General features: G+C 72.7%; 49 protein-coding genes (2 of these 49 running past the window's edge). 26 read left to right on the top strand and 23 right to left on the bottom strand.

The window, feature by feature from the left end:
- Nucleotides 1-738 carry the 3' portion of an adenosine deaminase gene (locus ABZ576_RS02985; RefSeq protein ID WP_360735108.1) on the top strand. 267 nt of this gene lie to the left of the window's left edge, so 738 of the gene's 1,005 nt are visible here — the last part of the coding sequence; its start codon lies off the left edge, out of view; the stop codon is at nt 736-738.
- On the opposite strand, the gene ABZ576_RS02980 is transcribed toward ABZ576_RS02985, so the two are convergent.
- Nucleotides 690-2,024: an MFS transporter gene (locus ABZ576_RS02980; RefSeq protein WP_360735106.1), complete on the bottom strand. Its 1,335-nt coding sequence runs from the start codon at nt 2,022-2,024 to the stop codon at nt 690-692. The genes ABZ576_RS02985 and ABZ576_RS02980 overlap by 49 nt on opposite strands.
- Nucleotides 2,025-2,303: 279 nt before the next feature.
- Here ABZ576_RS02980 and ABZ576_RS02975 point away from each other — a divergent pair, with 279 nt between their 5' ends.
- From ABZ576_RS02975 to ABZ576_RS02945, 7 genes are all read left to right on the top strand, one after another.
- Nucleotides 2,304-3,236, top strand: coding sequence for a 5-dehydro-4-deoxyglucarate dehydratase (locus tag ABZ576_RS02975; RefSeq protein WP_360735509.1), 933 nt, complete (start codon nt 2,304-2,306; stop codon nt 3,234-3,236).
- Entirely contained in the window at nt 3,233-4,522 is a 1,290-nt protein-coding gene (locus ABZ576_RS02970; RefSeq protein WP_360735104.1) for a glucarate dehydratase family protein, read from the top strand. Before ABZ576_RS02975 ends, ABZ576_RS02970 begins: the two co-directional genes overlap by 4 nt.
- A 71-nt stretch (nt 4,523-4,593) precedes the next feature.
- Nucleotides 4,594-5,751: a PfkB family carbohydrate kinase gene (locus ABZ576_RS02965; protein ID WP_360735102.1), complete on the top strand. Its 1,158-nt coding sequence runs from the start codon at nt 4,594-4,596 to the stop codon at nt 5,749-5,751.
- Nucleotides 5,752-5,960: 209 nt separating this feature from the next.
- The gene (locus ABZ576_RS02960) at nt 5,961-7,040 is read left to right on the top strand and encodes a PhoH family protein (RefSeq protein ID WP_360735100.1); all 1,080 of its coding nucleotides are present in this window, start codon (nt 5,961-5,963) and stop codon (nt 7,038-7,040) included.
- Between the two features lie 12 nt (nt 7,041-7,052).
- Nucleotides 7,053-7,550, top strand: a complete 498-nt coding sequence (ybeY, locus tag ABZ576_RS02955) for an rRNA maturation RNase YbeY (RefSeq protein ID WP_358642257.1) — start codon at nt 7,053-7,055, stop codon at nt 7,548-7,550.
- Nucleotides 7,551-7,557: 7 nt separating this feature from the next.
- Entirely contained in the window at nt 7,558-8,859 is a 1,302-nt protein-coding gene (locus ABZ576_RS02950; protein ID WP_360735098.1) for a hemolysin family protein, read from the top strand.
- Complete coding sequence (locus tag ABZ576_RS02945; RefSeq protein WP_360735096.1) at nt 8,856-9,215, top strand: MmcQ/YjbR family DNA-binding protein; 360 nt, start codon at nt 8,856-8,858, stop codon at nt 9,213-9,215. The genes ABZ576_RS02950 and ABZ576_RS02945 overlap by 4 nt, the downstream gene beginning before the upstream one ends.
- On the opposite strand, the gene ABZ576_RS02940 is transcribed toward ABZ576_RS02945, so the two are convergent.
- Entirely contained in the window at nt 9,177-10,616 is a 1,440-nt protein-coding gene (locus tag ABZ576_RS02940) for an MFS transporter (protein ID WP_360735094.1), read from the bottom strand. The genes ABZ576_RS02945 and ABZ576_RS02940 overlap by 39 nt on opposite strands.
- 91 nt (nt 10,617-10,707) lie before the next feature.
- Here ABZ576_RS02940 and ABZ576_RS02935 point away from each other — a divergent pair, with 91 nt between their 5' ends.
- Complete coding sequence (locus ABZ576_RS02935) at nt 10,708-11,586, top strand: helix-turn-helix transcriptional regulator (RefSeq protein ID WP_360735092.1); 879 nt, start codon at nt 10,708-10,710, stop codon at nt 11,584-11,586.
- 28 nt (nt 11,587-11,614) lie between these two features.
- Nucleotides 11,615-11,968: a cytidine deaminase gene (locus ABZ576_RS02930; RefSeq protein WP_360735090.1), complete on the top strand. Its 354-nt coding sequence runs from the start codon at nt 11,615-11,617 to the stop codon at nt 11,966-11,968.
- Between the two features lie 142 nt (nt 11,969-12,110).
- On the opposite strand, the gene ABZ576_RS02925 is transcribed toward ABZ576_RS02930, so the two are convergent.
- Nucleotides 12,111-12,449, bottom strand: a complete 339-nt coding sequence (locus ABZ576_RS02925) for a P-II family nitrogen regulator (protein WP_360735088.1) — start codon at nt 12,447-12,449, stop codon at nt 12,111-12,113.
- Nucleotides 12,446-13,735, bottom strand: coding sequence for an ammonium transporter (locus ABZ576_RS02920; RefSeq protein WP_360735507.1), 1,290 nt, complete (start codon nt 13,733-13,735; stop codon nt 12,446-12,448). The genes ABZ576_RS02925 and ABZ576_RS02920 overlap by 4 nt, the downstream gene beginning before the upstream one ends.
- Before the next feature lie 235 nt (nt 13,736-13,970).
- Here ABZ576_RS02920 and era point away from each other — a divergent pair, with 235 nt between their 5' ends.
- Nucleotides 13,971-14,924 carry a GTPase Era gene (era, locus tag ABZ576_RS02915; protein ID WP_360735086.1) on the top strand — a complete coding sequence of 318 codons (954 nt, stop codon included), beginning with the start codon at nt 13,971-13,973 and terminating at the stop codon, nt 14,922-14,924.
- A 135-nt stretch (nt 14,925-15,059) separates the two neighbouring features.
- Here the strand turns inward: era and ABZ576_RS02910 are convergent, their stop codons facing one another.
- The 3 genes from ABZ576_RS02910 to ABZ576_RS02900 are packed head-to-tail and all read right to left on the bottom strand — an operon-like array spanning nt 15,060 to nt 17,793.
- Nucleotides 15,060-16,376 (bottom strand): GH1 family beta-glucosidase, encoded by a 1,317-nt coding sequence (locus ABZ576_RS02910; protein WP_360735084.1) that lies wholly within the window; start codon nt 16,374-16,376, stop codon nt 15,060-15,062.
- A gap of 58 nt (nt 16,377-16,434) precedes the next feature.
- Nucleotides 16,435-16,701 carry a protealysin inhibitor emfourin gene (locus ABZ576_RS02905; RefSeq protein ID WP_360735082.1) on the bottom strand — a complete coding sequence of 89 codons (267 nt, stop codon included), beginning with the start codon at nt 16,699-16,701 and terminating at the stop codon, nt 16,435-16,437.
- Nucleotides 16,702-16,722: 21 nt separating this feature from the next.
- Nucleotides 16,723-17,793, bottom strand: a complete 1,071-nt coding sequence (locus ABZ576_RS02900) for a M4 family metallopeptidase (protein ID WP_360735080.1) — start codon at nt 17,791-17,793, stop codon at nt 16,723-16,725.
- A 332-nt stretch (nt 17,794-18,125) separates the two neighbouring features.
- Between ABZ576_RS02900 and leuA the strand changes: the two genes are divergently transcribed.
- The 6 genes from leuA to ABZ576_RS02870 all read left to right on the top strand — a co-directional run bounded on the left by leuA (nt 18,126) and on the right by ABZ576_RS02870 (nt 26,048).
- Nucleotides 18,126-19,847 carry a 2-isopropylmalate synthase gene (leuA, locus tag ABZ576_RS02895; RefSeq protein WP_360735079.1) on the top strand — a complete coding sequence of 574 codons (1,722 nt, stop codon included), beginning with the start codon at nt 18,126-18,128 and terminating at the stop codon, nt 19,845-19,847.
- A gap of 185 nt (nt 19,848-20,032) precedes the next feature.
- On the top strand, nt 20,033-20,728 hold the full coding sequence (locus ABZ576_RS02890; protein WP_360735077.1) for a TerB family tellurite resistance protein: 696 nt from the start codon (nt 20,033-20,035) through the stop codon (nt 20,726-20,728).
- Nucleotides 20,729-20,893: 165 nt separating this feature from the next.
- Nucleotides 20,894-22,969 (top strand): MMPL family transporter, encoded by a 2,076-nt coding sequence (locus ABZ576_RS02885; protein WP_360735075.1) that lies wholly within the window; start codon nt 20,894-20,896, stop codon nt 22,967-22,969.
- A gap of 45 nt (nt 22,970-23,014) precedes the next feature.
- Entirely contained in the window at nt 23,015-24,208 is a 1,194-nt protein-coding gene (locus ABZ576_RS02880) for a histidine kinase (RefSeq protein WP_360735073.1), read from the top strand.
- Nucleotides 24,205-24,870, top strand: coding sequence for a response regulator transcription factor (locus ABZ576_RS02875; protein WP_360735071.1), 666 nt, complete (start codon nt 24,205-24,207; stop codon nt 24,868-24,870). The genes ABZ576_RS02880 and ABZ576_RS02875 overlap by 4 nt, the downstream gene beginning before the upstream one ends.
- A complete protein-coding gene (locus ABZ576_RS02870; protein WP_360735069.1) occupies nt 24,867-26,048 on the top strand; it encodes a sialidase family protein in 1,182 nt (393 codons plus the stop codon). The genes ABZ576_RS02875 and ABZ576_RS02870 overlap by 4 nt, the downstream gene beginning before the upstream one ends.
- Nucleotides 26,049-26,051: 3 nt before the next feature.
- Here ABZ576_RS02870 and ABZ576_RS02865 read toward each other — a convergent pair whose 3' ends face one another.
- Genes ABZ576_RS02865 through ABZ576_RS02845 form a run of 5 tightly spaced genes read right to left on the bottom strand, consistent with a single transcriptional unit; the run spans nt 26,052 to nt 32,555 of the window.
- Entirely contained in the window at nt 26,052-26,981 is a 930-nt protein-coding gene (locus ABZ576_RS02865) for a dihydrodipicolinate synthase family protein (RefSeq protein WP_360735067.1), read from the bottom strand.
- A gap of 1 nt (nt 26,982) precedes the next feature.
- A complete protein-coding gene (locus tag ABZ576_RS02860; protein WP_360735065.1) occupies nt 26,983-27,987 on the bottom strand; it encodes an ABC transporter ATP-binding protein in 1,005 nt (334 codons plus the stop codon).
- Nucleotides 27,984-29,960 carry a dipeptide/oligopeptide/nickel ABC transporter permease/ATP-binding protein gene (locus tag ABZ576_RS02855; RefSeq protein WP_360735063.1) on the bottom strand — a complete coding sequence of 659 codons (1,977 nt, stop codon included), beginning with the start codon at nt 29,958-29,960 and terminating at the stop codon, nt 27,984-27,986. The genes ABZ576_RS02860 and ABZ576_RS02855 overlap by 4 nt, the downstream gene beginning before the upstream one ends.
- A complete protein-coding gene (locus ABZ576_RS02850) occupies nt 29,960-30,916 on the bottom strand; it encodes an ABC transporter permease (RefSeq protein WP_360735061.1) in 957 nt (318 codons plus the stop codon). Before ABZ576_RS02850 ends, ABZ576_RS02855 begins: the two co-directional genes overlap by 1 nt.
- Nucleotides 30,917-30,920: 4 nt before the next feature.
- Nucleotides 30,921-32,555, bottom strand: coding sequence for an ABC transporter substrate-binding protein (locus ABZ576_RS02845; protein ID WP_360735059.1), 1,635 nt, complete (start codon nt 32,553-32,555; stop codon nt 30,921-30,923).
- Nucleotides 32,556-33,029: 474 nt separating this feature from the next.
- Between ABZ576_RS02845 and ABZ576_RS02840 the strand changes: the two genes are divergently transcribed.
- From ABZ576_RS02840 to ABZ576_RS02830, 3 genes are all read left to right on the top strand, one after another.
- The gene (locus ABZ576_RS02840) at nt 33,030-33,245 is read left to right on the top strand and encodes a hypothetical protein (RefSeq protein WP_360735057.1); all 216 of its coding nucleotides are present in this window, start codon (nt 33,030-33,032) and stop codon (nt 33,243-33,245) included.
- A gap of 217 nt (nt 33,246-33,462) precedes the next feature.
- Nucleotides 33,463-34,209: a DNA repair protein RecO gene (gene recO, locus ABZ576_RS02835; RefSeq protein ID WP_360735055.1), complete on the top strand. Its 747-nt coding sequence runs from the start codon at nt 33,463-33,465 to the stop codon at nt 34,207-34,209.
- A gap of 26 nt (nt 34,210-34,235) precedes the next feature.
- Entirely contained in the window at nt 34,236-35,072 is an 837-nt protein-coding gene (locus tag ABZ576_RS02830; RefSeq protein ID WP_360735053.1) for an isoprenyl transferase, read from the top strand.
- Nucleotides 35,073-35,155: 83 nt separating this feature from the next.
- Here ABZ576_RS02830 and ABZ576_RS02825 read toward each other — a convergent pair whose 3' ends face one another.
- The 4 genes from ABZ576_RS02825 to ABZ576_RS02810 form a co-directional block, all read right to left on the bottom strand.
- Nucleotides 35,156-35,566 (bottom strand): transcriptional repressor, encoded by a 411-nt coding sequence (locus tag ABZ576_RS02825; RefSeq protein WP_360735051.1) that lies wholly within the window; start codon nt 35,564-35,566, stop codon nt 35,156-35,158.
- 70 nt (nt 35,567-35,636) lie between these two features.
- Nucleotides 35,637-36,539, bottom strand: coding sequence for a metal ABC transporter permease (locus ABZ576_RS02820; RefSeq protein WP_360735050.1), 903 nt, complete (start codon nt 36,537-36,539; stop codon nt 35,637-35,639).
- Nucleotides 36,539-37,306, bottom strand: coding sequence for a metal ABC transporter ATP-binding protein (locus tag ABZ576_RS02815; protein WP_360735048.1), 768 nt, complete (start codon nt 37,304-37,306; stop codon nt 36,539-36,541). Before ABZ576_RS02815 ends, ABZ576_RS02820 begins: the two co-directional genes overlap by 1 nt.
- 20 nt (nt 37,307-37,326) lie before the next feature.
- Nucleotides 37,327-38,283: a metal ABC transporter substrate-binding protein gene (locus ABZ576_RS02810; protein ID WP_360735046.1), complete on the bottom strand. Its 957-nt coding sequence runs from the start codon at nt 38,281-38,283 to the stop codon at nt 37,327-37,329.
- A 161-nt stretch (nt 38,284-38,444) separates the two neighbouring features.
- On the opposite strand from ABZ576_RS02810, the gene ABZ576_RS02805 reads away from it, so the two are divergent.
- Nucleotides 38,445-39,827: a glycine--tRNA ligase gene (locus ABZ576_RS02805; protein WP_360735044.1), complete on the top strand. Its 1,383-nt coding sequence runs from the start codon at nt 38,445-38,447 to the stop codon at nt 39,825-39,827.
- 67 nt (nt 39,828-39,894) lie between these two features.
- Here ABZ576_RS02805 and ABZ576_RS02800 read toward each other — a convergent pair whose 3' ends face one another.
- Nucleotides 39,895-40,959 carry a chitinase gene (locus ABZ576_RS02800; protein WP_360735042.1) on the bottom strand — a complete coding sequence of 355 codons (1,065 nt, stop codon included), beginning with the start codon at nt 40,957-40,959 and terminating at the stop codon, nt 39,895-39,897.
- Nucleotides 40,960-41,133: 174 nt separating this feature from the next.
- Here ABZ576_RS02800 and ABZ576_RS02795 point away from each other — a divergent pair, with 174 nt between their 5' ends.
- Both ABZ576_RS02795 and ABZ576_RS02790 read left to right on the top strand, forming a co-directional pair.
- The gene (locus tag ABZ576_RS02795; RefSeq protein WP_360735041.1) at nt 41,134-42,144 is read left to right on the top strand and encodes an aldo/keto reductase; all 1,011 of its coding nucleotides are present in this window, start codon (nt 41,134-41,136) and stop codon (nt 42,142-42,144) included.
- Between the two features lie 26 nt (nt 42,145-42,170).
- Nucleotides 42,171-42,761: a TetR family transcriptional regulator gene (locus tag ABZ576_RS02790; protein ID WP_360735040.1), complete on the top strand. Its 591-nt coding sequence runs from the start codon at nt 42,171-42,173 to the stop codon at nt 42,759-42,761.
- Here the strand turns inward: ABZ576_RS02790 and ABZ576_RS02785 are convergent.
- Both ABZ576_RS02785 and ABZ576_RS02780 read right to left on the bottom strand, forming a co-directional pair.
- Entirely contained in the window at nt 42,718-43,215 is a 498-nt protein-coding gene (locus tag ABZ576_RS02785) for a hypothetical protein (RefSeq protein ID WP_360735038.1), read from the bottom strand. The two genes, ABZ576_RS02790 and ABZ576_RS02785, sit on opposite strands and share 44 nt — an antisense overlap.
- Before the next feature lie 378 nt (nt 43,216-43,593).
- Nucleotides 43,594-45,045, bottom strand: coding sequence for an MFS transporter (locus tag ABZ576_RS02780; protein WP_360735036.1), 1,452 nt, complete (start codon nt 45,043-45,045; stop codon nt 43,594-43,596).
- Between the two features lie 81 nt (nt 45,046-45,126).
- Here ABZ576_RS02780 and dusB point away from each other — a divergent pair, with 81 nt between their 5' ends.
- On the top strand, nt 45,127-46,269 hold the full coding sequence (dusB, locus tag ABZ576_RS02775) for a tRNA dihydrouridine synthase DusB (RefSeq protein ID WP_360735034.1): 1,143 nt from the start codon (nt 45,127-45,129) through the stop codon (nt 46,267-46,269).
- Between the two features lie 214 nt (nt 46,270-46,483).
- Here dusB and ABZ576_RS02770 read toward each other — a convergent pair whose 3' ends face one another.
- From ABZ576_RS02770 to ABZ576_RS02760, 3 genes are all read right to left on the bottom strand, one after another.
- Nucleotides 46,484-48,052, bottom strand: a complete 1,569-nt coding sequence (locus tag ABZ576_RS02770) for a CDP-alcohol phosphatidyltransferase (RefSeq protein WP_360735505.1) — start codon at nt 48,050-48,052, stop codon at nt 46,484-46,486.
- A 433-nt stretch (nt 48,053-48,485) separates the two neighbouring features.
- Complete coding sequence (locus ABZ576_RS02765; protein WP_360735032.1) at nt 48,486-50,423, bottom strand: glycogen debranching N-terminal domain-containing protein; 1,938 nt, start codon at nt 50,421-50,423, stop codon at nt 48,486-48,488.
- Nucleotides 50,420-51,934 (bottom strand): hypothetical protein, encoded by a 1,515-nt coding sequence (locus ABZ576_RS02760; protein WP_360735030.1) that lies wholly within the window; start codon nt 51,932-51,934, stop codon nt 50,420-50,422. The genes ABZ576_RS02765 and ABZ576_RS02760 overlap by 4 nt, the downstream gene beginning before the upstream one ends.
- 120 nt (nt 51,935-52,054) lie before the next feature.
- On the opposite strand from ABZ576_RS02760, the gene ABZ576_RS02755 reads away from it, so the two are divergent.
- The gene (locus ABZ576_RS02755) at nt 52,055-53,275 is read left to right on the top strand and encodes an ROK family protein (protein ID WP_360735028.1); all 1,221 of its coding nucleotides are present in this window, start codon (nt 52,055-52,057) and stop codon (nt 53,273-53,275) included.
- A gap of 478 nt (nt 53,276-53,753) precedes the next feature.
- Complete coding sequence (gene ppdK, locus ABZ576_RS02750; protein WP_360735025.1) at nt 53,754-56,474, top strand: pyruvate, phosphate dikinase; 2,721 nt, start codon at nt 53,754-53,756, stop codon at nt 56,472-56,474.
- Nucleotides 56,475-56,606: 132 nt separating this feature from the next.
- On the opposite strand, the gene ABZ576_RS02745 is transcribed toward ppdK, so the two are convergent.
- On the bottom strand, nt 56,607-57,123 hold the 3' portion of the coding sequence (locus tag ABZ576_RS02745; protein ID WP_360735023.1) for a DUF4232 domain-containing protein. Its footprint extends 89 nt past the window's final position; only the last 517 of its 606 coding nucleotides appear in the window; its start codon lies off the right edge, out of view; its stop codon occupies nt 56,607-56,609.

Genomic DNA, 57,123 nt, shown 5'->3' with positions numbered 1-57,123 from the left:
ATCTTCTTCGACCCGCAGGCCCACCTGGCCCGGGGCGTGGCCATGGGCACCGTCGTGGAGGGGCTGTGGCGGGCGCTGGGCGGCAGCGAGGCGAACCACGGCGTGTCCACCCGGCTGATCATGTGCTTCCTGCGGGACGAGTCCGCCGAGTCGGCCCTCGCGACCCTGGAGGCCGCGCGCCCGTACCTGGACCGGATCACCGGGGTCGGTCTGGACTCGGCCGAGGTCGGGCATCCGCCGGTGAAGTTCCGGGAGGTGTACGAGGCCGCCGCCGCGCTCGGTCTGCGCCGGGTCGCGCACGCCGGTGAGGAGGGGCCGCCGGAGTACATCACCGAGGCGCTGGACGTTCTGGGCGTGGAGCGCGTCGACCACGGGCTGCGCTGCATGGAGGACCCGGCGCTGGTCGAGCGGCTGGTCCGGGAGCGCATCCCGCTCACCCTGTGCCCGCTGTCCAACGTCCGGCTGCGCGCCGTGGACACCCTGGCCGGCCACCCGCTGCCGGCCATGCTCGAGGCCGGCCTGCTGTGCACGGTCAACTCCGACGACCCGGCGTACTTCGGGGGGTACGCGGGCGACAACTTCGCGGCCGTGCGCGAGACGCTGGAGCTGGGCGAGGACCGGCTCCGCGAACTGGCCCGCAACTCCTTCCTCGCGTCCTTCCTGGAGGACGACGAGGAGCGGCGGGCGCGTTACCTCGCCGAGGTCGACGCGTACGAGTTCGGCGACGCCGTGTCGTAGGCGCGCCGATCCGGCACGGCGGGCGCCCCCACCGGCAGTTCCACGACCGGCAATTCCACGACCGGCAATTCCACGACCGGCAATTCCCCGACCGGGACCCCCGCGACCGGCGGCCCGGCGACCGGCAGGGGGTGCCCGCCCGCCCGCAGGGCCACCGCCGTCATCGGTACGGCGATCAGCAGCAGCCCGGCGCACAGCACTTGTCCCATCGCAGGGAAGCCCGCCCCGGCCGCCAGCAGACTCCCCGCGAGCGGCCCGGCCGCGGTGCCCAGCGAGGACGCCGAGCCGACCAGGACGGTCCAGCGGCCCCGCGGGTCGAGCGACGCGGCCAGGGCGATGACGTACGACAGCACGACCGGGTAGAGCAGGTTCCAGGCGATCTCGCCCGCCGCGAACGCGGCCAGGTCCGTCGCGGCCGCGCTGAGCGCGACACAGCCCGCGATCAGCGCCGTGCCGGCGCCGATGGGCAGCGCCCGGCCCAGCCGCGGGCCGAGTGCGCCCGCGATCACCACGCCCAGGAGCCCGGCGCCGAGCGCCACCGCGAAGACCGCGCCGACGGTGACCTCGGTGAGGTGCGCCTGGCCGAGCCCGATCCGCCCGCTGACGCCCCACAGGGCGTTCTGGGCGAGGGACCAGCAGGGCATCGCGGCGGCCAGCACCAGGCCCGCGCGGGGGTGGGGGAGGCGGTCGGGTCCGACGGCCGTACGGGCCGCGGCGGTACGGGCGGACAGGCGGCCGGTGAGCGGCCAGACGGCGAGCGCGGTCAGGGCGATGGCGGCGAAGGGCAGGCCGTGTCCGGCCCCGAGGCGCGGGATCGTCAGGTACAGAGCGCCGGCGAGGGCGGAGACGCCGAGCAGGCCGAGCGTGGTCACCCGGTGCGGGTCCCCGCCCCACGCGCGAACGCCCTCGCGCGGGGTCCCCACGGCCGCGATACCGCTCGCGGCGACCGCCGTGATCGTGCCGGAGCCGAAGCCGCCGGCCACCGCTCCCGCGACGACGGCCGGTACGGCGCCGGTGAGGGCGGCGCCGCCGTAGCCGAGGACGGCGAGTGCGAGGCCGGCGCGGGCCAGGGTGCGGGGGCCGATCCGTTCGACCCGGGATGCCAGCAGGAAGCCCGCCGCCGCGGAACTCAGCAGCAGGGCACTGCCGATGGCGCCGGCCTCGGTGGCGGTGAGCGGAAGTCCGCTGTCGAGCCTGCCGACGGTGGTCGGCAGCAGATAGGGGGCGAGGTACCCGGCCGTGAACAGGGCGACGAGGGGCCAGGGCGGGGTGCGGCGGGCGGACACGGGCGTTCCCAGGGCAGGCGGGAGCAACGGCTCGGAAAGAGGGGGGAGTAGGGCGACGACCGTCGACGGACAGGAACGCGCGAGCAAGTTGTATCAAGCACGCGGTTCCGGAAGAAGTCCGGTGGCTGTGATCCACGACACGGTCGGGTTTGCAGGTGGTGCGCCGGGGTAGGAGGCTTTAGCCTGAGTTCTCATATATGGACGGCATTCATAAGAGGAGATGGTCAGGTGGGCGGCGACCCGGCTCCGCAGGACGTGGCGCGGCGACTGCGGGAGGGGATGGCGCGCGGGGTGCTGTCCTTCCCGCTCACCGCCTTCCACGACGACGGCACGCTCGACGCCGACGGCTTCCGGGCCCACGTGGCCGACCGGCTCGCCGCCGGTCCCGGGGCCGTCTTCCCGGCCTGCGGCACCGGCGAGTTCTTCTCGCTGGACGAGGAGGAGTACCGGACGGTCGTCACCGTCGCCGTGCAGGAGGCGGCCGGGGGAGTGTCCCCGCGCGAGGACGGCCGGGCCGGGGGGAGGGTGCCCGTGGTGGCCGGCACCGGATACGGCTGGGCGCAGGCCGCCCGGTTCGCGCGGATCGCGGAGGAGGCCGGCGCCGACGCCCTGCTGGTGCTGCCGCACTACCTGACGGAGGCGCCGCAGGACGGCCTCGCCGCCCACCTGGAGGAACTGGCCGCCCGCACCCGGCTGCCGCTGATCACCTACCAGCGCGGCCAGGTCGCCCACACCGTACGGACGTTGCGCCGCATCGCCCGGATCCCCCGCGTCATCGGCCTCAAGGACGGCCACGGCGACCTGGAGCGGCTCCAGCGCCTCACGCTCGCCGCCCCGGACGGCTTCCTGTTCTTCAACGGCGCCGCCACCGCCGAGATCCAGGCCCGGGCCTACGCCGCGGTCGGGGTCCCCGCCTACTCCTCGGCCGTGCACGCCTTCGCCCCCGAGATCGCCGGCGCCTTCTTCGGCGCGCTGCGCGACGGCGACCACGACACCGCCGACACGCTGCTGCGCGACTTCTACGTCCCGTTCGCCGAACTCCGCGACCGGGTACCCGGATACGCCGTTTCCCTGGTGAAGGCGGCGGCCCGGCTGCGCGGCCAGCGCGTCGGGCCCGTGCGCGCCCCGCTCACCGGCCCCTCGCCCGCCGACCTCGCCGATCTGAAGGCCCTCCTCGCCGCCGGACTCGATCTCGTAGGAGCCTCCCTGTGACCCGTGACCTGAGCATCACCGAGATACGGCTGACGCCGATCCTGGTCGCCGACCCGCCGCTGCTCAACACCCAAGGAGTGCACCAGCCGTACACCCCGCGGCTGATCGTGGAGGTGGTGACCGCCGAGGGGATCACCGGGCTCGGCGAGACCTACGGCGACACCAAGTACCTGGAACTGGCCCGTCCGCTGGCCGAGCGTTTCACCGGACGCTCGGTCATGGATGTGAACGCCCTGTTCGGGATCGACCTCGGGGTGGACGAGAGCAGGGTCGCGGGCGAGGTCGACGCGGGCGGGCTGCGCGGCGTGCAGAGCGCCGACAAGCTCCGGCTGTCGGTGCTGTCCGCCTTCGAGGTCGCCTGCCTGGACGCCCAGGGCAAGGCGTTCGGGCTGCCCGTGCACGCGCTGCTCGGCGGCAGGGTGCGGGACGCCGTCGAGTACAGCGCCTACCTCTTCTACAAGCCGGCCGCCCACCCGGCGGGCGTCCCGGCCGAGCCGGACGAGTGGGGCGCCGCCCTCGATCCGGCCGGAGTCGTGGCCCAGGCCCGGGAGATGCGGCGGCGGCACGGGTTCGGGTCGTTCAAGCTGAAGGGCGGTGTCTTCCCGCCCGAGCAGGAGATCGCCGCCGTACGCGCGCTCGCCGAGGCCTTCCCCGGGCACCCGCTGCGACTGGACCCCAACGGCGCCTGGTCGGTCGCGACCTCGCTGAAGGTGGCGGAGGAACTCGGCGGTGTCCTGGAGTACCTGGAGGACCCGACGCTCGGCACGCCCGCCATGGCCGAGGTGGCCGCCGCGACCGGCGTGCCGCTCGCGACCAACATGTGCGTGACCACCTTCGGGGAGATCGAGGAGGCGTTCACCAAGGGCGCCGTCCAGGTCGTGCTCTCCGACCACCACTACTGGGGCGGACTGCGCAACACCCAGCACCTCGCCGCGATCTGCGCCGCCTTCGGCGTCGGGGTGTCCATGCACTCCAACACGCACCTCGGCATCAGCCTCGCCGCGATGACCCAGGTCGCGGCCACCGTGCCGAACCTGCACCACGCCTGCGACTCCCACTACCCCTGGCAGTCCGAGGACGTCCTCACCGAGCGGCCCGCCTTCACCGGCGGCCGGGTCGCGGTGTCCGACACGCCCGGCCTCGGTGTCGCACTCGACCGGGACGAACTGGCCCGGCTGCACCGGCGGTGGGCCGAGGACGACGGTTCGCTGCGCGACCGCGACGACGCGGCGGCGATGCGCGCGGCCGAACCGGACTGGCGGACACCGGTGGTGCCCCGCTGGTGACCCGTGCCCACGGGATCCCGGTGCGTGACCTGGTGCACACTGGCCAGAACCGCACCACGCAGGGAGCGCCCGTGACCCCGTCGCACACCCTCACCGGAGAGGAACCGGAACACCTCACACAGGCAGCGCGCTGCCAGGCCCAGGTCGACCCGCTCGCCGCGCTGCGCGCCCCCGGCGACCCGCCCTGGGACGTCTACCTCACCGGCACCGTCTTCCTCGACATCATCTTCACCGGCCTGGACTCGGCGCCCGTACGCGGCACCGAGTCCTGGGCCCGGGGTATGGGCTCCAGCCCCGGCGGCGTCGCCAACATGGCCGCCGCCCTCGCCCGGCTCGGCCTGCGCACCGCACTCGCCGCGGCCTTCGGCGACGACCACTACGGCGAGTACTGCTGGGACGCGCTGGAGCAGGGCGAGGGCATCGACCTCTCGGCGTCCCGCACGGTGCCCGGCTGGCACTCCCCGGTGACCGTCTCCATGGCGTACGAGGGCGAACGGACGATGGTCTCCCACGGGCACGAGCCGCCGCCCGAGGCCGTGTTCCTCGGGGAGGGGGCCCCGGCCCGCCCGCCGCGCGCGCGTGCGGCCGTCGCCTCCCTCACCCCCGGCACCCGGGCCCCGTGGATCGCCCGGGCCGCCCGCGAGGGCACCCGGATCTTCGCCGACGTCGGCTGGGACGACAGCGGTGCGTGGGACCTGGCCGGGCTCGCCGACCTGGAGCACTGCGAGGCGTTCCTGCCCAACGCGGAGGAGGCCAAGCGGTACACCGGCACCGACTGCCCGCGGCTGGCCGCGCACGCCCTGACCGAGTACGTGCCGGTGGCGGTGGTGACGCTGGGCTCGGAAGGGGCGTACGCGGTGGACCGGCGGACCGGGGAGACGGCGGAGGTGCCGGCGATCGAGGTGGAGGCGCTGGATCCGACGGGTGCCGGGGACGTGTTCGTCGCCGGGTTCGTGACGGGGTCCCTCGCGGGGTGGCCGCTGGCCGACCGGCTGGCGTTCGCCGGGCTGACGGCCGCGCTGTCGGTGCAGGAGTTCGGCGGGTCGCTGTCGGCGCCGGGGTGGTCGGAGATCGGGGCGTGGTGGCGGCGGGTGCAGTCCCTGCCGGGGCAGTCGCCCGCGGCGCTGCGGCGGTACGAGTTCCTGGAGGCGCTGGTGCCCGAGCGGCTGGACCGCCCCTGGCCGTTGCGGCGGGCGGTCCCGACCCTCGGGTTCGGCCGGACCGGCTGACGAGGCCACCGCCCGGCCGGCCCGGCTGCCCGCCGCGGCTGCCCGGCCCGTTCGCCGGCCCGGCCGACGCGGCGGGGGGCGGGCCGGCAAACGGCCGTGCGAAAAGTCCTACGGCCTTGTCAGCCCACCGTCGTACCCTGGACAGTGCGAGGCCGCCCTCAGCTACGCGGCCGTGACGAGGAGGAAGCGCAGGCCTTCAGCGCCGGCCCATGACAGAGACACCCACAGCTCACACCCCCGCGCAGGAGCAGGCGAGAGCGCAGTTCACCGTCCCCGCCCAGCACCCCATGGTGACCGTGCTGGGTTCCGGCGACTCGCTCCTGCGCGTGATCGAGAGGGCCTTCCCGGGGGCCGACATCCACGTCCGGGGCAATGAGATCAGCGCGGTCGGCGACCCGGTGGACGTCGCCCTGATCTCGCGCGTGTTCGACGAGATGATGCTGGTGCTCCGCACCGGGCAGCCGATGACGGAGGACGCAGTGGAACGCTCGATCGCCATGCTCAAGGCGAGCGAGAACGGGACGAGCGACGGTCCGGAGACCCCGGCACAGGTCCTGACGCAGAACATCCTGTCCTCGCGAGGGCGCACCATCCGCCCGAAGACGCTCAACCAGAAGCGGTACGTCGACGCGATCGACAAGCACACGATCGTCTTCGGCATCGGTCCCGCCGGTACCGGCAAGACCTACCTGGCCATGGCCAAGGCCGTCCAGGCCCTCCAGTCCAAGCAGGTCAACCGGATCATCCTGACCCGTCCGGCGGTGGAGGCGGGCGAGCGGCTCGGCTTCCTGCCCGGCACGCTCTACGAGAAGATCGACCCCTACCTGCGCCCGCTGTACGACGCGCTGCACGACATGCTCGACCCCGATTCCATCCCGCGGCTGATGGCGGCGGGGACGATCGAGGTCGCGCCGCTCGCCTACATGCGCGGCCGTACGCTCAACGACGCCTTCATCATCCTGGACGAGGCCCAGAACACGAGCCCCGAACAGATGAAGATGTTCCTCACCCGTCTCGGCTTCGACTCGAAGATCGTGATCACGGGTGACGTGACGCAGGTCGACCTGCCCAACGGGCAGAAGTCGGGCCTGCGGCAGGTCCAGGAGATCCTGGAGGGCGTGGAAGACGTCCACTTCTCCCGGCTGTCCTCCCACGATGTCGTACGGCACAAGCTGGTGGGCCGTATCGTCGACGCGTACGAGCAGTACGACACCAAGCACGGCACCGAGAACGGCTCCCACAAGGGCGGCCATGGCAAGACCGGCGCCAAGGGTTCCAAGGGGAAGTAGACCAGCACCGCCATGTCGATCGACGTCAACAACGAATCAGGCACCGAAGTGGACGAGCAGGCGATCCTCGACGTCGCCCGCTACGCGCTCGCACGGATGCGCATCCACCCGCTTTCCGAGCTCTCGGTGATCGTCGTGGACGCCGACGCCATGGAGCAGCTGCACATCCAGTGGATGGACCTGCCCGGTCCCACCGATGTCATGTCGTTCCCCATGGACGAGCTGCGGCCGCCGTCCAAGGACGACGACGAGCCGCCGCAGGGGCTGCTCGGCGACATCGTGCTGTGCCCGGAGGTCGCCGCCAAGCAGGGGGCGGAAGCCCCGACGCAGCACTCCATGGACGAGGAGCTCCAGCTGCTCACCGTCCACGGAGTGCTGCACCTGCTCGGGTACGACCACGAGGAGCCCGACGAGAAGGCCGAGATGTTCGGCCTCCAGGCCGCGATCGTGGACGGCTGGCGGGCCGAGCGCGGTCTGACCGGGCCTTCCCCGGCACCGACCGTCTCGTAAGCGGCCGATGTCCGTACAGATCGTGGTCGGCGCGATCGCGCTGGTCGTCGTGGCCTGGCTCGCCGCCTGCGCGGAGGCGGGCCTCGCCCGTGTCTCCAGCTTCCGCGCCGAGGAGGCCGTGAAGTCCGGCCGGCGGGGCGGCGCGAAGCTCGCCCAGATCGCCGCCGACCCCACCCGCTACCTGAACGTCGCCCTGCTGGTCCGCGTGGTCTGCGAGATGGCCGCCGCGGCGCTGGTGACGTACGCCTGCCTGCGGGAGTTCGCCGCCACCTGGCAGGCCCTGCTGGTCGCCATCGGCGTGATGGTGCTCGTGTCGTACGTCGCCGTCGGCGTCTCCCCGCGCACCATCGGCCGCCAGCACCCCATCAACACGGCGACCGCGGCGGCGTACGTGCTGCTGCCGCTGGCCCGGATCATGGGGCCGATCCCCTCGCTGCTGATCCTCATCGGCAACGCGCTCACCCCCGGCAAGGGCTTCCGGCACGGCCCCTTCGCCTCCGAGGCGGAGCTGCGCGCGCTGGTCGACCTCGCCGAGAAGGAGTCGCTGATCGAGGACGAGGAGCGCCGGATGGTGCACTCGGTGTTCGAGCTCGGCGACACCCTGGTCCGCGAGGTCATGGTGCCGCGCACCGACCTGGTCACCATCGAGCGCTTCAAGACCATCCGGCAGGCCCTCACCCTCGCCCTGCGCTCCGGGTTCTCCCGGATCCCGGTCACCGGCGAGAGCGAGGACGACATCGTCGGGATCGTGTACCTGAAGGACCTGGTCCGCAAGACGCACATCAGCCGGGAGGCGGAGGGCGACCTGGTGTCCACGGCCATGCGCCCGGCCGTGTTCGTGCCCGACACCAAGAACGCCGGCGACCTGCTGCGCGAGATGCAGAAGGAACGCAACCACGTCGCCGTGGTCATCGACGAGTACGGCGGCACCGCCGGCATCGTCACCATCGAGGACATCCTGGAGGAGATCGTCGGCGAGATCACCGACGAGTACGACCGGGAACTGCCGCCCGTGGAGGAGCTCGGCGACGACCGCTTCCGGGTCACGGCCCGCCTGGACATCACCGACCTGGGCGAGCTCTACGGCCTGGAGGAGTACGACGACGAGGACGTGGAGACCGTCGGCGGACTGCTCGCCAAGGCGCTCGGCCGGGTGCCCATCGCCGGTGCCTCCGCCGGGGTCGAACTGCCCGACGGACGCAGCCTGCGGCTGACCGCGGAGGCCGCGGCGGGCCGCCGGAACAAGATCGTCACGGTCCTGGTGGAACCGGTGCCCGTGCCCGTCGCCGAGGAGGAGAAGACCGAGTGACCCCCGGGGAGCTGCGCGCCTTCTGCCTGTCCTTCGACGCGGTCGTGGAGGACTTCCCGTTCAACCCGGAGACCTCGGTCTTCAAGGTGCTGGGCAAGATGTTCGCCCTGACGAACCTGGACGCGCGGCCCCTGACGGTCAACCTCAAGTGCGACCCGGAGGACGCGGTCCGGCTGCGCGGTGAGCACGAGGGGCTGATCGTCCCCGGCTGGCACATGAACAAGCGGCACTGGAACACCGTGACGGCCGACGGCGGACTCCCGGACCGGCTGGTCCGGGAGCTGATCGAGGACTCCTACGACCTGGTCGTCGCCGGTCTACCGCGTGCCGAGCGGCTGCGGCTCGACCGTCCGTGACCGCAGGCCCAGGCCGACCAGGACCGCGGTGACCAGGACGACACCCGCGTCCAGGGCCAGGACCAGGTGCGTCCCGGCCAGCAGGTCGTCCGAGGTGGTGGCCAGCACCCCGAGCAGCGGGATGCCGACCGTCAGCCCGATCTGCTGGGTGGAGGTCACCAGGCCGGTGGCCAGGCCCTGCTCCCCGTCCGGGACACCGGAGGTGACCGTGAGGCCGTACGAGACGATCGCGCCCAGGTGGCACATGCTCGCCAGGGACAGCGCGGCGGTGGCCGGCCACACCGACCAGGTGTGGGTGTTCAGCAGGAGCAGGGTCGCCACCAGCGCGCCCTGACCGGCCAGCGAGCCGACCAGCGTGCGGCGGGCACCGAAGCGGCCGATGACCCGCGCCGCGAGACTGCCGGCGACCGCCGACGCCACGCCCTGGACACCGAAGACCAGTCCGGTCTCGAAGGCCGACAGGTGCAGCACCTCCTGGAGGTACAGCGTCAGCACGAAGACCACCGTGGACATCATCGAGAAGGTGACCAGGCCGCCCACATTGCCCCAGGCCACCGTGCGGCGGCGCAGCATGGGCAGCGAGACCAGGGGCGCCGCCGAGCGGGACTCGACCACGGCGAACGCGGTCAGCAGCAGCAGCCCCGCGGCCAGCGCCGTGATGACGTCCACGCGGCCGAAGCCGTGGTCGGCGGCGGTGGACAGGGCGTAGATCAGGGAGAGCAGGCCCCCGGTGACGGTGATCGCGCCGGGCACGTCCAGGCGGGGCCGCTGCGGGGTGCGGGACTCCGGCAGCAGGCCGGGCGCGAGCGGCAGGACGATCAGCGCGACCACCGTCAGCAGGGCCATCGTGGAGCGCCAGCCGAGGGTGTCCGTCAGCACACCGCCCGCGACCATGCCGATGGTGAAGCCCAGCGACAGCAGCGTGCCGGAGATGCCGAGGGCGCGGTCGCGGGCCGGGCCCTCCGGGAAGGTGGTGGTCAGCAGCGACATGCCGGCCGGGACGATGGCGGCCGCGCCGACCCCCTGGAGCGCGCGCCCGGCGAGGAAGGACGCCGGGTTCCAGGCCAGCGTCGCCAGCAGGGAGGCCGCGGCGAACAGCGCCAGACCGGTCAGGAACAGCCGGCGGCGGCCGTAGAGGTCACCGATGCGGCCGAAGAGCAGCAGGAAGCCGCCGGAGGGCAGCGCGAACGCGGTGACCGCCCACTGGAGGGCGGACTGGCTCATGCCGAGGTCGCGGCCGAGGTCGGGCAGGGCCACGTTGAGGACGGAGAAGTCCAGCGCGACCATGAACTGGGCCGCGCACAGGACGAACAGGACGAGCTTGTCGCGCGTCGACAGCCGGGGGGCGCCGAGCGGTTCGCCGGTGGCAGCGGACGGATGGGTGGTGGTGTCGATCGCCATGACACCGAGCTTCGGGCGTCCGGAATACCGCTGGGGAGTGCGGACTTATGGTGGTGGTGGCACCACCAGACAGCATGAGGGGGATCGGTACGTGCCGGCAGCCGACACGGTGAAGAGTGCGCGCCGCAGTGAACTGCGCGAGTTCCTGATCAGCCGGCGGGCCCGGGTGAGCCCGGGGGAGGCCGGGCTGCCGATGGGCGGCGGGCGACGCCGTACGCCCGGGCTGCGCCGGGAGGAGGTCGCCGTGCTCGCCGGTGTGGGCGCCTCCTGGTACCAGTGGCTGGAGCAGGGGCGGGAGATCTCCGTCTCGCCGCAGGTGCTCGACGCCGTCGCGCGGGTGCTGCGGCTGAGCGACGCCGAGCGCCGGCACCTGTACCTGCTGGCCGGGATGAACCCGCCCACGCCCGAAGTCGACCCGGGCCAACGGGACATGTGCGAGGGGCTGCAGCGGCTGATCGACACCTGGATGCCGTATCCGGCGCACATCATGGACCTGTACTACAACTGCGTGCTGTACAACGACGCGGCCTCGATCGTGCTCGGCCTGCGGCCGGAGAACACCCAGAACTGCCTCGTCGACTTCTTCACCAACCCGCTCTTCCTCTCGCGCGGCACCAGCTGGGAGCGGAACGCGCGCACGGTCGTGGCGCAGTTCCGGGCCGCGTGCGCCGCCCGGCCGGACGACGAGGGGTTCCAGGCGGTGCTGGCGGAGGTGTCGGCGCGCAGCCCCGAGTTCGTGGCGCTGTGGGCCGAGCGGGACATCGAGGACCAGGGGCAGGTCCGCAAGGAGCTGGACCATCCGCTGGTCGGGCTGCTGGTGGTGGAGTCCACGGTGATGAAGGTGCCCGCCCGGCCCGATCTGATGGTCGTGCTGCACGCCCCGCTGGACGAGGCGAACACCGCGGCCAAGCTGGAGTGGCTGGCCTCGCCGGAGGGCCGGCGGGGTGCGATGTACCCCGTGGCGGGATGACGGGGCCGGGGCTTCGTATGCTCTGGGCATGACCGAGAGCAACGGGCTTGACCCCGAGGACCGGAAGATCGTCACCCTGGCCCGTTCCGCGCGGGCACGCAACGGTGTGCCCGAGGGGGCGGCCGTACGGGACGAGACCGGGCGTACGTATGTCGCCGGGTCGGTGGAGCTCGCTTCGCTGCGGCTGAGCGCGCTGCGGACCGCTGTCGCCATGGCCGTGGCCTCGGGGGCTACGGCGCTGGAGGCGGCGGCGGTGGTGAGTGAGGCGGAGTCGGTGCGGGCGGAGGACCTCGCTGCCGTCGCCGACCTCGGGGGTGCGGGGACGCCGGTGCTGCTGGCCTCGCCGGACGGCACGGTACGGGACACCGTCTCCGCCGGCTGAGCTCCCAGGGGGCTCCGCCCCCCGGACCCCCGCTCGCCCACCCGCCCACCCGAACCTGTCGGCTGAACAGTCGCCGCCCGGAGAGCAGCCGGGTCGGTGGCCGCCCGCCCGGACCTGTCGGGCGGGCAGTCGGCGGGGACGGTCAGAGTGCGTCGGGTCCGCGTTCGCCGGTCCGTACCCGGACGACCGTCTCCACGGGTACGGCCCACACCTTCCCGTCCCCGATCTTCCCCGTCCGCGCGGCGCTGACGATCGCCTCGATCACGTCCTCGGCGACGGCGTCGTCCACCACCACCTCGATCCGCACCTTCGGCACCAGGTCGACCCGGTACTCGGCCCCCCGGTACACCTCGGTGTGGCCGCGCTGCCGGCCGTAGCCGCTCGCCTCGGTCACGGTCAGACCGTGCACCCCCAGCTCCTGCAGAGCGGTCTTGACCTCGTCCAGACGGTACGGCTTGACGATCGCGGTGATGAGCTTCATGCCTGGGACTTGACCTTCTGGGCGGAGGGGAGGACGGAGGAGCCGACCGGGGCGCCGTGGCCCAGGACGCCGTGATCGTATGCCGTCTCGGCGTGCACCGTAAGGTCCAGGCCGGTGTGCTCCTGCTCCTCGCCGGCCCGGAAGCCCATCGCCTTGTCGATCAGCTTGCCCAGGCCGTAGGTCACCGCGAAGGCGTACCCGGCCACGACGGCCACGGCGACCAGCTGCCTGCCGAGCGGGGCGAGCCCGCCGCCGTGGAACAGGCCCTCCGTGCCGCCGGTCATCGCCTTCTGCGCGAACAGGCCGATCATCAGGGTGCCGATGACGCCGCCGACCAGGTGGACGCCGACGACGTCCAGCGAGTCGTCGTAGTTCAGCCGGAACTTCCAGCCGACCGCGTAGGAGCAGACGACCCCGGCGGCGAGGCCGACGACGAGGGCGCCGAGCAGGGAGACCGCGCCGCAGGACGGGGTGATCGCGACCAGGCCGGCCACCGCGCCGGAGACCGCGCCGAGCGTGGTCGGGTGGCCGTCGCGCCGCTGCTCCACGAAGAGCCAGCCGAGCAGGCCGGTGCAGCCGGCGGCGAGCGTGTTGAGGAACGCGGCGGCGGCCAGGCCGTTCGCGCCGAGCGCGGAGCCCGCGTTGAAGCCGAACCAGCCGAACCAGAGCAGACCGGCGCCGAGGACCACCATCGGCAGGTTGTGCGGGCGCATGGCGTCCTTCCTGAAGCCCAGGCGGGGGCCGAGGACCAGGCAGAGGGCGAGCCCGGAGGCGCCGGAGGCGATCTCGACGGGCAGCCCGCCGGCGAAGTCGAGCGCGCCGAGCCGGTCGAGGATCCAGCCGCCCGGACCCCACACCCAGTGGGTCACCGGGACGTATACGAGCAGCGTCCACACCGGTACGAAGACCAGCCATGCCGAGAATTTCGTACGGTCCGCCACCGCGCCGCTGACCAGCGCGGCGGTGACGATCGCGAAGGTCAGCTGGAAGGTGGCGAAGAGGACGGTCGGTACCGAGCCGTGGACGCCGTCCGGGCCGATCCCGCGCATACCGGCGTGCTCCAGCCCGCCGATCAGGCCGCCGCCGACGTCGTCCCCGAACGCCAGGGAGTAGCCGGCCGCCAGCCACACCACCGTGACCAGGGCGATCGACACGAAGCTCATCATCAGCATGTTGAGGACGCTCTTCGTGCGGACCATGCCGCCGTAGAACAGGGCGAGGCCCGGGGTCATGAGCAGGACGAGGGCGGTCGCGGCGAGCAGCCAGGCGGTGTCGCCGGTGTCGATGGGGGTCCCCCCTGTTCGAGCGGAGCCGAGAACTCGGGGGAGGGCTGCGGCGAGGGTCACGGGCGTCTCCAACGGGGTGGGGGCTGCGTCAGAGGGTCACCGGTGTGCGTTTCCGGTCGCGTACGGGTGTGTTTCCGTGACGTTTCGTTGCGGGCGGGTTTCCGGAAGCTCACCGGGGCGCCCGGTGGCACGGGCTGGTACGGCGCGGTCTCGTGGATCAGGGAGAATGGTCGCCATGAGCGTTCGCACCCAGTCATCCGAGACGCCGGCCGAGGCCGTCCACCGCGCCGGCTTCGCCTGCTTCGTGGGCCGCCCCAACGCGGGCAAGTCCACCCTCACGAACGCTCTGGTCGGCACCAAGGTGGCGATCACCGCGAACCAGCCGCAGACCACGCGTCACACCGTGCGCGGCATCGTGCACCGGCCGGACTCCCAGCTGATCCTGGTGGACACGCCGGGGCTGCACAAACCGCGCACGCTGCTCGGCGAGCGGCTCAACGACGTCGTGCGGACCACGTGGGCCGAGGTCGACGTGATCGGCTTCTGCCTGCCGGCGAACGAGAAGATCGGCCCCGGTGACCGCTTCATCGCCAAGGAGCTGGCCGGGATCCGCAAGACCCCGAAGATCGCCATCGTCACCAAGACCGACCTGGTCGACTCCAAGACGCTGGCCGAGCAGCTGATCGCGATCGACCAGCTGGGCAAGGACCTGGGCTTCGAGTGGGCCGAGATCGTGCCGGTGTCGGCGGTCGGGTCCAAGCAGGTCGACCTGCTCGCCGACCTGCTGGTCCCGCTGCTGCCCGAGGGCCCGGCCCTGTACCCCGAGGGCGACCTGACGGACGAGCCCGAGCAGGTCATGATCGCGGAGCTGATCCGTGAGGCGGCGCTGGAGGGCGTCCGGGACGAGCTGCCGCACTCCATCGCGGTGGTCGTCGAGGAGATGCTGCCGCGGGAGGACCGGCCCGCCGACCGCCCGCTGCTGGACATCCACGCCAACGTCTACATCGAGCGGCCCAGCCAGAAGGGGATCATCATCGGTCCCAAGGGCAGGCGGCTGAAGGAGGTCGGCATCAAGTCCCGCAAGCAGATCGAGGCGCTGCTGGGGACGCCGGTCTTCCTGGACCTGCACGTGAAGGTGGCCAAGGACTGGCAGCGGGACCCGAAGCAGCTGCGGAAGCTGGGCTTCTGACGCCGGGCCGCCCTCGCCCACCCACTCACCCGACTCGCCTCACCGCCGGCCCACCGCCACGGGGCTCGCGTCGCCCCGGACCCCTCCGTGTGCCCGTGTCCCCCGTGGCCGGTGCGCGGCCCGCGGCCCGCGGGGTCACGTGGTCTGGGTGCGCAGCAGGTCGCGGTACCAGTGGTAGGAGGCCTTGGGGGTGCGTTCCAGGGTCGTGTAGTCGATGTGGACCAGGCCGAAGCGGCGGGCGTAGCCCTCGGCCCACTCGAAGTTGTCCATCAGGGACCACACGAAGTAGCCGCGCACGTCGACCCCGGCCTCGACCGCCCGGTACAGCGCCCGGACGTGGGCGTCCAGGTAGGCGATCCGCTCCTGGTCGTCGACGCCCTCGTAGGAGCAGCCGTTCTCGGTGACGACGACGGGCGGGAGCCGGTCGCCGTACCGGTCGCGGAAGCCGGTGAGCAGTTCCGTCAGGCCCTCGGGGACGACCGGCCAGCCGAAGTCGGTGGTCGGCCGGCCCTCGATCTCCCGCACGGAGAAGGGGAGTTCGGCGGGGAGCGGCAGCCCCCCGTACTCGGTGTCGCCGCCGCCGGGCGCGCCCACCCGGGTCGGCGCGTAGTAGTTGACGCCGTACCAGTCCACCGGTTCGGCGATCACCTGAAGGTCGGACCCGACGTCGCCGGGCATCAGGTCGCCCATGCCTTCGGGGTACTCGCCCAGGATGACGGGTTCGGCGAACAGCCGGTTGAGCAGGAGGTCGTGGAAGCCGGCCGCCGCCACGTCCGCCGGGTCGTCGGAGGCGGCCCAGGTGGGGCCGTGGGAGTTGGCGATGCCGACCTGCGCGGTGCCGGCCGCGCGCAGCGCCCGGACCGCGAGGCCGTGGGCGAGGAGCTGGTGGTGGGCGGCCGGGAGGGCGTCGAACAGCAGCCGCCTGCCGGGGGCGTGGGCGCCGATGGCGTGCCCCAGCAGGGTGTGCTCGGCGGGTTCGTTGAGGGTGATCCAGGTGCCGACCCGGTCGCCGAGCCGCTCGGCCACGACCGACACGTGGTCGGCGAACCGGGCCGCCGTGTCCCGCTCCAGCCAGTCCAGCGAGGCGGGCAGGTCCCAGTGGAACAGGGTGGGCACCGGCCGCACGCCCGCCGCGCAGAGCTCGTCCACGAGGCGGTCGTAGAAGTCCAGGCCGCCGGGGGAGTTCACCCGGGGCCAGGAGACGGAGAACCGGTAGGCGCCCACGCCGAGGCCGGCGAGGAGGGCCACGTCCTCGCGGTAGCGGTGGTAGTGGTCGCAGGCGACCGCCGCCGTGGAGCCGTCCTTCACCCGGCCCGGCTCGGTCGTGAACACGTCCCACACGGACGGCTCCCGTTCCCCGGCCGCTCCCTCGATCTGGTGCGCCGAGGTCGACACGCCCCACAGGAATCCGGCCGGGAACCGGGGCATCGCGGTGCCTGCGTCAGTCGCCATGGCCGGATCATCCGTACCCCCGGTGACGGAAGTCAACGCCCCGGCACGGCCCCGGCCGTCAGGCGCCCTCCTTCAGCACCCGCGACACCAACTGCCGCTGGTCCTCGGTCAGTCGGGGGTCGGCCGCGTACACCGTGCGCCCGTCCACCGTGATCTCGTAGCCGAAGCCGTCCGGGACCCCGGCCGGCGGCGTGCCCGGACCGGACGCGAGGACCCGTTCGGCCAGGGCCTGCCACTCCTCGGCGTCGGGCCGGCCCGAGGTGTCCACCTCGGCCCGGCGCTCGATGCCCGCGAAACCGCCTGTGCGCCGCACTCGAATACGCATGGGTCCGTGTCTAGTACGGATTCACAGCGTGCGCACCCCGACCTGCTCCCAGGCCTTCTGCACGGCCTCCAGTTCGTCCCCGGCGCCGTGGCGCTCGCGGGTCGCCTTCACCGTCAGCGTGGCGAAGTCGGTGAAGAGGGCGTCCTCCTTCAGCTCGCCGCCGGTGAGCACGTCGTACCAGATCTGCCCGGCCTTCTCCCAGGCGTAGCCGCCGAGGGCGGTGGCGGCCAGGTAGAACGCGTGGTTGGGGATGCCCGAGTTGATGTGCACGCCGCCGTTGTCGCGGCCGGTGCGGACGTAGTCGTCCATCGTCGCCGGCTGCGGGTCCTTGCCGAGGACATCGTCGTCGTACGCCGTGCCGGGGGCCTTCATCGAGCGCAGCGCGGTGCCGGTGACGCGCGGGGCGAGGAGCCCGGCGCCGATCAGCCAGTCGGCCTCGGAGGCGGTCTGGCCGAGCGTGTACTGCTTGATCAGCGAGCCGAAGACGTCCGAGAGGGACTCGTTCAGCGCGCCGGACTGGCCGTGGTAGTCCAGGTTGGCCGTGTACTGGGTGACGCCGTGGGTCAGCTCGTGGCCGATGACGTCGACCGGGATGGTGAAGTCGAGGAAGATCTCGTTGTCGCCGTCGCCGAAGACCATCTGCTCGCCGTTCCAGAAGGCGTTGTCGTAGCCCTCGCCGAAGTGCACGGTGGCGTCCAGCGGCATCCCGTTGTCGTCGATGGAGTGCCGGCCGTACGCCTTCAGGTACAGCTCGAAGGTGGCGCCGAGGCCCGCGTAGGCGCGGTTGACCGTGGCGTCCGAGCCGGGCTCGGAGCCCTCCTCGCGCACCTTGGTGCCCGGCAGGTCCTGCGTGTGCCGGGCGTCGTAGATGGTGCGGTGCGGCTGGTCGGCGTCGGCACCGGCGGGCGGGGCGACGGCGGGGGCACCGATCACCGTGGTCAGGCGGCGCTTGGTGCGCTGGAAGGCGTCGTGCTCCAGGGACCGGCGGGCCGGGCCGGAGAGCGCGGGGTCCTCGGCGCGGGCGAGCTTGTCGAGGACGTGCGGCGGCACGATCGTGCAGAAGACGGGCTGGAAGCCCCCGTTGGTCGTCATGCCCGGCACCTTCGCACTCCGTGACGCCAGTGTCACTACCTGCCACCATGATTGGTGAAATACCGGGACAGGGAACGCCACGCTGCGTGACGCTGTGGTACGGCGATGTGGTGCAGCACACCTTTTGTCCATTTTTGCCGGGCGGTCCCGCATACTGGGACAGGCCCACGCACCCGGAACCGCTCGGCTAGGCTGCGGAGCATCATGCGTTACTGGCTGCTCCTTCTTAGCTGCCGCGGCGAGGGCCTGTAGTCGAGGCCGACCCCCTCCCCGCGGAGCTTGGCGTTGCGTGTCGGCCGTCCTTCCGGACACCCTGAGGAGCCTTGCGCATCATGGCCAACCGCCAGCAGCCCAGCCCCATGCCGATCCACAAGTACGGCCGCTACGAGCAGGTCGACATCCCGGACCGCACCTGGCCGGACAAGCGGGTCACCGCCGCCCCCCGCTGGCTCTCCACCGACCTGCGTGACGGCAACCAGGCCCTGATCGACCCGATGTCGCCCGAGCGCAAGCGCCGGATGTTCGACCAGCTGGTCAAGATGGGCTACAAGGAGATCGAGGTCGGCTTCCCCGCCTCCGGCCAGACCGACTTCGACTTCGTCCGCTCGATCATCGAGGAGGAGGGCGCGATCCCCGAGGACGTGACGATCTCCGTCCTCACCCAGGCCCGCGAGGACCTGATCGAGCGGACCGTGGAGTCCCTGAAGGGCGCCAGGCGCGCCACCGTCCACCTGTACAACGCGACGGCCCCCGTCTTCCGCCGGGTGGTGTTCCGCGGCTCCAAGGACGACATCAAGCAGATCGCCGTCGACGGCACCCGCCTGGTGATGGAGTACGCCGAGAAGCTGCTGGGACCGGAGACCGAGTTCGGCTACCAGTACTCCCCGGAGATCTTCACCGACACCGAGCTGGACTTCGCCCTGGAGGTCTGCGAGGCGGTCATGGACGTCTGGCAGCCCGGCCCGGGCCGCGAGATCATCCTCAACCTGCCCGCCACCGTGGAGCGTTCGACCCCGTCCACGCACGCGGACCGCTTCGAGTGGATGCACCGCAACCTCTCCCGCCGCGAGTACGTCTGCCTGTCCGTCCACCCGCACAACGACCGCGGCACGGCCGTGGCCGCGGCCGAGCTGGCCCTGATGGCCGGCGCCGACCGCATCGAGGGCTGCCTGTTCGGGCAGGGCGAGCGCACCGGCAACGTCGACCTGGTCACCCTGGGCATGAACCTCTTCTCCCAGGGCGTCGACCCGCAGATCGACTTCTCCGACATCGACGAGATCCGTCGCACGTGGGAGTACTGCAACCAGATGGAGGTCCACCCGCGCCACCCCTACGTGGGCGACCTGGTCTACACGTCCTTCTCCGGCTCCCACCAGGACGCCATCAAGAAGGGCTTCGACGCCATGGAGGCCGACGCGAAGGCCAGGGGCGTCACGGTGGACGACATCGAGTGGGCGGTGCCGTACCTGCCGATCGACCCCAAGGACGTCGGCCGCTCCTACGAGGCCGTCATCCGGGTCAACTCCCAGTCCGGCAAGGGCGGTATCTCCTACGTCCTGAAGAACGACCACAAGCTGGACCTGCCCCGCCGGATGCAGATCGAGTTCTCGAAGATCATCCAGGCGAAGACCGACGCAGAGGGCGGCGAGATCACGCCGAAGGAGATCTGGGCGGTCTTCCAGGACGAGTACCTGCCGAACCCCGAGAACCCGTGGGGCCGCATCCAGGTGAAGACCGGCCAGTCGACCACCGACACCGACGGCGTCGACACCCTCACCGTGGAGGCCACCGTCGACGGCGAGGACACGGTGCTGACCGGCTCCGGCAACGGTCCGATCTCGGCCTTCTTCGACGCGCTCCAGTCCGTCGGCGTCGACGTACGCCTGCTGGACTACCAGGAGCACACGATGAGCGAGGGCGCCTCCGCGCAGGCCGCCTCCTACATCGAATGCGCGATCGACGGCAAGGTCCTGTGGGGGATCGGTATCGACGCGAACACGACGCGTGCGTCGCTGAAGGCGGTCGTCTCCGCCGTCAACCGCGCCGCCCGCTGACCCCGCCCGAGCAGGTCTTACGGCGCCCCGACCACCGTGTCCGGCGGTCGGGGCGCCGTCACTTATCGGCCATCGTGCCCCTCAGGTCACGGAAAGGTCTCTCCCGGGGTACTGACTCAGGCTCCGGGATGTGGCTAACATCACGCCAGCGCGGCGATGCTGCCGCGCGAACGAGGAGGTGCGACGTGCTGCCAGTACGGGGACGAGACGGCCGTGTCACCAGGGCTGCGCGCATCCTGGGCACCCGCACCGCCTGGACACCCATCGGGGACGGCGAGTTCTTCTGCCCCGGCTGCGGTGGCGACCGCAACTACCAGCGGCTCACCGGCCGTCGCCGGCTCACCCTGCTCGGTGTGCCCGTGCTGCCGCGCGGTGCGGCCGGGCCCGTCGTGGAATGCGCGTCCTGCCGGCACCACTTCGGCACCGAGACCCTCGACCACCCCACCACCCGCCGCTTCTCCGCGATGCTCCGCGACGCCGTGCACACCGTCGCCCTCGCCGTGCTCGCCGCGGGCGGCACCTGTTCCCGTACGGCCCTGGAGGCGGCCGCCGCCACGGTCCGCGCGGCCGGCTTCGCGGACTGCACCGAGGACCAGCTGGCCGCCCTGGTCGAGGCCCTCGCCGCCGACACCGGCCGGTTCTTCGAGCAGCCGGGCGGCGCGAGCCTGACCATCGAACTGCACGAGGCCCTGGACCCGCTCGCCCCGCACCTCGCCCCGGCCGGCCGCGAGTCCCTGCTCCTCCAGGCCGCCCGCATCGCCCTCGCCGACGGCCCCTACACGCCCGCCGAACGCGACGCCCTCGCCACCGTCGGCGCGGCCCTCACCATCCGCGCCGACGACGTCACCCGCCTGCTCGCCGCGGCCCGCACCCCCTCCTGACCCCGGCCGGCGCCCCCGCGCTACTCCCGCCGGAGTAACGGCCGGGCGACGTCACCCCCGGCAGTACCGCCGAACTCGCTCCCGCGCCCGACGAACGCATCCCCGTCCGGCGGAAGTCTGGAAGCCGTGTCCAGACATCCGTTCCGGAGAAGGGGGTTCGCACCCATGGGGGTCACGACCACACGCGGGAAGCGCGGGCGGCGGAGGCTGCCGTGGCTGGTGGTGGGACTGTGGGTGGTCCTGCTGGCGGTGGCGGCGCCGTTCGCCACCCGGCTCGCCGACGTCCAGCACGACCGCGCCACCGACTACCTGCCGGCGTCCGCCGACTCCACCCAGGTCGCCGAGCTGGCGGAGCGGCTGCCGGGCGGCGAGACCACCCGGCTCCTCCTCGTCTACCACCGCGCCGGCGGCCTCACCGCGGCCGACCGGGCCACCGCCGCCCGGCAGACCGCGCAGATCGCCCGGCAGCACCCCCCGACCACCCCGCCCCACGGCGTCCCGTCCGCCGACGGCACCACCCTCCTCTACCCGGTCACCAGCAACGAACCGGGCACGGACGAGAAGCGGCGGGACGCCTTCGTCGCCGACGTCCGCCGCGCCGCCCACGGCGAGGGCGGGCTGACGGTCGAGGTCGGCGGCCCGGCCGCCCTCGCCACCGACGCCTCCGGCATCTACTCCTCCCTCGGCGGCCCGCTGCTCTACACCACCGTCGGCGTCGTCGCCGTCCTGCTCGTCCTCATCTACCGCAGCCCGGTGCTGTGGCTGGTCCCGCTCCTCGTCGCCGGCCTGTCCGACCTCCTGGCCCGCGCCGCCGCCTACGGCCTCCACCAGGCCGTCGGCACCAGCGTCACCGGCCAGAGCGCCGGCATCATGACCATCCTCGTCTTCGGCGCCGGAACCGACTACGCCCTGCTCCTCGTCGCCCGCTACCGCGAGGAACTCCGGCAGCACGAGCAGCCGTACGACGCCATGCGGGCGGCGCTGCGCGGCTGCGGGCCCGCCGTCCTCGCCTCCTCCGGCACGGTCGCCGCCGGACTGCTGTGCCTGCTCGCCGCCGACCTCAACTCCAGCCGCGGCATGGGCCCGCTCGGCACCGTCGGCGTGCTGTGCGCCCTGGCCGCCATGCTCACCCTGCTCCCGGCCGTCCTCGTCCTGCTCGGCCGCCGGGTCTTCTGGCCGCTCGTGCCCGCCCACGGCAGCACGCCGGCGGCCCGCCGCTCCCTGTTCGCCGCGCTGGGCTCCTCCGCCGGGCGCCGCCCGCTGACCGTCCTCGCCGGCGGCGCCGCCCTCCTCGGCGCGCTCGCCCTGGGCACGCTCGGCCTGCCCGGCCCGCTCAGGCAACTGGACACCTTCGTCGACCGGCCCGAGTCCGTGACCGCCATGGAGACCGTCGCGCGGGCCTACCCCGAACGGTCCGCGCAGCCGATCGAGGTCCTCACCCCGGCCGGCCGGGCCGGCGACACCCTGGCCGCCGTCCAGGACACCGACGGAGTGGCGGACGCCCGTCGGGGCCGTACGGGCGGCGGCTGGACCGAGATCGCGGTGACCACCTCGGCGCCACCTGAGTCCGCCGCCGAGACCGCCGTCATCGAGGCACTGCGGGACCGGCTGCCCGGCTCCCACGTCGGCGGGCCCAGCGCCCAGCAGCTCGACCTGCGCGACACCGACGCCCGCGACCGGCTGGTCGTCGTCCCCCTGGTCCTGGTCTCGGTGCTGCTCATCCTGATCGCCCTGCTGCGTTCCCTGGTCGCCCCGCTGCTGCTGGTCGCCGCCGTGGTCGCCGTGTGGGGCGCCGCCCTCGGCCTCGGCGGGCTGGTCTTCGAGCCGCTGTTCGGCTTCCACGGCACCGACCCCGGCCTCGGCCTGCTCTCCTTCGTCTTCCTGGTCGCACTCGGCGTCGACTACGGCATCTTCCTGATGCACCGGATGCGGGAGGAGTCCCTCGCCGGGGCGGAACCGGCGCGGGCCGCGCTGACCGCGCTGCGCACCACCGGCGGGGTCATCGCCTCCGCAGGGCTGGTCCTCGCGGCCACCTTCGCCGTGCTCACCAACATGGGACTGGTACCGCTGGTCGAACTCGGCTTCGTCATCGCCGTCGGTGTGCTGCTCGACACCTTCCTGGTCCGCACCTACCTGGTGACCAGCGCGAGCGTGGCACTCGGACGGCGCGTGTGGTGGCCGGGGCCGCTGTCGCGGACGCCGTCCGCCGCACCCGAGCGCGTCCCGCAGCCCGTCGCCTGAACCGCGGGCGTCCCGCCCTCGGCAGGGGCGCCCGCCTACCGGAAGATGAACCCCGTGCAGGCAACCATCACCGCTCCCCGGCCCCCACGGGCCCTCGCCTCCCTCGATCCCCGGCGGCAGGACCTCTGCCTCGCCGCCGGACTCGCGGTCCTCGCCGCCGGCATCGCCGTCACCTTCGGCAGCGGCCGGCACCCCGACCCGCTCGGCTGGCTCCTGCTCCTCGCCCTGCACGCGCCGCTCGCCTGGCGCCGGCGGGCCCCGCTGACCGTCCTCGTGGTCATGATCCCGCTGATCGCGCTCTACCACAGGCTCGACTACAACCACTCCGCGCCGACCGCCGCGTCCATGGTGGTCCTCTACACGTTCGCGGTGAGCGCGACCCCGCGGAACACCGCCCTCGTCGGCGGCGCCGTCGTCGCGCTCATGGCCGTCCTGAAGATCGACCACGGCACGGCCGGACTGGCGGTGACCTTCCAGATCACCGGCTGGATCGTCTCCATGCTCGTCCTCGGCGGCTACATCCGCGCCCACCGGGAGAACGCCGCCGCCGCCCTGGAGCGCGCCGAACGCGCCGAACGGACCCGGGAGGAGGAGGCCCGCCGCCGGGTCGCCGAGGAACGCCTGCGCATCGCCCGGGACCTGCACGACCTGCTCGCCCACAGCATCACCCTCATCGGCGTGCGGACCTCGGTCGCCGCGCACGTCCTGGCCGCCGACCCCGACCGCCTCGACCGCACGGCCGTCGCCCGGGCCCTGGACGACATCGCCGAGACCTGCCGCACGGCCCGCGGCGAACTGCGTACGACCCTGGGGGTGCTGCGCGACCCGGGCGCCCCGGACGCCCGCGGCCCGCTGCCCGGCCTGCACGGCCTCACCGACCTGGCGAAGACGGCGGGCGTCGCGGTCGACCTGTCGGTACGGGCCGGCGACGTCCCGCCCGCCGTGGGGGCCGCCGCCTACCGGATCGTGCAGGAGGCGCTCACCAACGCCGTGCGCCACGGCGGCCGGGACGACCTCACCGTCCGGGTGAGCCTGTCCCGGGCGGAGGGCGCCCTGCGGGTGCGGGTCACCGACGACGGAACGGGCGGCGCCGACCGCCCCGCGGGCGCGTCCGGCTTCGGGCTCCTCGGCATGCGGGAGCGGGCCCGCAGCGTCGGCGGGACGGTCGAGGCCGGACCGCGCACGGACGGCCCGGGCTTCGAGGTGCGGGCCCTGCTGCCACTGGGGGAAGAACGATGATCAGAGTGCTGCTCGCCGACGACCAGACCCTGGTCCGGGCCGCCTTCGCGATGCTGGTGGAGTCCGCACCGGACATGGCGGTCGTGGGCCAGGCGGGCACCGGCCGGGAGGCGGTCGACCTCGCCCGCACCGCACGCGCCGACCTCGTGCTGATGGACATCCGCATGCCCGGCCTCGACGGCATCGAGGCCACCCGGATCATCGCCGCCGACGAGGACCTCGCCGGGGTACGGGTGCTGGTCCTCACCACGTACGACACCGACGAGAACATCGTCGACGCGCTGCGCGCCGGCGCCTCCGGCTTCCTGGTGAAGGACACCCGGCCGGCCGACCTCCTCGACGCGATCCGCACGGTCGCCGCCGGTGACGCGCTGCTCTCCCCGGGTCCCACCGCACGGCTGATCGAGCGGTTTCTGCGCAGCCCCCAGACCCCGGCGACGGGCGGCCCGGAGTGCCTGTCGGACCGGGAGCGGCAGGTGCTGACCCTGGTCGCCCGGGGCCTCAACAACACCGAGATCGCCGAGGCGTTGGGGCTCAGCCCGCTCACCGCCAAGACCCACGTCAGCCGGATCATGGGCAAGGTCGGCGCCCGGGACCGGGCCCAGCTGGTGATCATCGGCTACGAATCGGGGCTGGTGATCCCGGGGAACATCAGCGGGTGATCCCGCGCAGCCGCTCCCTGCTCACCAGCCTGGTGCTCCTGACCTCGCTCACCGCCCGGACGCCCGCGCACGCCGCACCCGGCGGCTGCGCCTCCTCCGTGCCGTACTGGTCGGGGCACGGCGGATACGCCACCTACCGCGTCCCGGCCGTGGTGAAGACCCGGCACGGCACGGTCCTCGCCTTCGCCGAGGGCCGGCGCGACGGCCCCGGCGACACCGGTGACATCGACGTCGTCCTGCGCCGCTCCACCGACGGCGGCTGCACCTGGGGTCCGCTGACCGTGGTGGCCGCCGGACAGGGGAACACCCGGGGCAACCCCGCGCCCGTCGTCGACCCGCGCACCGGCGCCGTCGTCCTGGTGACCTGCGCCAACCACGGGACCGCGACGGAAGCGCAGATCATGCGCGGCGAGGTCACCCCGGAGCGGGGCCGCCGGGTGTTCGTGCAGCGCAGCTGGGACGACGGCCGGCGCTTCACACCCCCGCGGGACATCACCGCCCGGGTCACCCGGCCCGGCTGGCGCTGGTACGCCACCGGCCCCGGTCACGCCGTCGCCCTCACCCGGGGCCCGCACACCGGCCGCCTGCTCGTCCCCGCCAACCACTCCGCGGCCCCGCCCCCCGGCTCCCGCGACACCGGCCGGGAGCCCCGGTACTACGGCGGCCACGCCCTGTACAGCGACGACTTCGGCCGCACCTGGCACCTGGGATTCGTGGACGCCACCTACGACGGCACGGCCAACACCAACGAGACGAGCGCCGCCCAGCTCCCCGACGGGCGGGTCTACCTCAGCGCCCGCGACCAGAACGGCAGCGCGCCCGGCAACCGCCTCGACACCTACTCCGGCGACGGCGGCCTGACCCTCGACCGCCCCTACACCGTGCAGCCGGCCCTGAACGACGTCCCGGTGGTCCAGGGCAGCGTCCTCCAGCTCCGCGGCCCCGGCGCCCCGTTGCTGTTCTCCGCCCCCTCCGTGCCGGCCGACCGCCGCGCCCTGGCCCTGTGGGCCGGCAGTGACGCCGGCCGCACCTTCACCCGGCTGCGCACCCTCTCGGACCGCCCGGCCGCCTACTCCGACCTGGTCCAGCTCGCCCACGACACGGTCGGCGTGCTCTACGAGACCGGTACCCGCGGCCCCTACGAGTCCCTGGAGTTCCGCCGGCTGCGCCTGCCCTGAGCGTCACAGGCCGAGGCCGGCCGCCGCGAGGAACTTGCCGACCCGCTCGACCTCCTCGCCGGACAGCGGGACCTGCGGCTCGGCGGTCACCGGGCAGTCGATCACACCGCGCAGATGCAGCGCCGCCTTGAACGCGCCCAGCGCCGACGAACTGCCGCCCATCCGTGCCGGGTCCCCGGCACCGGTCAGCCCGAACAGCGCGCACAGCCGCTCCTGTTCGGCCCGCGCGCCGTCCCGGTCGCCGGCCCGGCACTGCCGGTAGAGGCGGACGTAGCCGTGCGGGTCGACGTTGGCCAGGCCCGGCACCGCCCCGTCGGCGCCCAGCGCCAGCGCCGCGTCGGTGATCAGCTCGGAGCCGGTCAGCACGCTGAAACCGGGGTGGCCGCGGGCGCCGGTGACGATGTCCCGGAAGGCCGCCAGGTCCCCGCTGGAGTCCTTGATCCCGGCCAGCACACCGTCCCCGGCGAGCCCCAGCACCAGGTCGGCCGGGAGCTTGGTGTGCACGGCGACGGGGATGTCGTAGGCGATCACCGGGACCGGGCTGGCGGCGGCCACCCGGCGGTAGTGGTGGACGATCTCCGAGGGGTGGGTGCGGGCGTAGAAGGGAGCGGTGACCACGACGGCCCCGGCACCGGCCGCGGTGACCGCCGCGACCTGGTCCAGGACCCGCGGGGTGGTCATGTCGATCGCGCCCGCGAGGACGGGCAGCTGACCGCCCACGTGCGCGGTGACGGCCTCCACCACCTGCCGGCGCTGCCGGTCCGTCAGGAAGGCCGCCTCCGAGGTCGAGCCGAGCAGGAACAGCCCGTGCACCCCGGCCTCCACCAGGAAGTCGACCAGGCGCAGCAGCGAGCGCACGTCCACCTCGCGCTCCGGCGTCAGGGGGGTGCAGACGGGAGGGACGACACCGGTCAACGGGGCGGGGAGGGACATGTCAGGGCTCCTGGCTCGCTAGGTCTCGCGTCGGCTGGTCCTCCTCCACAGGATGGTGACACCGGTAGCGGTGTCCGGGCCGCGACGCGGCCGAGAAGTCCGGCATCACCTGGGCGCACACCTCGTCGGCCTTCCAGCACCGGGTGCGGAACGGGCAGCCGCTCGGCGGGCGGGTCGCCGAGGGCACCGGACCGGACAGCGGGATCGGGTCGACGGGGTCCAGCAGACCGGGGGTCGCCGAGAACAGGGCGCGGGTGTACGGGTGCCGGGCGCTGTCGGTGACCCGGCCGGCCGGGGTCTCCTCCACGATCCGGCCCAGGTACATGGTGATCACCCGGTCGCTCATCCGCCGTACCGTCTGGATGTCGTGCGAGACGAACACCAGCGCGAGTCCGAGCCGTTCCCTCAGGTCCAGCAGCAGGTTGAGGATCTGCGCCCGGACCGACACGTCCAGGGCGCTGGTGGGCTCGTCGGCGACGACCAGGGCCGGCTCCAGGGCCAGCGCGCGGGCGATGGCGACGCGCTGCCGCTGCCCGCCCGACAACTGCCCGGGCAGGGCGTCGGCCAGCGCCCGCGGGAGCCCCACCAGGGCCATCAGCTCCCCCACCCGCTCCTCCCGTTCGGCCCGGCCGCCGCGCTGGTGCACGTCCAGCGGGTCGCGCAGGATACGGCGGACCGTCAGCCGGCGGTTCAGGGCCGTCGACGGGTCCTGGAAGATCATGCCGGTGCCCGCGCCGACCGCGGCCCGGCGTTCGGCGGGCGGCATCGCCCACAGGTCCCGGCCCTGGAACCACACCGTCCCCGAGACCGGCCGCTCGACGCCCACCAGCACCTTCGCCAGCGTCGACTTCCCGCACCCCGACTCGCCCACCACGCCGACCGTCTCCCCGGGCGCCACGGCGAGAGCGGCGCCGGTCAGGGCGTACACCCGGTCCCGCCGGAACAGGCCGCCGCTGCGCGCCTTGTGCACGACGTGCGCGTCCCGCACCTCCACCACAGCGGTCACTGCAACGCCTCCTCGCTCTCCGCCGATGCCAGCGCCACCGCCGGGTGGTGGCAGGCGGCCGTGTGGGACGGGGTGCCCGTGAGGACCGGGGCGGTCGTGTGGCACACCTCGGTGGCGAGCGGGCAGCGGTCGGCGAACCGGCAGCCCGCCGGGAAGTCGGCCGGGGCCGGGACGACCCCCTTGATCTGTGTCATCCGCTCCTCGGCCGACTCCAGCGACAGCACGCTGCCGAGCAGGCCGCGCGTGTAGTGGTGGGCCGGCGCCGCCACCAGGCCGGCGGTCACCCCGCTCTCCACGATCTGCCCGCCGTACATCACCACCACCCGGTCGGTGACGTCGGCGACCAGCGCCAGGTCGTGCGAGACCAGGACCAGCGCGAAGCCCAGCTCCGCGCGCAGCCGGAGCAGCAGCTCCACGACCTGGGCCTGCACGGTGACGTCCAGGGCGGTGGTCGGCTCGTCGGCGACGATCAGCTTCGGGTCGCGGGAGAGGGCCATGGCGATGAGCACGCGCTGGCGCTGGCCGCCGGACAGCTCGTGCGGATAGCTGCGCAGGGTGCGCTCCGGGTCGAGACCGACCAGCGTCAGCAGCTCCCGGGGGCTGCGCCGGCCGCCGCGCCGGACGAGCTGCTTCAGCTGGGCGCGGACGGTCATGGCCGGGTTCAGGGAGGACAGGGCGTCCTGGTAGACCATGGCCATCTCGTGGCCCAGCAGCCGCCGCCGCACCCGCATCGGCTCGGCGAGCAGATCCCGCTGCCGGAACCGCACCTGCCCGCCGATCCGGGCCCCCTTCGGCGCCAGTCCCATGACCGTGAGCGCGGTCAGCGACTTGCCGCAGCCCGACTCGCCCACCAGCCCGAGCACCTCGCCGGGGTACACCTCGAAGCCGACGCCGGCCACGATGTCCACACCCCGGTGCCGGTCCGGGAAGCCGATGGCGAGGTTCTCCACGGCGAGGACCGGCTGCCCGCCGCGGTCGGGCAGCGGCCGGGCCCGGGAGCGCAGCCGCCGGGCGGCCTCGGCGAGCCCGGGCAGCGGCAGCACCTCGCCGGTGCCGGGCCCGGGTGTCTCCAGCCGGTCCTCCGGTGCCCGCACCTCCCTCGGGGCGGGCGCGGCCCACGCGTCCGACACGCCCTCGGAGAGGATGTTCAGCGACAGCACGGTGAACAGGATCAGCAGGCCCGGGAAGACGGTCGCCCACCAGCCGCCGGTCAGCACCATGTTCTTGCCGTCGGCGATGACACTGCCCCAGGAGGGGTCCGGGGGCCGGACACCCGCGCCGATGAAGGACAGCGACGCCTCGAACACGATGGCCTCGGCGACCTGGACCGTGCAGAACACCAGCACCGGGGCGGCGCAGTTGACGGCCACGTGCCGCAGCACGATGTGCGGGGTGCGGGCGCCGATCACCCGCTCCGCGGTCACGTAGTCCTCGCCGTACTGGTCGAGCACGTTGGCCCGTACGACCCGCGCCACCGGCGGCGTGAACAGGAAGGCGATCGCGCAGATCAGCACGCCGATCCCGCCGCCGAACACGGCGACCAGCACGGCCGCCAGCGCGATGCCCGGGAACGCCATCACCACGTCGAGACAGCGCATCAGCGTCTCGTCCACCGCCTTGCGGGAGGTGGCGGCGAGCGCCCCGAGCACGGCGCCGGCGACGAGCGCGAGCGCGGTCGCGCCCAGCCCGATGGCCAGCGACCACCGGGCGCCGTACATCAGCCGGCTCAGGATGTCCCGGCCCAGGCTGTCCTGCCCCATCCAGTGCGCGGCGGACGGCGCTCCGGTCCCGCCGGCCGGGTCCTGCTGGTCGAGCGGATCGTGCGGGGCCAGGACCGGTGCGAGGACGGCGACCAGGACGACGAGGGCCAGGAAGCAGAGGGCGGCCTTCGACAGCGGCGGCAGCCGGCGCGGGCCGCGCAGCCGGACGCCGGGCCGGGACAGCCGCTCGACAAGGCTCGCGCGCGTGACCATCAGCCCGCCCTCAGTCGTGGGTTGACCAGCAGATACAGGATGTCGATGACGAGGTTGACGACGACGAACCCGGTGGCGGTGGTGAGCACGACACCCTGCACCACCGCCGGGTCGCCGTTCTGCACGGCGTCGATCATCAGCTTGCCCATGCCGGGCAGGGAGAAGATCGTCTCGATGACGACCGCGCCGCCGAGCAGGTAGCCGACCCGCAGGCCCAGCACGGTGAGCGGATTGACCAGGGCGTTGCGCAGCACGTTCCGCCCGACCACGACCCGGGGCGGCAGCCCGCTCCCGACGGCCGTACGGACGTAGTCCTTGTCCAGCTCCTCCACCACCGACGTCCGGACGATCCGGGTCAGCTGGGCGGCGACCGGCAGGGACAGGGCGACGGCGGGCAGTGCCATGGTCCTCAGCCAGCCGGTGACGGAGTCGGCCGGGTTGACGTAGCCGCCGGTCGGGAACCAGCCCCGGTCCACGGCCAGGTACTGGATCATCAGCAGCGCCAGCCAGAACCCGGGCGCGGCCACCCCGACGAGCGAGACGACCCGGATCAGCTGGTCCGGCAGCCGGTCCCGGTACACGGCCGCCGTCACCCCGCCGGCCAGCGCCAGCACGACGGCGAGGGCGAGGCCCAGGCAGGTCAGCTGGAGGGTGAGCGGCAGCGCGGTGGTGACCTGCTCGACCACCGGGGCCCGGGTCAGGGCGCTGGTGCCGAGGTCACCGTGGAGCAGGTCGCCGACGAAGTGGACGTACCGCACCGGCAGCGGGTCCAGCAGCCCGTTGCGCTCGCGGAAGTCGTGCAGCTGACGCGGGGTCGGGTTGGCGCCCTGGAAGAACGCGGACGCGGGGTCCGCGTCCGAGAACCGCATCACCAGGAACACGAACAGCACGATGCCGAGGAGCAGCGGCACGAGCAGGGCGACACGGCGGAGCAGGATCCGGGCGACGGCCGTCATGCCGTCAGACCCACGCGGCCTGGAGGAGGTTGATGCCCGGGTACGGCTGCGCCCTTATCCCGGTGAGCTCGCGCGCGTCCCAGGCGGTCACCAGCTCGTTGTGGACGACCGGGTAGAGCACGGCCTGCTCGGCGACGACGTCGATGTAGTCCTGGATCATCGCCTTCTTCCTCGCGGGATCCGGCTCCCGGGTCGCCCGGTCCATGTCCCTGAAGAGCCGCCTGGCGACCGGGTGGCCGGCCCACCGGGTGTACCGCATCCACAGGTTCTCGGGGCCGTGGTTGTAGTGCATGATCAGGTCGGCGTCGAGCCCGAACTGGTTGGGGTTGGAGGCCGCCGCCACCACCTGGTAGTCCCGGTTCTGGTCCATCTTGGTGAAGACGGCCGTCGTCTCCTGCGGTGCCAGGGTCGTCCGCACGCCGATCGCGTCCCAGGAGGACTTGATGGTCGGCAGGCAGTCGACGATCCAGCTGACGTTCACCGAGACGATCTCGATCCGCAGGTCGCGCACCCCGGCGGCCTTCAGCAGCGCCTTCGCCTTCTCCGGGTCGTGGCCGTAGACGGTCGCGGCCCGCCGGTAGCCGGGATTGCCCTCGTCGAGGAACGAGGACGCCGGCTTCCCGTGTCCCTTCAGCGCGACCCGCACCATCTTCTCGGTGTCGATGGCGTAGTGCAGCGCCTGCCGCACCCGGACGTCGTCGAAGGGCTTGTGCCGGGTGTTGAACATCAGGAAGAGGTTGTTCATCCCGGCGCCGCCCGCGACCTTCAGCCCGCCCCGCTCCAGACGGGGGATGTTGGCGTAGGGGATGTTGTCCGCGATCTGCGCGCCGGCCCCGGTACCGGAGATCTTCGCCACGCGGGGGGCGGCGTCCACGATCGTGAGCCAGTTCATCTTGCGGAAGGCCGGCTTACGCGGGCCGTTGTACGCGGCGAACGCCTCGAAGGTGGTGTTGGACTTCGGGTGGTGCGCGGTCTGCCGGTACGGCCCCGAACCCACCGCCAGTCCCTTGACCGCGTCGTCCCAGGCGCCGGGCCGGGAGAACACGTGCTTCGGCATGATCTTGGCGAGGGTGAGCCGGGCGAGCCCGTCCGGGAACGGGAACTTCAGCACCAGCTCGACGGTCCGCGCGTCGACCTTGCGGACCCGCTCCAGCCAGGGGGCGAAGAAGCCCTTGGCGAGGGTCTGCGTCTTCGGGTCCAGGATCCGGTCGAAGACGAACACGACGTCGTCGGCGGTGACGGGCTCGCCGTCGTGGAAGGTCGCGCCCGGGCGGAGGCTGAACCGCCAGGTGGTGGCGCCCGGGTCCGCCGGCACCTCGGTGCCGAGCGCCGGGTACGGCACCCGGGTGATCGGATCGGTGTCCAGCAGCCCCTCGTAGACGTGGTTGTTGGCGGCCATCGCGAACGCCGAGGCGGTCTGGGTCGGATCCCAGCTGCCGTCGTTGCCGTACCCGATCACCGCGGTCAGCGTCCGGTCCTTGCCGGTGCCGCCGTCGCCGGTGTCGTTGGTGGACTCCGGGCCGGTGGAGCAGCCGGCCAGCACGGGCGGCAGGGCGGCGGCCGCGCCGAGCGCGCCGGCGCCGGTGAGGAAGGCCCGGCGCCGGGGTGCCGGTACGTCGGGGGTCACGTCGTCGCGCACGGGTCCTCCAGCAAGTCGGTGGGGAGGGGGGAGGGGCGGGAGATACGACGTCCTACGTCCTACGTCCGGGGGTCGGTAGCGCGACCATAGGAGGGGCTGTGGGGGCGGTCAAGACACCGCACACGAACACCGCACACGAATGGACCAGCTGCCGGGGGCCGAGCCGCCGACGGGGTCGGGGCGGGCGGTCGCACGGCGCGGGGCGCCGCCGGGCGCCACGGCCTGCCGCTTGAGCGTTCCGCGCGCGGGCAGGGCGCAGACTGCTGCCGAGTCTAGAGGCGCAGCGTCACCGTTGATGTGCGAAGAGTGAAAGTCGCGGAGAAAGGGGAGCGCCATGGGCGGAGTCGAAAAGGCGGAGGAGACCTTGCGGGAATGGCGGTCGGCCGGGAACAGGAAGAGGACGCGGGACGGGACGCTGGAGAGGACGCGGCGCGTGGTGGCCGTGGTGGCGACGGGGGTACCGGGGGACCGCCGGTGAACCATCCCGTCGGCAGTCACGTCGTGGACACCCGCAGCGGACGGGTCGGGATCGTCATGGGGCACGTGGGCCCCTATGTCCAGCTCAGACCCTACGGCGGTGGCAGGGAGTGGGACGCCGACCCCACGGCCGTGCGGTCCGCCACACCGGCCGAACGCCTGAGCGCGGCAACGGCCTACGCCAACGCCCGCAGCCGCGGGGAGGTTCCCTAGCGCAGTGCCTGCCCCGGGACCCCGAGACGCCCGGGGTCCGCCCCTCTCCGGCGGCACGGGCAGCCGAGCGCTTGCGCGAGAATGAAGGCATGAGTCTGTTCCGCGACGACGGCGTCGTGCTGCGCACGCAGAAGCTGGGTGAGGCGGACCGCATCATGCTGTGCTCGCCCGGGGGGCGACCCCCAGGCCCCCGGCCGGCTGCTCGTGGCGGTGTGCGATGAGTCTGTTCCGCGACGACGGCGTCGTGCTGCGCACCCAGAAGCTGGGTGAGGCGGACCGCATCATCACGCTGCTCACGCGCGGGCACGGGCGGGTGCGGGCCGTCGCGCGGGGGGTGCGGCGCACCAAGTCGAAGTTCGGGGCGCGGCTGGAGCCCTTCTCCCACGTCGACGTGCAGTTCTTCGCGCGCGGCAGCGAGCTGGTCGGGCGCGGCCTGCCGCTGTGCACGCAGAGCGAGACGATCGCCCCGTACGGGGGCGGGATCGTCACCGACTACGCGCGGTACACCGCCGGCACCGCCATGCTGGAGACCGCCGAGCGGTTCACGGACCACGAGGGCGAGCCGGCCGTTCAGCAGTACCTGCTGCTGGTCGGGGCGCTGCGCACGCTCGCCCGGGGCGAGCACGCGCCGCACCTGGTCCTCGACGCCTTCCTGCTGCGCTCCCTCGCCGTCAACGGCTACGCGCCCAGCTTCGGCGACTGCGCGAGGTGCGGGATGCCCGGCCCCAACCGGTTCTTCTCGGTCGCATCCGGCGGCTCCGTCTGCGTCGACTGCCGGGTGCCCGGCAGCGTCGTACCGTCCCCGCAGACCCTGGTACTGCTGGGGGCGCTGCTTACGGGAGACTGGGAGACGGCGGACGCCTGCGAGGCGCGGTACGTCCGCGAGGGCAGCGGGCTGGTGTCGGCCTACCTGCACTGGCACCTGGAGCGCGGGCTGCGCTCCCTTCGGTACGTAGAGAAGTAGTTCACGGTCGAGGAGACGAGAAGCACATGGTCGTACGCGGGTTCCTGGGGCGCCAGCGGCGCGAGTACACGGCGCCGGAGCCGCACCCGTCCGGCGCCCGCCCGCCGAAGCTCCCGGGCGAGCTGGTGCCGAACCACGTGGCGATCGTCATGGACGGCAACGGGCGGTGGGCGAAGGAGCGCGGGCTGCCGCGCACCGAGGGGCACAAGGTCGGTGCCGAGCGGGTGCTGGACGTGCTCCAGGGCTCGATCGAGATCGGTGTGCGCAACATCTCCCTGTACGCCTTCTCCACCGAGAACTGGAAGCGTTCGCCCGACGAGGTCCGCTTCCTGATGAACTTCAACCGCGACTTCATCCGGAAGACCCGGGACCAGCTCGACGAGCTGGGCATCCGGGTGCGCTGGGTGGGGCGCATGCCCAAGCTGTGGAAGTCGGTCGCCAAGGAGCTCCAGGTCGCCCAGGAGCAGACCAAGGACAACGACCTGCTCACCCTGTACTTCTGCATGAACTACGGCGGGCGGGCCGAGCTCGCCGACGCGGCGCAGGCCATCGCCGAGGACGTGCGGGCGGGCCGCCTCGACCCGTCCAAGGTCAGCGAGAAGACCATCCAGAAGTACCTGTACTACCCGGACATGCCGGACGTCGACCTGTTCCTGCGGCCGAGCGGCGAGCAGCGCACCTCCAACTACCTGCTCTGGCAGAGCGCGTACGCCGAGATGGTCTTCCAGGACGTGCTGTGGCCGGACTTCGACCGGCGCGACCTGTGGCGGGCCTGCCTCGAGTTCGCCTCCCGCGACCGGCGCTTCGGCGGGGCCGTCCCGAACGAGGAACTGCTCGCCATGGAGGGCAAGCCGACCTCGTGACCACCGGCGGCCCGCACGGGCCGCCGAAGGGCGGGACGCACGAGGCGTCCCGCCCTGTTCCGTCCCGGCGCCTCCACGCGGGCTCAGCCGGCCGCGCACTCCGAGCAGGTGCCGAAGATCTCCACCGTGTGGGCCACGTTGACGTACCCGTGCTCCGCGGCGATCGTCTCCGCCCACGTCTCCACGGCGGGCCCCTCCACCTCGACCGCCTTGCCGCAGGTGCGGCAGACGAGGTGGTGGTGGTGTTCGCCGGTGGAGCAGCGGCGGTAGACGGACTCACCGTCGGACGTGCGCAGGACGTCGACCTCGCCGGCTTCGGCGAGGGACTGGAGGGTGCGGTAGACCGTGGTCAGACCGACCGAGTCGCCCTTGTGCTTGAGCATGTCGTGCAGTTCCTGCGCGCTGCGGAACTCGTCGACCTCGTCCAGGGCTGCCGCCACGGCTGCACGCTGGCGCGTCGCGCGGCCCTTCACGGGCGGTCCAGCGGTCGTCACCGTTGCCTCCTTCGCTGGCTCACGTCTCGCTTGTTGCCCGGGTCATTCTGCCAGCCCGGACTGACAGCGGTCAGACGCCGATCTCGTCTCCGGCCCCTCGCGAGGCCGGAATCGAGCACTCCGCCGGCTCTCCGGCGGGTTGCGCAGCGGCGGCCGCACGGGCGCGCCGGCGGGCCAGCGGCGTGGCCAGCGCGGTCATCACGACGAACGCGGCGATGGTCAGCAGGACGATCGTGGCGCCCGGCGGGACGTCCTGGTAGAAGGAGGTGATCGTGCCGCCGATCGACACGGTGACTCCGAGCGCGACGGCGATCGCGAAGGTCGCGGCGAAGCTGCGGGTGAGCTGCTGCGCGGCCGCCACCGGTACGACCATGAGCGCGGAGACCAGGATCAGGCCGACCACCCGCATGGCGACGGTCACCGTCACCGCCGCCGTGACGGCGGTGAGCAGGTTCAGGGCGCGCACCGGCAGCCCGGTGACCCGCGCGAACTCCTCGTCCTGGCTGACCGCGAACAGCTGGCGGCGCAGTCCGAGGGTGACGAGCACCACGAACGCGGCGAGCACCACGATCGCGGTCACGTCCGAGGGGGCGACCGTCGACAACGAGCCGAACAGGTACGACATCAGGTTGGCGTTGGAGCCGCCCGGCGCGATGTTGACGAACATCACGCCGCCGGCCATGCCGCCGTAGAAGAGCATGGCCAGGGCGATGTCGCCGCGGGTCTTGCCGTACCAGCGGATGAGTTCCATCAGGACCGAGCCGAGCGCGGAGACGGCCGTGGCCATCCACACCGGCGAGGCGTTCAGCAGGAAGCCGAGGCCGACGCCGGTCATCGCCACGTGGCCGATGCCGTCGCCCATCAGGGGCTGGCGGCGCTGGACCAGGTAGATGCCGATCGCGGGCGCGGTGATGCCGACCAGGACGGCCGCGACGAGCGCCCGCTGCATGAAGGCGTAGTTCAGGAAGTCCATCAGCTCAGCAGTCCCGTGCGGATCGGTTCGGCGCCCGCGGGTGCGTGCGGGTGTACGTGGTCGTGGCCGGGCAGGGCGTGCTGGCCGACCGCCCGCGGGGGCGGGCCGTCGTGCAGGACGCAGCCGTCGCGCAGGACGACGGCCCGGTCGATCAGGGGCTCCAGCGGGCCCAGTTCGTGCAGCACGAGCAGGACCGTCGTACCGGCCTCGACCTGCTGCCGCAGCGTCCGGGCCAGCACCTCCTGGCTGGCCAGGTCGACGCCCGCCATCGGCTCGTCCATGATCAGCAGTTCCGGCTCGGCGACCAGGGCGCGGGCGATCAGCACCCGCTGGTGCTGGCCGCCGGAGAGCGCGGTCGCCGAGTCCTTGGCCCGGTCCGCCATGCCGACGAGCTCCAGGGCCCGGTGCACGGCCTCGCGGTCGCTCCTGCGGAAGAGGCCGAAGCGGGTGCGGGACAGCCGGCCCGAGGAGACGATCTCGGTGACCGTCGCCGGGACCCCGCCCGCGGCCGTCGTGCGCTGCGGGACGTAGCCGACCCGCGCCCAGTCGCGGAAGGACCGGCGCGGGGTGCCGAACAGCTCGATCGTGCCGGCGCTCACCGGCACCTGGCCGATGATCGCGCGGATCGCCGTGGACTTGCCGGAGCCGTTCGCGCCGAGCAGGGCGACGACCTCGCCGCGGCCGACGGTGAGGTCGATGCCGCGCAGCACGGGGCGCGCGCCGAGTTCGGCGGTCACCCCGCGCAGGGCTATGACGGGCTGTTCCATGGCCGTGCCCTCCCTGTCGGTCACTTGGCGCCCAGCGCCTGCCGGAGCGCCTTCAAGTTGGCCTCCTGGACCGCGAAGTAGTCCTTGCCGCGGGACCGGTCGGTGATCCCCTCGATCGGGTCGAGGACGTCGGTCTTCAGGCCCGCGTCGTCCGCGAGGGTCTTGGCGGTCTTGTCACTGACCAGGGTCTCGTAGAAGACCGTGGAGACGCCGTCGGCCTCGGCCGTCCTCTCCAGGTCGCGGATCCGGGCGCCGCTCGGCTCCGACTCGGGGTCGAGGCCGCTGATGGCCTCCTCGGTGAGGCCGTAGCGCTCGGCGAGGTAGCCGAAGGCGGAGTGCGTGGTGATGAAGACCTTGCTCTTGGTGTCCGCGAGGCCGTCCTTGAACTTCGTGTTCAGCTCGTCGAGCCGCTTCACCAGGGCCGCGGTGTTCTTCTCGTAGTCGGCCGCGTGCTCGGGGTCTGCCTTCGCGAAGGCCTTGCCGACGCCCTCGGCGACCTCGGCGTAGCGCACCGGGTCGAGCCAGATGTGCGGGTCCTCGCCCGCCTCCCCGCCGTGCCCGTGGTCGTCGTGCTCGGCGGCGTGGCCGCCCACCTCGTCGCCGTGGTGCTCCAGCGTGGTCAGGGAGGCCGCGTCGATCTTCGTCTTCACCGACGACTGGGCCACCGCGTCGTCGACGGACGGCTGGAGGTTCTTCAGGTACAGCACCGCGTCGGACTCCTGGAGCGTGGCGATCTGCCGGGGGCTGATCTCCAGGTCGTGCGGCTCCTGGCCGGGCGAGGTGAGCGTGGTGACGCGGGCGTGGTCCCCGCCGATCTGCTCGGCGAGGAACTGCATCGGGTAGAACGACGCGACGACGTCGAACTTGCCGGTGTTGGCCGCCGCGGTGTCGCCGGAGCAGGCCGAGAGGGTGCCGGTCCCGAGGGCGGTGACCATGGCGAGGGCCGCGGTGGATATGAGGCGTCGTCGTACGTTCATGACAGTCATTTTCAACAAATATGGAAACCGTTGTCAACAAAGCTCGTCAGGCGGTCCGGGCAGGGGGCCGATTTGGTCGAGGGGGAGCCTGCGCCGGTAACCTGAATCATTCGCTGGAAGCATCTCGCTTCAACGCCCGTCGTCGTAATGAAGAGAGCACCGTGGCCGCCGACAAGATCGACACCATCGTCAGCCTGAGCAAGCGCCGTGGCTTCGTTTTCCCGTGCAGTGAGATCTACGGCGGACAGCGTGCCGCCTGGGACTACGGACCGCTGGGTGTCGAGCTCAAGGAGAACATCAAGCGCCAGTGGTGGCGCTACATGGTGACGTCGCGCGAGGACGTCGTCGGTATCGACTCGTCCGTCATCCTGGCCTCGGAGGTCTGGGTCGCCTCGGGCCACGTCGCCACCTTCACGGACCCGCTGACCGAGTGCACCTCGTGCCACAAGCGGTTCCGCGCCGACCACCTGGAAGAGGCGTACGAGGAGAAGAAGGGCCACGCCCCGGCGAACGGCCTCGCGGACGTCAACTGCCCGAACTGCGGCAACAAGGGCCAGTTCACCGAGCCCAAGCAGTTCTCCGGTCTGCTCTCCACGCACCTCGGCCCGACCCAGGACTCCGGCTCCGTCGCCTACCTGCGCCCCGAGACCGCCCAGGGCATCTTCACCAACTTCGCCCAGGTGCAGACCACCTCGCGCCGCAAGCCGCCGTTCGGCATCGCCCAGATGGGCAAGTCGTTCCGCAACGAGATCACGCCGGGCAACTTCATCTTCCGCACCCGCGAGTTCGAGCAGATGGAGATGGAGTTCTTCGTCAAGCCGGGCGAGGACGAGCAGTGGCAGGAGTACTGGATGGAGCAGCGCTGGAACTGGTACACCGGCCTGGGCCTGCGCGAGGAGAACATGCGGTGGTACGAGCACCCGAAGGAGAAGCTCTCCCACTACTCCAAGCGCACCGCCGACATCGAGTACCGCTTCCAGTTCGGCGGCAGCGAGTGGGGTGAGCTGGAGGGCGTCGCCAACCGCACCGACTACGACCTGTCGGCCCACGCCAAGGCCTCCGGCCAGGACCTCTCCTACTTCGACCAGGAGGCCGGCGAGCGCTGGACGCCGTACGTCATCGAGCCCGCGGCCGGTGTCGGCCGCACCATGCTGGCCTTCCTGCTCGACGCCTACGTCGAGGACGAGGCGCCGAACGCCAAGGGCAAGATGGAGAAGCGGACCGTGCTGCGCCTGGACCACCGCCTCGCCCCGGTGAAGGTGGCCGTCCTCCCGCTGTCCCGCAACCCGGAGCTGTCCCCGAAGGCCAAGGGCCTGGCCCAGGCGCTGCGGCAGAACTGGAACATCGAGTTCGACGACGCCGGCGCCATCGGCCGCCGCTACCGCCGCCAGGACGAGATCGGTACGCCGTACTGCGTGACCGTCGACTTCGACACGCTCGAGGACAACGCGGTGACCGTGCGCGAGCGTGACTCGATGAAGCAGGAGCGGGTGTCCCTTGACCAGATCGAGGGCTACCTCGCCCAGCGCCTGATCGGCGCCTAGCCGCACCGCCCGATGCCGGACGAGCCGATGTGCCAGGCTCGTCCGGCATTCGTGTGTCCGCGCGCGCTCAGCGGCCCTGGAGCGCCCTGACGTTGTCGCCGAAGGTCCAGTTCTTCGAGCCGTCCCAGTTGACCGACCACGTCATCAGGCCCTTGAGCGACGTGCCGTAGTGCTTCCACGCCTGGGAGACCAGGGACGGGGCCATGTAGCCGCCGCCCGCGCCGGACTGGGCCGGCAGACCCGGCACCTGCTTGTCGTACGGCACCCTGATCGTGGTGCCCTGCACCACCAGGCCCTTGGCGAGGCAGTCGGTCTGCGCGGTGAAGCCCTGCACCGTGCCGGCCGCGTACGAGTCGCCGGAGCAGCCGTACATGCTGCCGTTGTAGTACTGCATGTTCAGCCACCACAGCCGGCCGTTGTCCGCGTACTTCTTGATGACCGGCAGGTACGCGCCCCAGATCGATCCGTAGGTGACGCTGCCGCCGGTGACGTACGCCGTCTCCGGGGCCATCGTCAGGCCGAAGCCCACCGGCATCTGCGCGAGGATCCCGTCGATGATGCGGATCAGGTTGGCCTGCGAGGTGGAGGGCCGGCCGATGTCGCCGCTGCCGACCAGCCCCGTCTCGATGTCGATGTCGATGCCGTCGAAGTTGTACTTCTTCAGGATCGGCACGATGGTCGCCACGAAGCGGTCGGCGACGGCCGAGGACGACAGGTCGATGCCGGCCGCGGCGCCTCCGATCGAGAGCAGGATCGTCTGGCCGGACGCCTTGGCCGCGCACATCTCGGCGGGCGTGGCCACCTTCACGCCCGCGTCCATGCCGTCCTCCCACAGGGCCGTGCCGTCGGAGCGGATGACCGGGAAGGCCGCGTTGATCACGTTGTAGCCGTGGGCGGCGATGCGGGAGTCGGTGATCGGGGTCCAGCCGAAGGGCGGGTGGACGCCGTTGGCGGAGCCGTCCCAGTTCTCCCAGTAGCCCTGCAGCACCTTGCCCGCCGGCCGTGGCTTCAGCGCGCAGGTGTCGGCGGCGGAGGCGGCGGAGGCGGCCGGGGCGGTGGCGAGCGCGAGCGGGGCGGCCAGGGCGGCGGTGGCGAGAGCGGTGGTCAGCAGGCGCAGGGCGCGGCGGAGCATGGGGCCTCCCGGTGGGGGATCGGTGAGGTGTCGTAGACATGACAGTCCTCTGGTCCAGACCTTCCGTCAATAGGTCTGGACCAATTTCGCTTCCCGTCGCACACCGCTCTGACATCTATGGAATGACAGCTGACAGATATTGAAATCTGTCAGCTGTCATGACAGGGTGGAGGCATGACGATGCGAACCCGAACCCTCGGAACCACCGGCCCCCGCGTCTCCGCCCTCGGCCTCGGCTGCATGGGCATGTCCGCGCTCTACGGAGACGCCGACCGCGCGGAGTCGATCGCGACGGTCCACGCCGCCCTGGAGGCGGGCGTGACCCTGCTGGACACCGGCGACTTCTACGCCATGGGGCACAACGAGATGCTCATCGGCGAGGCGCTGCGCGCCGCGCCGCCCGCCCTGCGCGAGAAGGCGCTCGTCAGCGTCAAGTTCGGCGCCCTGCGCGACCCGGAGGGCAACTGGACCGGCTACGACGGCCGCCCCGCCGCCGTGAAGAACTTCGCCGCCTACTCCCTCCAGCGCCTCGGCGTCGACCACATCGACGTCTACCGGATCGCCCGCCTCGACCCCCAGGTGCCCATCGAGGAGACCGTCGGCGCGATCGCCGAACTGATCGACAAGGGGTACGTGCGGCACGTCGGCCTCAGCGAGGTCGGCGCCGAGACGATCCGCCGGGCCGCCGCCACCGCCCCGGTCGCCGACCTCCAGATCGAGTACTCGCTGATCTCCCGCGGTGTCGAGCGCGAGATCCTGCCCACCACCCGTGAGCTGGGCATCGGCGTCACCGCGTACGGCGTGCTCTCCCGCGGACTGATCTCCGGCCACTTCTCCCACGACCGGCGACTGGCCGCGAACGACTTCCGCGCCCACTCGCCGCGCTTCCAGGGCGAGAACCTCCGGCACAACCTCGGCCTGGTCGAGGCCCTCCGCGAGATCGCCGGGCAGAAGGGCGTGACGGTCGCCCAGATCGCCATCGCCTGGGTGCTGGCGCGCGGCGAGGACATCGTGCCGCTGGTCGGCGCCCGCAGCCGCGACCGGCTGGCCGAGTCGCTGGGCGCGCTGGACGTCACCCTGGACGCGGCCGACCTCGCGGCGATCGAGCGGGCCGTCCCCGCGGACGCGGCGGCGGGCGACCGCTACCCGGCCGCGCAGATGGCACACCTGGACAGCGAGCGCTGACTCCGCCGCCCGGTACGGTCTATGGCATGCCACCGACCAGCGAGACCCTGACCGCCGAGCGCATCCTCGAAGCCACCGAGGAGGTGCTGCGCCGCCACGGCCCGGCCAAGGCCACCGTGGTCGACGTGGCCCGCGCGCTCGGCGTCAGCCACGGCAGTGTCTACCGGCACTTCCGCACCAAGGCTGCGCTGCGCGAGGCGGTCACCAAACGCTGGCTGGACCGGACGTCCGAGAGGCTCGCCGGGATCGTCACCGCCGAGGGGCGCGACCCCGAGCAGCGGCTGCGGGACTGGCTCACCGCCCTCTTCGCCGCCAAGCGGCGCAAGGCGGGCGACGACCCCGAGCTGTTCGCCACCTACACCGTGCTCACCGACGAACTCGGGGGCGTGGTCCACGAGCACATCACCGACCTGACCGGCCAGCTGACCCGGATCGTCGCCGCGGGCGCCGACGCGGGCGTCTTCCGCCCGTCCGATCCGTCCACCGCGGCCCGCGCCGTCTTCCAGGCCACCGGCCGCTTCCACGACCCGTGCTACGCCAAGGAGTGGGCACAGCCCGGCATCGAGGCGGAGTTCACGGCCGTGGTCGACCTGGTGCTGCGGGGGCTGCGCGCCTGAGACGGCGTCCGGAGGCGCAGCCCGCGCCGGTCGCGAGCAGTGCGGCGCAGCCGGCGAGGGCCGGGGCCGTTCGGTTCGCCACGCCGTAGTACGGGTCCGAGGTGTACACACTGCCGTCCCCGCGGACGCAGTCGAAGGCCAGCGGCAGGTACGACGCCCGGTGGTGGGACAGCCCCGCGGCGGTCTCCGGCGGGATGTCGTCGTCGCGGCAGGCCGGGGCCGGGACCGAGTCGGCGCCGTCCCCGAAGGCGCTCTCGGAGGCCGCCACACCGAACGCCCCCCACAGGTAGACGGCCGCGGCCCAGGTGGCGGCCAGCCAGGCGGCCCGCCGCACCAGGAGCCGGCGCCAGTCCTCGGGCCGGCCCGGCAGGGCGGCGGCGAGGACCGCGACGACGGCGACGACCGCGCCGATGGCGGCGGCGAGGAAGGCGGGGCCGGCCAGCAGCACCATCATCGTCCGGTGTCCTCCCGGGAAGCGGCTGTGTGTCCGCCCACCCCACCAGCGGCCCTCCGGGCAGGGCTGTGACGGAAGCCACTCCTGCGGTCACAGCCCCGTCACAAGTCCTGTCACGGGTCGGCGCGAGACCGGCCGGCGCGTGAAGAGACGCACTGGCCGGGGCGGTGAACGAGCTGGAAGGAGTACCGGCCCGGCATGCCGACGTGGTGGCGGAACGGGGGAGGCGGGCGACGTCCCCGTCGCGGACGCTGAAGCCGTCCGCGCGGAGCCGGGTGACGGTGGCGTCCGTGTACCTGGTGCTCGGGGGACCGAGGCCCCGGGTGCGGGTGCGGGTGCGGGTGCGGGTGCGGGTGCGGGTGCGGGGGCGGCCGGCGGTCAGGTCCGGTCCGGTGCCCCCACGGCCGGGTGCAACCGTGCCGGCTCCAGCCGTTCGGCTGCTTGTCGGGCGGTGCGGTGGGCCCAGGGGCCGCTGGTCACCAGCCCGAGGACCAGCACGGCCAGACCGCAGCCGGCGAGGATCCACCAGCCGGGGCGGGCCGCCGAGACGAACACCTGCCGGTACGGGGAGGAGCCGACGCCGGCGGCCAGTACGGCGCCGACCACCGCGACGCCGAGCGTCTGGCCCAGCTGCCGGCTGGTGGAGGCGACGGCGGCGGCCACCCCGGCCTGGGCGCGGGGCATGCCCGAGACCGCCGTGTTGGTGATCGGGGCGTTGACGAAGCCGAAGCCGATGCCGAACAGGACGTAGCCGAGCAGGAGGGTGGCATCGGCCGTCTCCGCCTCGAAGGCCGCGAACAGGACACCGCTCGCGGTCATCGCCGTACCGGCCACCAGCAGGGGGAGGCGGGGGCCGCGGCTGCCGAGCAGGCGGCCGGACAGGGGCGCGCACAGGAACGTCGGCACGGCCATCGGCAGCATCCACAGGCCGGCGTGCAGGGCGTCGAGACCGCGTACGTTCTGCAGGTAGAGGGTGGAGAGGAAGAGGAACCCGCCGAGGGCCGCGAACGCGCTGACCGCGATCACGGTGGCGCCGCTGAACGGGGCCGAGCGGAAGAAGCGCGGGTCGATGAGGGGCTCGTCGCGCCGGGCCTCGTACCACAGGAGGGCCGGCAGGGCGGCCACGGCGATCACCGCGAAGGGCAGCACCGGCCCGGGGCCCGACTCCGGGGCTTCGATGATCGCGTACGTCAGCGAGCCGAACAGGGCGATCACCAGCAACTGGCCGACCGGGTCGGGGCGGCGGGCCCGGTGCGCGCGGGATTCCGGGACGAAGCGGAGGGTGAGCAGCAGGGCGGCGAGGCCGACCGGGAGGTTGACCCAGAAGATGGCGCGCCAGCTCACCGACTGCACCAGCAGCCCGCCGGCGAGCGGACCCGCCGCCATGGAGATGCCGACCACCGCGCCCCAGACGCCGATCGCGCGGGCGCGCTCCCGGGCGTCGGTGAAGGTGTTGGTGATGATCGACATGGCGACCGGGTTGAGCATCGAGCCGCCCACCGCCTGGACCATGCGGAAGACGATCAGCAGTTCCAGGTTCGGGGCGAGGGAGCAGAGCACGGAGCCGAGGGTGAACACCACCAAGCCCGCCATGAAGACGCGTTTGCGGCCGATGCGGTCGGCGGTGGAGCCCGCGAGCATCAGCAGCGAGGCCAGGACGAGGGTGTAGGCGTCGATCGTCCACTGGAGGCCGGAGGTGGTGGCGTGCAGGTCGCGCTGCATGGACGGCAGTGCCACGTTCAGCGCGGTGTTGTCGAGGCTCACGATGAGCAGGCTCATGCAGCAGATCGCGAGCACGAGGAGACGACGGCGGTGGCTCGGCTCGGGCATGGTCCCATCGTACGCCGGTATCGATAGTGCGTCTAACTAATGGTCTGTACATGATCTTTCCCGATACGCGACAATGGGGCAATGCCCACGTCCGAGTCCCCCTTGCAGATCGGCCCGCACACCGTGCGGCCGCCCGTCGTGCTCGCCCCCATGGCCGGTATCACCAACGCGCCCTTCCGCACGCTGTGCAGGGAGTTCAGCGGCGGCAAGGGGCTGTTCGTCAGCGAGATGATCACGACCCGGGCGCTGGTCGAGCGCAACGAGAAGACCATGCAGCTGATCACGTTCGACGCCAGCGAGCGGCCGCGCTCGATCCAGCTGTACGGCGTCGATCCGGCGACCGTCGGCAAGGCCGTCCGCATGATCGCGGAGGAGGACCTGGCCGACCACATCGACCTGAACTTCGGCTGCCCGGTGCCGAAGGTGACGCGCAAGGGCGGCGGATCCGCCCTGCCCTACAAGCGGAACCTGCTGCGGGCGATCCTGCGGGAGGCGGTGAGCGGCGCGGGCGACCTGCCGGTCACCATGAAGATGCGCAAGGGCATCGACGACGACCACATCACCTACCTGGACGCCGGACGGATCGCCGTCGAGGAGGGCGTGACCGCCATCGCCCTGCACGGCCGTACGGCCGCCCAGCACTACGGCGGCACGGCCGACTGGGACGCCATCGCGCGCCTGAAGGAGCACGTCCCGGAGATCCCGGTGCTCGGCAACGGCGACATCTGGTCGGCCGAGGACGCGCTGCGGATGGTGCGCGAGACCGGCTGCGACGGGGTGGTCGTCGGGCGCGGCTGCCTGGGCCGGCCGTGGCTGTTCGCCGACCTGGTGGCGGCCTTCGAGGGGCGCCCCGGGGACGTGGCCCGCCCGTCCCTGCGGGAGGTCGCCGACGTCATGGTCCGGCACGCCACCCTGCTCGGCGAGTGGATCGGTGACGAGTCCAAGGGCGTGGTCGACTTCCGCAAGCACGTCGCCTGGTACCTCAAGGGCTTCGCGGTCGGCTCCGAGATGCGCAAGCGGCTCGCGATCACGTCGTCCCTGGAGGAACTGCGGGCGGGTCTGGACGAGCTGGACCTCGACCAGTCCTGGCCGGCCGGTGCGGAGGGGCCCCGTGGGCGTACGTCCGGGAACAACCGGGTGGTGCTGCCGGACGGTTGGCTGAAGGACCCGTACGACTGCTCGGGTGTGACGGAGGAGGCGGAGCTCGACACGTCGGGGGGCTGACCGACTCGGGGGCTCCGCCCCCGGACCCCGGCCAGGGGCTCCGCCCCCGGACCCCGGCCAGGGGCTCCGCCCCGGATCCCGGCCTCGCCCACCCGCCACCCGAAACTGTCGGCTGAGAGGTGCCCAGGCCGGCTCGGCACGGTCGGCTCGGGAAACGCCCCCGGTCCGGCTCGGTCGGCTGTGGCCCCGCCCCCACCGGGGGGCGGGGGCGGGGTCAGTTCCTGCTGGGGTGGGGAGTTGAGCCGTAGGCCCTGAGGAAGCGGTCCCGGAAGGCGCTCATCTTCCACACCGGGGCGTCGTGCGCGGGGCGCAGGCCGTCCGTCCAGCCCCAGTCGGCGATCTTGTCCAGGACCGCCGGGTCCTTGGCGACCACCGACACCGGCACGTCCCGGCTGGCGTGATTGCCGCTGACCCGGGCGATGGGCTGGTGGTCGCCGAGGAAGACCAGCACGGTGTCCTCGGTGCCGTACCGCTCCAGCCACTCGGTCAGCGCGGTCACCGAGTACTGGATCGACCTGCCGTACTCCTGCCGGGACCTGGTGGTGTCGGCGATGACGTCGGCCGGCTCGCTGCCCGCCGCCTCGATGCCCTCGAAGACCGAGCCGTCGCCCAGCCGGTCCCAGTCCACCATCGTCGGAACGGGCGCCCAGGGCTGGTGGCTGGAGGTCAGGATGAGCAGCGACATGCGCGACTTGCCGGCGGTGGGCCGCTTGCCGTGCACCCGCTCCTGGTACTGCTGGAGCGCGTACTGGTCGGGCATGGTCGACCAGCTGAACTTCGGTCCCCGGTAGCCCAGCTGGAAGGCGTTGTAGACCTTGTCGAGGCCGTACCACTTCTGTTCCGGCCAGCTCTTCTGCACGCCCGGCATGACGCCGACCGTGTCGAAGGCGCCGGTCTTCTCGAACGCCCCCGTCAGGCTCATGTGGTCGCTCGCCATGACCGTGCGGTAGCGCTGCTGGTTGCTGATCCACAGCCCCGACATGGTGGTGGAGTGGCCGAGCCAGCTGCTGCCGCCGTACGTCGCCGAGGTCAGCCACCCGCTCTTCGCACGGAAACCGGCCCCGGCCAGGGCCTTGGTCCGCGCCTGGAGCGTCCGGTCCACTCCCGGCGCCATGACCGGGTCCTCGATCGCGCTGCGGCCGTAGCTCTCGATGAACGTGAAGATCACGTCCTTGCCGCGCAGATCGGGCACCAGCTGGTCGGCCGGGGTGTTCCCGAATGCGTCCACCCGGGCCACCTTCCGGAACTCCGCCTCGTCCTCCAGCGTGTCCGCCACCCGGCGGGCCTGCACCTTCAGCGCGGTCGCGGTGCGGTCGGAGGCGATCGGCACACCGGACACCTGGAGGCCGAGGGAGGAGCAGGTGATCCAGACCACCCCGGCGATCAGCGTGCCCCGGGTCGCGGTGCCGGGGTGCCGGGCGAGCACATCGGCCAGCCGGACCACGGACAGCGCGAGCAGGACGAGGACCAGCACCACGAGGGTGATCACCCCGGCCACGGCGACGAGGGTGGTGGTGCGGCCCAGCGAGTCCTCCAGGTACGACTCCGCGTCCGCGAACAGGCTCCAGTCGAGCACGACGTTGAAGCTGCGGCCCAGGTACTGGTGGAAGCCCATGTCGAGCGCGTTCAGCACGGTCATGGCCCCGAGCAGCGCCCCGGACACCGCCGCCACCGCGACCCGGGGACGGCGGGGCAGCGCGAGCAGCACGGCGGCCCCGATGATCGCCTCACCGGGTATCCGCAGGAACTTCGCGGGCCCCAGCCGGACGACGGTGTTGGGCATCACGAGCGCGGCGACGACGAGCGCGGCGGCGAGCACCGTGACGGTGACGGACAGCGCCCGGGCGGCACGGGGATGCTCCTCCCGCCGGCGCCGCCGCCATGCCGACCAGGCCGCCCAGGGCCGCCGGGAGGGAGGCGGGGCGGACGCGGTGATCTCTTCTGGGACCGTCTCCTCGGCCGACTGGAGCGCGCTCATGCCGTCCGGTACGGCTCACCGCCCGCCACCGTTCACCAGAACCGGGCAAACACCAGGTCAAGGCGACCGGGGAAGGGCGAGGAGGGGGGAGGAGGACGACGGGGGTGTGCGGGGAAGGGCGCGCGACCACGGTCCAGAACCGCGGTCCCCGGGCCCGGAACCGCGGTCCCCGGGCCCGGAACCGCGGTCCACGAACCGCGGTCCCCGGGCCCCGCAGCCCTCCCGACGCCCCAATCCCTCAGGCGCCCCCGACCGCCGTCAACAGGGCGAGCGGCGCGGCGGCGGACCGGGCCTCCCTCCCGCACGCGTGCGGGTACGGCACCGGCGCGTCGTCCGGAGCGCGCCCGTACCCCGCAAGCACCTCCGGCAGCCGGTGCCCCGCCGCCGTCGCCGCGTCGACCAGCGCGTGGGCGACCGTACGCGCCTCGTCGTGCAGCCCGTAGCGCGCCATGCCCAGCGTGATCAGCGCGTTGTCGTGCGGCCAGACGGAGCCGCGGTGGTACGACAGCGGATGGTAGGCCGACTGGCCGGAGGCGACCGTGCGGACGCCCCAGCCGGAGAAGAAGTCGGGCTCCAGCAGCCGGCGGCCCACCACCTCGCCGTACTCCTTGTCCAGCAGCCCCGACCACAGCAGGTGCCCGGCGTCGGACGCCAGCGCGTCGATCTGCCGGCCCTGCCCGTCCAGGGCCAGCGCAGGGAAGGAGCGCTGCGCCATCCAGAAGTCCCGCTGGAACCGGTCCCGCAGGTCGGCCGCCGCCTGTTCGAGCAGGGCGGCGTACGTCTCGTCGCCCCACACCGCCCGCGCCACCCCCGCCGTGCGGCGCAGCGCGTCGTAGGCGTAGCCCTGGGCGCCCGCGGCCATCACCGCGCCGGTGGGCCGGGTGCCGTCGGCGCAGCAGATCGCGCCGGGGGAGTCCTTCCAGTTCTGGTTGGCGAGGCCGCCCTCGTCGGCGCGGTAGACGAGATAGCCGCGCGAGGTCAGGCCGCCGTGGTCCAGCATCCAGCCGATCGCCGCGCGGGCGTGCGGTTCCAGACGGCGGGCGAGGGCCAGGTCCCCGGTCTGTTCGACGTACGCGCCGAGCAGGACCAGGAACAGCGGGGTGGCGTCGACCGAGCCGTAGTAGCGGCCGAACGGCACCTGGCCGAAGTGGGCGAGCTCGCCGTGCCGTACCTCGTGCACGATCTTGCCGGGCTGGGCGACCGGGGAGGGGCCGGCGCCGGTGGCCTGGGTGGCGGCGAGCGCGACGAGGGTGTCGGCGGCCAGCCGGGGGCGGTACGGCAGTGCGAACAGGGAGGTGAGCAGGGCGTCCCGGCCGATGAGGGTGAGGAACCAGGGGGCGCCGGCCGCCGGGACCCGCAGTTCCTCGCCGTCGGGTCCGTGCGCCGGGACCTGGAGCGCGGCCAGGTCGGCCAGACCCCGGGCGCAGGCCGCGGCCAGCTCCGGCCAGCCGGTCGGGAAGGCCACGCCCTCCAGGAACTCGGCTTCCTGGGCGGCGAGTTGCTCCCGAACGGCGGCGGGGTCGCGGGGCACGCGCACGGCGCGCCGCTCACCGTGCGGGCGGGCGATCACCCGCAGCAGCAGCTCCGTCGTGCCGTGCGGGTCGAGGTCGAGGGCCCACACCAGGCGCCGGGCGCCGGTACCGGTCTCCTCCACGGCGTCCGGAGCCGGTTCGGCCGTGATCGTCGTACAGGACCGCCATTCGGCGCGCCGGTAGGTGAACTCGATGCCGTCGTCCAGGACTTCGCGGGACCGCACGGCGCCGGTCTTGACGTAGGTGCGGTGGTCGGAGCGGAGTTCGAACTGGTCGGCGAAGTCGGCGTCGACGGTGAGCGCGAGCCGGACCGTGCTGGGCACCGGGCGGTTGCTGGTCACCTTCACGGACTCCGTCAGGGAGCTGTCGCCGACGGCCTGTTCCCGGAACAGGGTGTGCGCGGGCGGCTCCTGCCGGCCGCCGCGCGGTACGAGCACACAGCGCGCCGCGTCCCCGTCCGCGACCGGGGTGAGCACCTCGGGCACCGCGCCGTCGACGGTGAGCTGCCAGCGGCTGAGGTGCCGGGCGTCCCGGACGAACAACCCGTCCGGGGACGCGCCGCCCCGCACCCCGCTGATGTCACCACGGTCGCCCACGGCGGCGAAGGTGGCTCCGTGCACAAGCAGATGATGCCGGTCCGTCATCCCCGGTCCCCTCCTCTGTCACTCCTGTCGAACGGTGCGCTGTCCGTGGGGGGTACGTCTCTTTGTGGGCTCTTGTCCAGCTCTTGACGCTCGTGCGGTGCGGGACGCCGGTGGTACAGGTCGAGCGCGAGCGCCGCCGTCCAGCTGAAGCCGGCCGCGCCGCAGGGCTCGCCCGTGTACGGGTCGACGTACTCGGCGAAACCGGTGGCGCAGGCGAGGTCGAGGACCGCCTCGCACAGCGCGTCGGCCGCCGCGGTCTCGCCGTGTGTCCGCAGCCCGCGCTCCAGCAGCCAGCCGGTGTTGAACCAGGCCGGGCCGCGCCAGTACCGGTGCGGGTCGAAGGCCTCCCCGAGCAGGTCGTAGCTCGGCACCAGCCGGGTGCGGCCGCCCAGTCCGAAGTGGGGTCCGCGGAGGGTCCCCACGAGGGCGGCGGCGAGCTCGCGGGGGAGTCCGGGCAGGATCAGCGGGACCAGTCCGGAGACGCCGCGCTCGGGGATCAGCCCGCCGCCCCGCAGGTCCCGGCAGAGGAACATCCCGGCCCGCGGGTCCCACAGCCGCTCCGCCAGCGCCGCCGTCAGCCGTTCGGCGCGGGCCCGCCGGGCGGTGCCGGACGCGCCCAGCTCCTCGGCGATCCGCGCGAGGGCGTGCTCGGAGGCGATGAGGAGGGCGTTGAACGCCGGGTCCTCCACGGCGAACTCCCCGTTCCCGGGCCGCGGTCCACCGCCCGGCGCGGCCCCGCGCTCCCCGCCCGGCTCGTCCCGGTAACCGCGGTCACGGTAGTCGGCGGCCAGCCGCACGTACCGCCCGTAGTCCAGATCCGTCGGCCGGTCCTCGGGGGCGCCGTGGTCCAGGTCGGCGCGGCGGAAGGAGCGGGCCGGGGCGGGGGCGATCCGGGCGAGCGGGGCGTCCCAGCAGGGGCTGTTGTCCATGCCCTGCTCCCAGGGGTGGACCACGGACACCAGACCGCCGCCGCCCAGGTCACGCCGGTGCAGCAGGTACCGGTGCCAGGCCGCCAGCCGCGGGTACACCCGGCTCAGGAAGGAACGCGCCCGTGACAGGCCGGGGTCGGCGCGGTGCACCAGCCAGGCCGCCAGCGCGTGCACCGGTGGCTGCACGATGCCCGACGTCTGTACGGTGCGCGGGGCGCCCGCCGCCCGGCCCGCGGTGGCCGAGCGCCAGAAGTCGGGGCTCGGGAAATAGGCGTCGAGCGGTACGGAGGGGTTGAACACGATGTGCGGGACGCGCCCGTCGGCCCACTGGGCCGACAGCAGCGTCTCCAGCTCGGTCTGGGCCCGCAGCGGCGCGACGTGCCGCAGCCCGATGGCGATGAACGCGGAGTCCCAGGACCACTGGTGCGGGTACAGGCTGCGGGAGGGGACCGTGGAGCGGCCGGTCCAGTTCTCCTCCAGCACCCGCACCGCACCGGGGTGCGGGGATGTCGTCGGGGTCGGTGGATCGTATGCGATCTCGTACGGGGCGGGACGGGCAGTGAGCTGGGCAGAGCGATCCACTCGGGGCTCCCCGAAGACGTCCGGGCGACCGGGTTTGGCCTCGGCCGCCGAAGGGTTACGTCTATTTAACACGCAAAACTCACTATGTAATGCAGACTTGGGAAACACAAGGGGGTGCGCATGACCGGACGTCCGGGAAGGGCCGGCAAGGGCGGGAGCCAGGCAGGCGCCGGCGATCTGCTCGAACTGGTGCGCAGCGGGCGGGCCGTGACGCGGGGCGCGCTCCAGCAGGCGACCGGACTGTCCCGGGCCACCGTCGGCCAGCGCCTGGACCGGCTGTTCCGGGCGGGCTGGCTGCGCGAGGGCGCCGGCGGCCCGGTCGACTCGCCGCTCGGCGGACGCCCGTCCATCACACTGGAGTTCGACGACTCCCACGCGGTGGTCCTCGCCGGTGACCTGGACACCCGGCACGCCCGTGCCGCCGTCCTGTCGCTGACCGGCGAGGTCCTCGCCGAGCACTCGGGCGCGCTGGCGGTCGAGGACGGCCCCGAGGCCGTCCTCGGCGAACTGGGCCGCTGGTTCGCCGAGTTGCTCGTCAAGGCGGGCCACGGCGGCGAGGAGGTCTGCGGGATCGGGCTGGCGGTCCCGGGCCCGGTGGACAGCGTGACCGGCCGGGTCGTCCAGCCGCCGATGATGCCGGGCTGGGACGGCCACGACATAAGGGGGCGCCTGTCGCGCGCCCTCACCGAGCACACCGGAGCCCGCCCGGTCCCGGTCCTGGTCGACAACGACGCCAACCTCATGGCCTACGGCGAACAGCGCACCGGCTACCCCGACTGCACGGCCTTCGTGCTGGTCAAGGTGTCCACGGGCATCGGCGCCGGGGTCGTCGTGGACGGCCGCGTCTACCGGGGCGTCGACGGCGGCGCGGGCGACCTCGGGCACATCCGGGTGGGCGCCGACGCGCAGTGCCGGTGCGGCGCCCACGGCTGCCTCGCGGCCGTCGCGAGCGGCGGCGCCGTGGCCCGGCGCCTCGCCGCCGCCGGGGTGCCGGCCGCCTCCGGCTCGGACGTGCGGGACCTGCTGGCCGCCGGGCACCCGGAGGCGGCCGCGCTGGCCAGGGAGGCCGGACGCCGGGTCGGGGACGTGCTGGCGACGGTCGTGACCCTGCTCAATCCGGGCGTGCTGATGATCGCCGGCGACCTGGCCGGCACTCCCTTCCTGACCGGTGTGCGCGAGCTGCTCTACCAGCGGGCGCTGCCCCGCTCCACGGCCCGCCTGGACGTCGTCACCTCCCGGCTCGGCGAGCGGGCCGGGCTGATCGGCGCCGGGGCGCTGGTGGTGGAGCACCTCTACGCGCCGGAGCGGGTGGAGGAGCGGCTGACGGCGATGGGCGTGTGACCGCTTCGGGTGACCGTCTCGGGCGAGGCTTCGTGTGACCGCTCGGTGAGGCTTCGTGTGACCGCTTCGTTTCGGTGCCGGGGCGCGTCCGGGGGCGGGTCCGCATGGTGGAACGGGGCGCTCTGTGGCAGCGTGATTCTCGCCACCCTTGATAAGGGTTGCGCTCAGATGAGCGGATCAAGCACGGCTGCACTTCTCCAAGGGGTGGCACTCGGTGCCACCCCTTGTCTGTTCAGCGATCGAAATCAGCCGTGACGAGAGGCGCTCATGTGAGCGTCAAACCGCACCTGTGGGCGGCCTTGTCTTCAAGAAGTGAAAACATACGCCCGGCTTCGCTTGCCAACCCTTGACTTTCGATCCGCTGGCGGACGGGTGGTTACAGGCGTATGACGGGCAAGTGGACGTACCCATGAACCTTCGATCTGGGTATGTTCCTCGCCGTCAGGGCAGCCACCGTGGCCTCAAGGAGTCGAGACCCGTGTCGGAAAACAAAGAACCCCACGTAGCGAAGTTCGTTTACGACTTCACCGAGGGCAACAAGGACCTCAAGGACCTCCTCGGCGGCAAGGGTGCGAATCTCGCCGAGATGACCAACCTCGGTCTGCCGGTCCCCCCCGGCTTCACCATCACCACGGAGGCCTGCAAGGTCTACCTGGAGAGCGGTGCGGAGCCCGCGGCACTGCGTGACGAGGTGAGTGCGCACCTCGACGCCCTCGAAGCCAGGATGGGCAAGAAGCTCGGCCAGGCCGACGACCCGCTGCTGGTCTCGGTCCGCTCCGGTGCCAAGTTCTCCATGCCCGGCATGATGGACACGGTCCTGAACATCGGTCTGTCCGACAAGTCGGTCCAGGGCCTGGCCGCCCAGGCCGGCGACGAGCGGTTCGCCTGGGACTCCTACCGCCGCCTCATCCAGATGTTCGGCAAGACCGTCCTCGGCGTCGACGGCGACCTCTTCGAGGAGGCCCTCGACAAGGCCAAGGCCGCCAAGAAGGTCACGGTCGACACCGACCTGGAGGCCGCGGACCTGAAGAAGCTGGTCACCACCTTCAAGAAGATCGTCAAGAAGGAGGCCGGCCGGGACTTCCCGCAGGACCCGCGCGAGCAGATGGACCTCGCCATCAAGGCGGTCTTCGACTCCTGGAACGGCGACCGCGCCAAGCTGTACCGCCGCCAGGAGCGCATCCCGCACGACCTGGGCACGGCCGTCAACGTCTGCTCGATGGTCTTCGGCAACCTCGGCCCCGACTCCGGCACCGGCGTCGCCTTCACCCGCGACCCCGCCTCCGGCCACCAGGGCGTCTACGGCGACTACCTCCAGAACGCGCAGGGCGAGGACGTGGTCGCGGGTATCCGCAACACGGTCCCGCTGGCGGAGCTGGAGCAGATCGACAAGAAGTCGTACGACCAGCTCATGCAGATCATGGAGACGCTGGAGAACCACTACAAGGACCTCTGCGACATCGAGTTCACGATCGAGCGCGGTCAGCTGTGGATGCTCCAGACCCGGGTCGGCAAGCGCACCGCCGGCGCGGCCTTCCGCATCGCCACCCAGCTGGTGGACCAGGGCCTGATCGACGAGACCGAGGCCCTCCAGCGGGTCACCGGCGCCCAGCTGGCCCAGCTGATGTTCCCGCGCTTCGACGAGCAGGCGAAGGTCGACCAGGTCGCCCGCGGTATCGCGGCCTCGCCGGGCGCGGCGGTCGGCAAGGCGGTCTTCGACTCGTACACCGCGGTGAAGTGGTCCCGCTCGGGCGAGAAGGTGATCCTGGTCCGCCGGGAGACCAACCCCGACGACCTGGACGGCATGATCGCGGCCGAGGGCATCCTCACCTCGCGCGGCGGCAAGACCTCCCACGCGGCCGTCGTCGCCCGCGGCATGGGCAAGACCTGTGTGTGCGGCGCGGAGGAGCTGGAGGTCGACACCAAGCGCCGCCGTATGACGGTCCCCGGCGGCCAGGTGGTGGAGGAGGGCGACCTGATCTCCATCGACGGCTCCTCGGGCAAGGTCTACCTGGGCGAGGTCCCGGTGGTCCCGTCCCCGGTGGTGGAGTACTTCGAGGGCCGCATGCACCCGGGCGCCGACGACGCCGACGAGCTGGTCGAGGCGGTCCACCGCATGATGGCCTTCGCCGACCGCAAGCGCCGGCTGCGGGTGCGCGCCAACGCGGACAACGCCGAGGACGCGCTGCGCGCCCGCCGCTTCGGCGCCCAGGGCATCGGCCTGTGCCGCACGGAGCACATGTTCCTCGGTGACCGCCGGGAGCTGGTCGAGCGCCTGATCCTGGCGGACACCGAAGAGGAGCGCGAGGAGTCCCTGAAGGCGCTGCTGCCCCTGCAGAAGAAGGACTTCGTGGAGCTCTTCGAGGCGATGGACGGCCTGCCGGTCACCATCCGCCTCCTCGACCCGCCGCTGCACGAGTTCCTCCCCGACATCACGGAGCTGTCGGTGCGCGTGGCCCTGGCGGAGTCCCGTCAGGAGCCGCACGAGAACGAACTGCGCCTGCTCCAGGCGGTCCACCGCCTGCACGAGCAGAACCCGATGCTGGGCCTGCGCGGCGTGCGCCTCGGTCTGGTGATCCCCGGCCTGTTCACCATGCAGGTCCGCGCGATCGCGGAGGCCGCGGCCGAGCGCAAGTCGGCCAAGGGCGACCCGCGCGCCGAGATCATGATCCCGCTCGTCGGCACGGTCCAGGAGCTGGAGATCGTCCGTGAGGAGGCGGACCAGGTCATCGCCGAGGTCGAGGCGGCGACCGGTACGCGGCTGAAGCTGGCGATCGGCACGATGATCGAGCTGCCGCGAGCGGCCCTCACGGCCGGCCAGATCGCGGAGGCGGCGGAGTTCTTCTCCTTCGGCACGAACGACCTGACCCAGACGGTGTGGGGCTTCAGCCGCGACGACGTGGAGGCCTCGTTCTTCACGGCGTACCTGGAGAAGGGCATCTTCGGTGTCTCCCCCTTCGAGACGATCGACAAGGACGGCGTCGGCTCCCTGGTGAAGGCGGCGGCGGAAGCGGGCCGGCGCACCCGCCCCGACCTGAAGCTCGGCGTCTGCGGCGAACACGGCGGCGACCCGGAGTCGGTCCACTTCTTCCACGAGGTGGGTCTGGACTACGTCTCCTGCTCCCCGTTCCGCATCCCGGTGGCCCGCCTGGAGGCAGGCCGCGCGGCCACCCAGTCGGAGGGCAGCGACCACCGCTGACCTCCCCCCGGCCCCGGAGCCGCCGTCGGTCCCCGACCCTCACCGATCGGCGGCGGCCCCGGCACACGAAAGAGGAGGGGCGGCACCCCGTGCGGGGGGTGCCGCCCCTTTGCGCTGCCCGTCGGGTGCCGGTCAGGTGGTGTTCTCGGGGTTCACCGGGCCCACCTGGAAGACGTCGGAGCAGGTTTTCCAGGGGGCCGGGATCAGGGTCGCGGTGCGGGACGCCGGGGGGTAGACCCGGAGGTAGGTGCCGGTGCGCAGGCAGGGGCCGCCCACCGGGCCGTTGGCGGTGCGCAGGACCGCCGAGGCGGAGCGGCCGGGGGCCAGGGCGACGGTGTCGTAGGCCAGGTCGCCGTGGGTGGCGGCGGGGCCGATCCGGTGGTGTGCGGTGTCCAGGACGCTGACGCCCGGGAAACCGCGCAGGGTGCACCGGGTCGTGCCGGTGTTGGTGAAGCGGACCGGCCAGTACAGCGATCCCGCCGCGCCTTCCTTGCCGCCCATGGACAGGTACAGGTCGCTCGCGGCGCAGGTGGGCACCGCGGCCGCCGTCCGGGCCGGCGCCGCGGTCGCGTTCCAGGCGGCCCCGGTGGCCGTGAGGCCCACCAGCGCGGCGGCGGCCAGCGCGGCCGCCGGGCCGGGCCGGCCCGGC

The organism is Streptomyces sp. NPDC013455 (genome assembly GCF_040632975.1).
GTDB lineage: Bacteria > Actinomycetota > Actinomycetes > Streptomycetales > Streptomycetaceae > Streptomyces.
The sequence above is the reverse complement of the archived record's forward strand: the minus strand, read 5'-3'. Positions and strand labels throughout refer to the sequence as shown.

Excerpts from the sequence above, each read along its gene's own strand:
- ABZ576_RS02975 (WP_360735509.1), top strand. The coding sequence starts at position 2,304 with ATGGCGCGCGGGGTGCTGTCCTTCCCGCTCACCGCCTTCCACGACGAC.
- ABZ576_RS02960 (WP_360735100.1), top strand. The coding sequence starts at position 5,961 with ATGACAGAGACACCCACAGCTCACACCCCCGCGCAGGAGCAGGCGAGA.
- ybeY (WP_358642257.1), top strand. The coding sequence starts at position 7,053 with ATGTCGATCGACGTCAACAACGAATCAGGCACCGAAGTGGACGAGCAG.
- ABZ576_RS02950 (WP_360735098.1), top strand. The coding sequence starts at position 7,558 with ATGTCCGTACAGATCGTGGTCGGCGCGATCGCGCTGGTCGTCGTGGCC.
- ABZ576_RS02940 (WP_360735094.1), bottom strand. The coding sequence starts at position 10,616 with ATGGCGATCGACACCACCACCCATCCGTCCGCTGCCACCGGCGAACCG.
- ABZ576_RS02930 (WP_360735090.1), top strand. The coding sequence starts at position 11,615 with ATGACCGAGAGCAACGGGCTTGACCCCGAGGACCGGAAGATCGTCACC.
- ABZ576_RS02925 (WP_360735088.1), bottom strand. The coding sequence starts at position 12,449 with ATGAAGCTCATCACCGCGATCGTCAAGCCGTACCGTCTGGACGAGGTC.
- era (WP_360735086.1), top strand. The coding sequence starts at position 13,971 with ATGAGCGTTCGCACCCAGTCATCCGAGACGCCGGCCGAGGCCGTCCAC.
- ABZ576_RS02910 (WP_360735084.1), bottom strand. The coding sequence starts at position 16,376 with ATGGCGACTGACGCAGGCACCGCGATGCCCCGGTTCCCGGCCGGATTC.
- ABZ576_RS02905 (WP_360735082.1), bottom strand. The coding sequence starts at position 16,701 with ATGCGTATTCGAGTGCGGCGCACAGGCGGTTTCGCGGGCATCGAGCGC.
- ABZ576_RS02900 (WP_360735080.1), bottom strand. The coding sequence starts at position 17,793 with ATGACGACCAACGGGGGCTTCCAGCCCGTCTTCTGCACGATCGTGCCG.
- leuA (WP_360735079.1), top strand. The coding sequence starts at position 18,126 with ATGGCCAACCGCCAGCAGCCCAGCCCCATGCCGATCCACAAGTACGGC.
- ABZ576_RS02885 (WP_360735075.1), top strand. The coding sequence starts at position 20,894 with ATGGGGGTCACGACCACACGCGGGAAGCGCGGGCGGCGGAGGCTGCCG.
- ABZ576_RS02880 (WP_360735073.1), top strand. The coding sequence starts at position 23,015 with ATGAACCCCGTGCAGGCAACCATCACCGCTCCCCGGCCCCCACGGGCC.
- ABZ576_RS02875 (WP_360735071.1), top strand. The coding sequence starts at position 24,205 with ATGATCAGAGTGCTGCTCGCCGACGACCAGACCCTGGTCCGGGCCGCC.
- ABZ576_RS02865 (WP_360735067.1), bottom strand. The coding sequence starts at position 26,981 with ATGTCCCTCCCCGCCCCGTTGACCGGTGTCGTCCCTCCCGTCTGCACC.
- ABZ576_RS02855 (WP_360735063.1), bottom strand. The coding sequence starts at position 29,960 with ATGGTCACGCGCGCGAGCCTTGTCGAGCGGCTGTCCCGGCCCGGCGTC.
- ABZ576_RS02850 (WP_360735061.1), bottom strand. The coding sequence starts at position 30,916 with ATGACGGCCGTCGCCCGGATCCTGCTCCGCCGTGTCGCCCTGCTCGTG.
- recO (WP_360735055.1), top strand. The coding sequence starts at position 33,463 with ATGAGTCTGTTCCGCGACGACGGCGTCGTGCTGCGCACCCAGAAGCTG.
- ABZ576_RS02830 (WP_360735053.1), top strand. The coding sequence starts at position 34,236 with ATGGTCGTACGCGGGTTCCTGGGGCGCCAGCGGCGCGAGTACACGGCG.
- ABZ576_RS02820 (WP_360735050.1), bottom strand. The coding sequence starts at position 36,539 with ATGGACTTCCTGAACTACGCCTTCATGCAGCGGGCGCTCGTCGCGGCC.
- ABZ576_RS02815 (WP_360735048.1), bottom strand. The coding sequence starts at position 37,306 with ATGGAACAGCCCGTCATAGCCCTGCGCGGGGTGACCGCCGAACTCGGC.
- ABZ576_RS02810 (WP_360735046.1), bottom strand. The coding sequence starts at position 38,283 with ATGAACGTACGACGACGCCTCATATCCACCGCGGCCCTCGCCATGGTC.
- ABZ576_RS02800 (WP_360735042.1), bottom strand. The coding sequence starts at position 40,959 with ATGCTCCGCCGCGCCCTGCGCCTGCTGACCACCGCTCTCGCCACCGCC.
- ABZ576_RS02795 (WP_360735041.1), top strand. The coding sequence starts at position 41,134 with ATGACGATGCGAACCCGAACCCTCGGAACCACCGGCCCCCGCGTCTCC.
- ABZ576_RS02790 (WP_360735040.1), top strand. The coding sequence starts at position 42,171 with ATGCCACCGACCAGCGAGACCCTGACCGCCGAGCGCATCCTCGAAGCC.
- ABZ576_RS02785 (WP_360735038.1), bottom strand. The coding sequence starts at position 43,215 with ATGATGGTGCTGCTGGCCGGCCCCGCCTTCCTCGCCGCCGCCATCGGC.
- ABZ576_RS02780 (WP_360735036.1), bottom strand. The coding sequence starts at position 45,045 with ATGCCCGAGCCGAGCCACCGCCGTCGTCTCCTCGTGCTCGCGATCTGC.
- dusB (WP_360735034.1), top strand. The coding sequence starts at position 45,127 with ATGCCCACGTCCGAGTCCCCCTTGCAGATCGGCCCGCACACCGTGCGG.
- ABZ576_RS02770 (WP_360735505.1), bottom strand. The coding sequence starts at position 48,052 with ATGCCCAACACCGTCGTCCGGCTGGGGCCCGCGAAGTTCCTGCGGATA.
- ABZ576_RS02765 (WP_360735032.1), bottom strand. The coding sequence starts at position 50,423 with ATGACGGACCGGCATCATCTGCTTGTGCACGGAGCCACCTTCGCCGCC.
- ABZ576_RS02755 (WP_360735028.1), top strand. The coding sequence starts at position 52,055 with ATGACCGGACGTCCGGGAAGGGCCGGCAAGGGCGGGAGCCAGGCAGGC.